Here is a 57,671-nt window from a genome sequence, read left to right on the forward strand (position 1 = left end):
ATTTAATTTATTTAATAACAGATATTTTAGATTTATCAAAACTGGATGCAAAAAAAACAAATCTTATTATAGAAAAAATTGATATAAAAAAATCTATTCAAACAATCTATGATAAATTTTATGAACAAGCCAAAAATAAAAATTTGGAATTTGTTTTAGAAATAAATGAAGATATTGAAGATATTTATACAGATTTAGGAAAATTAAAACAAATAATCAATAATCTTTTAAGTAATGCTGTTAAATTTACAAATAAAGGTCAAATTAGATTAAAAGTTCAAAATGAAAATGATTTTATTAAAATAAATATAGAAGATGATGGTATTGGTATTGCTCAAGAGAATCTTAATAAAATTTTTGAAAGATTTAAACAAGTAGATAGTAGTACAACTAGAAAATATGGTGGAACAGGACTTGGATTAGCAATTTCTAAAGAATTATGTGAATTATTAGGTATAAAAATTGATGTAAAAAGTGAATTAAATAAAGGAACAATTTTTGAATTATTAATTCCTAAAAATTTTAGAAATGATATAAATAGTTCAAATGAAATGCTAAGTGTAATTGAAGATAAATCAACCATAAATTCATATGAAAATCTAGAATTAGAAAAAGATTCTAATAAGGAGAAAAAAACTAAAGATACTGTTTTAATTCTAAATAATGATCCAATCACTTTTTTAAATTTAATTACCGTATTAAATAAAAAATATATTGTTAAACAAACAAATTCTTTAGAAAAGTTGATTGATTTAAAAAATAAGAATGAAAATTCAAAAATTATAATTGATATTTCAAAATTAACTGATTTAGAAAGAAATCAAATAAATGAAAAATTAGCTAATAACTTGATTGTTCTTTATTCGAATGATGAATTAGATTTTATAAATAAAGATAAAATTGAAAAATCTTTTAAACTTCCAATTTCAAATGAAGAGATGAATAGTATATAAATAGATGATTTTTATCATCTATTTATTTTAAAGTATAATAATAAACTTTAATCCTTTATCTGCATTTACTACTTCCAGTTTACCTTCAAAACTGTTTTCAACAATTATTTTAACTAAATATAAACCTATACCAGTTCCATTTTCTTTGGTTGTAAAATAAGGTTCTAATATTCTGTCTAAATTTTCTTTTTCAACACCACCAGCATTATCTTCTAAAATAAGAACTGTTTTATCATTTTCTTTATGTGCACTTATAAATATTTCTGGTTCTTTAATATCTCTTTCTTTAAATTCATCTAAAGAATTATTTACAATATTAATTATCAATTGTAACAATTCAGTTTCAACACCAAAAATTTTTAAATCTTCATCCAAATCTAAATTTATATTTGCACTATATACTTTTATTTTATTTTTTAATATCTCTTCTGTTTTAACAATGCAATTTTTAAGTAAAAATTCTTCCTTTTTTTTATTGGGTTTAAAAAAATTTAAAAAACCATTTATTGTAGCATCCATATAGTTAATCTGTTTTTTTGTATTATCTGAAAAACGTTTCATATGTTCTTCATCAAGTTCATTAAAATCATAAGACATATTTACATCATCACAATACATTGATAAAACATTTAATGGCTGTTTTAATTGATGAGAAATTAAACCTACCATTTCGCCCATTGAAGCAATTCTGCTATTTTGAATTAGTAAATCTTGAGTTTCATTTAATTTTTCTGTTGTTGCTTTTATTTTGTTATAAATATCTATATAAATCTTTAATTTTGAAGTTAAAAGATGTTTGTCAATTGGCTTAGTTATATATTCAACACCACCAACATCATAACCTTTACTTTTATATTCATCTTTATCATAAATACCTGTTATAAAAATTATTGGTATATGTTTAATTGAATCTATACCTTTTATATATTGAGCAAATTCAAATCCATCAATATCTGGCATTTGAATATCAGTTAAAATCAAATCAATATTATTTTCAACTAATATTTTAATCGCTTCTTTAGCATTTAATGCTGTAAAAATATTTACATCAAAACTCTCTTCAATTAATAATCTCAATGAATAAATATTTTCTTCTATATCATCTACAATCAAAATAGCAAATTTTTCCATTTTATTCCTATAATTTTTAAGTGAAATATTAATTTAAAAAATTTCATCTTTATATTTATCTCTTAATTTAATTATATTATAAAAAAGTATTATAAAAATATCATTTTATCAAGTTTTATTATAGTTATTTTTTTAATGGAATAAAAATTGTAAATATTTCAAACAATTTTTTATATAACAAAATTATGATTTTATGTTACACTTAAGTTGTACGATTATATAAGAAAAGATAAGTTATTTTTTAAATTATTAAATTTTAATTTAAATAAAATAATATTTATATTATTTACTAAGCGATAAAAATGAGAATTGAAAAGAATTTTATTTTTGATAAAATTAAATGTAATGTTTTAATAGTAGATAACTCAAAAGTTATAAATGAAATATTGACAAAAGAGTTTAATAATAAAGGTTACATAACTTTTAATGTATCAACAATAGAAAAAGCAAAAGAAATAATCAAAAAAGAAAAAATAAACTATTTATTATTTGATATAAATCTTATTGAAATAAAAGATACTAATTTTATTACTATTTTAAATAAAAATTCTATAAAGTTTTTTGCTTTATCAAAAGAAAAAAACAATGAGAAAAAAGAGTTTTTTACAAATATTGGAGCTATTGATTTTATTATAAAAGATGATTTTTTGGTAAATAGAAGTAAACAAATCCTTGAAACTATCGAAAAAATTGAAAAAAATAAAAACAATACAATTTTAATTATTGATGATTCTTCTAATAAACAACAAAAATTCAAGAATTTACTAGAAAAAAGAAATTATCAAGTTGTTTTATCTTCAAATCTAGATGATTTTTCTAAAATAATAGATTCTACACAGCCTGATTTAGTTTTATTAAATGGCAATTCAAAAAATTATAATCTAATATCTTTTTTAGAAAAAAATGAATTTTTAATTAATAAATTACAAATTCCAATAATATTAAAAGATATAAAAAATATATCAAATATCAAAGAGGCTTATAATTTAGGTGTTGTAGATATTTTAAGAACACCAGTTTTAATTGAAGAATTATATTTAAAAATTGATTTATGGATTGATTATAAAAAAAGACAAAAAGAATCAATTCATTCTTCTTTATTATTGCAAGAATACAAAGATGCAGTTGATGAAAGTTCAATTGTTTCAAAAACAAATGATAAAGGAATTATAACTTATGTAAATAAACAATTTTGTTTATTATCTGGTTATAAAAAAGAAGAATTAATAGGTAAAAGTCACAATATTGTAAGACATCCAGATAGTTCTAAAAAACTCTTTGAGGAAATTTGGGACACAATAAAAAATAAAAAAAGAATTTGGAAAGGAAAAATAAAAAATAAAAAAAAAGATGGTGGTTATTATTGGGTTGAAGCTTTTATAAAACCTATTTTAGATAAAAATGGAAACATAGAAGAATTTATTGCTTTAAGAAATGATATAACAGAACAAGAAAATGTAAAAGAGTATTTTAAACTAAAATTAAAAGGTTCAGAAGAAAATTTAAATCATTCAATAAAACTTGCAAAAGAGTATGAAAATGCAATTGATATAAGTAATATCTTATTAAGAACTAATAACTTTGGAGAGATTACTTATGTGAATGACAAGTTTTTAGAACTAACTAAATTTTCAAGAAAAGAGTTAATTGGAGCAGATTATAAAATTTTCAAACATGAGGATATTGAAGATTCTTTATTTAAAAATCTTGAACTGTTAATCGATAATAAAAAGATTTTTAATAAAATTTTAAATAATAAATCAAAAAATGGTGATAATTACTGGATAAATATAACTATTGTTCCAATTAAAGATGATAATAATTTTACGATTGAATATATGTGGATTATAAATGATTTAACAGAATTATTTAAATTAAATGAAGAAATTCAATCAACTCAAAAAGAGATTATCTATAAAATGGGAGAAATTGGAGAAACAAGAAGTAAAGAAACAGGAAATCATGTAAAAAGAGTTGCAGAATATTCTAAACTTCTAGCTTTGTTATATGGTATTGATAAAAATGAAGCTGATAATCTTTTAATTGCTTCCCCGATGCATGATATTGGAAAAGTTGGTATCCCTGATTCTATATTGAAAAAACCTGATAAACTAACAATTGAAGAATTTGAATTAATGAAAGAACACTCTATAATTGGATATAACATTTTGAAAGATTCAAATAGAGATATTTTAAAAACTGCTGCTATTGTAGCAAAAGAACATCATGAAAAATATGATGGAAGTGGCTATCCTTTGGGATTAAAAGGTGAAGAAATCCACATTTATGGAAGAATAACAGCTATTGCAGATGTTTTTGATGCGCTTGGAAGTGATAGATGTTACAAAAAAGCATGGAAAGATGAAAAAATTTTTGAATTATTAAAAAAAGAAAAAGGAAAACATTTCGATCCAATACTTGTAGACCTATTTTTCGAGAATATCGATGAATTTATTGAGATTAGAAATAAATATAAAGATTAAAAGAATTAAAATCAAAATGTTACTTTTTTCTATACTTTTATAATCTCTGTTACTATATTTCTGGATTTGCTATGTTTATACTGCGTTTTTATTTTATAATGTCACATATTTAAAGAATTATAATAGAAGGTTTTAAAAATGAGTAGTGAAGAAGTAAAAAGAGAAAAGTCTCTTACAATGACTATGTTAATGACTCCAGATAAAGCTAATTTTTCTGGGAAAAATGTTCATGGTGGTGAAATCTTAAAAATGTTAGATCATGTTGCATATGCTTGTGCAGCAAGATACACAGGAATGTATGCTGTGACATTATCAGTTGATATGGTTTTATTTAAAGACCCTATAAAAATAGGTTCTCTTGTTACTTTCCATGCTTCTGTTAATTATACAGGAAGAACATCGATGGAAATTGGAATTAAAGTAATTTCAGAAGATATAAAAGATCATACGATTAAAAATACAAATGTTTGTTATTTTACTATGATTGCAGTTGATGAACATGGTAAACCAGCTCCTGTACCAAAATTAGATTTAGTAACAGAAGATGATAAAAGAAGATATAATGATGCAATTCAAAGAAGAGAAATTAGAATGGCTTCTAGACATTCAAAATAATAAATAATTCATTTATTAAAAAAAAGGGGGAAGATTTAAATCTTCCCCCTTTTTTTTAATTAAAAGATATATTAAGCCTCTTCTTTAGATTCAATATATTCTTCATAAGTTCCTTTAAAATCAACTATTGTTCCACCTGGTTGGATTTCAATAATTCTATTTGCATAAGCATCTAATAATTCCCTATCGTGAGATACACAAATAACAGATCCAGCATAATCATTTAAACCTTCACCTAAAGCAATAATTGCTTCTAAATCTAAGTGATTTGTAGGTTCATCTAAAACTAAGAAATTCCCTTGTTCTAACATGATTTTAGAAAGCATCATTCTGTGTTTTTCTCCCCCCGAACATGAGTTTACTTTTTTCTCTTGCTCTTGACCATTAAACAACATTCTTCCAAGACAATTTCTAATTTCAGAAATATCAGCATCTCTATCACAATTTCTTAACCAATCATAAAGTGTAATATCACCTTCAATTATATCTGTTGCATTTTGTGGGAAATAAGAATTTTGAATAGTTGCACCCCATAGAACTTCTCCACTATCAGGTTTTAAATTCCCTTCTAAGATTTCACATAAAGTAGTTTTTCCAATACCATTTGTTCCAATAAGAGCAATTTTATCACCTTTTTCTACTGTAAATGAAATATCATTTAAAACAATATGGTCATCATAAGATTTAGAGATATTTTTAACTGTTAATAGCTCTTTTCCTACCTCTCTTTTTTGTTTAAAAATAATAGAAGGATCACGTCTGCTTGATACTTGAATTGCACCAACATCTAGTTTATCAAGTTGTTTTTGTCTTGAAGTTGCTTGTTTTGCTTTAGAAGCATTTGCACTAAATCTAGCGATAAATTTTTCAAGTTCTTCTTTTTCTTTTAATTTTTTACTAACATCTTTTTCATTTTGTTTTGCAATTAAAGTTGATGCAATATACCAATCATCATAAGTTCCAGTAAATTCTCTAATTTGTTTAAAATCAACATCTAAAATATGAGTACAAACTGCATTTAAAAAGTGTCTATCGTGAGAAATTACAACCATTGTTCCATCATGATGTTGTAATTGATTTTCTAACCAACCAATTGTTGCAATATCTAAGTTATTAGTAGGCTCATCTAAAAATAAAACATCTGGTTTTGGATATAAAACTTGTGCTAATAAAACTTTAAATTTATCTCCACCAGTTAATGTACTCATTAAATCTTGATGAGATGAAGCTGGAAATCCTAAATCTTCTAAAATTCTTGTAATTTTTACATCATATTCATAAGTTGGATCTTCTTCACAACAGATAATTTCAAGTTCAGCAAGTCTATTATTTACTTCATCAGTAAATTCTGGACTCATATAAAGTTCTTCTTTTTCTTTTACAGCGTCATATAATTTTTTATTTCCTAAAAGAACTGTATCAAAAATTGAGTAATTTTCATATGCAAATTGATTTTGTGATAATACTCCAACTTTTTTACCATTTTGGATTTGAACTTCACCCTCTGTTGCTTCTTCTTGACCTGATAATATTTTTAAAAATGTAGTCTTACCAGCACCATTTGCACCGATAAGTCCGTATCTTTTCCCCGTATCTAATTTTAAATTTATATCTTGAAATAAAACTCTTGGACCAAAAGCTTTTTTAAGATTGACAGTTTGAACCATATTATAATTCTCTCCATTTATTTTATTTACTTAATTGTATTGATTTTGCGATTATATCTAAAAAAATATATTTAGGACTTAATTACTTTTTTTATAACTCTTTTTCAAAAGCCAATTTCATAATATCTTCTTCACTTACAATATCACTATTATCTTCATTTGGTGGATTTTTTATCCATAAAACTTTCGTTTTTAATTGATCCAATTGATATTTAGTTAAGTTTTTAATTAAAGTATCATTTATCATCTCTTTTGTCAAAGTTCCTGCATTTAGCATTTTTTTGATAACTTTTTCTAAATTCTTTTTAGTTGCTTCAAATGCTTTTTCTTCATCAGTTAATGAAATATACTCTTCATCTAAATATTTCATTACTGAATCACCTGGATATTTATAAGTTGTAACTCCCTTATAATTGTATTTCTGACACTTTAATCTTGGAATATACACACCTGTAAAAACATATCCTAAAACAGTATTTAACCCTTCTAATGATCGTAAAGGATTATGAGAACAGATATAATCACCCTTAACCATAGTTGGTGAATTTAACAAAGAAGTAATATTATTATGTAAAATAATAAAACTTCCTTTTACTTCTTTTGGTCCACCTCTTAATGAATTTAATTCATTTTTGTGAGCTAAGAAACTTCCTGTTACTTTCTTAGGACTTCCATCCAAAGATACTAATTCATTTTCACTAATATCAAAATCACCATCAACAAAATTAAAGTTTATAGGTAATTTAAATAAATTTGTTAGTCTTCCTGATAACTTAACATCTCCTTGAACATCGACTGAACCATCAGGCAAAATAGAGAAGTTTTTAATTTCATATTTATTTAACCAATTAACAATATCTTCATTGTTAATAAGAGCAACCATTGGTTTATAAATATGTGCTATAACATCACTACCTTTATATTTCCAGAATTTTTCTTCTTCATTAAATCTTGATGTTAAATTATTTAATTTAATATTAGTTACTAAATCTCCACCTATTTCATCTGCAAGACCTTCTAAATCACTTAGATTATTTCCATTACAAATATAATCATGTTTAACAGTAACTGGACCACCTGTAAGTCTTTCTAAAAAGTTGTTTGAACAATCAAAATAAGTATCTATATTTTTAGGACCACCTTCTAATGAAACTAATTTATTATCATTACATTTGAAATGTCCTTTTATAGTTCTAGGACTTGCTTTTATTGATTTTAATTCATTAAATGAACAATTAAAACTCCCTTTTACTTCTTTTGGAGCATAAGATAAAGTTTTTAATTGATTATATGAACAATCAAAATCACCAACTTCTGTAGGGCAATCAAATAAAGAGATTAATTTATTTTTTGAACAATTAAAATCTTTTACAACAGTTTTTGGACACCCTTCTAGTGAAGTTAGATTATTATTACTAATATCAAAATATCCTTCTATTCTATCAAATTTTATAGGAAGTTTTTTACCATTTAATCTCTCATTTAAATTTACATTTCCTTGAACTGAAACATATAAATCTTCCGAAATCATATAATTATTTATTGAATGTTCTTTTAACCAATTTTCGATTTCTCCAAGATTAAACATAACCTACCTTTTTGATATTTTTTGGTATTTTAGCATTTAATTTCTTATATAGGAATATAATTTATAGATATAAAATATTCAATATTTAATTATTATGATAAAGTAATTATTTTTCTCATTTTAGTTATAAAATAAATCAAATTATTAATTTTACAATCGAATATTGCTAAAAAAATAAAGAACATAAAAATATTATTTATAAAGCATTATTTAAAATTTGAGTTAATACTTCTTTAGTATAAATATTATCTAATCTTGAATGTTTTGCATTATTTAAAATATTTTCAACAATAACTACTATATCACTTTGTTTTATATTTAACTGACCTAATTTTGTTGGTGTTCCAATTTTATTAAACCAATTTTCTAGTGCTTCTATTCCTTCTTGAGAAGAGTAAACTCCAAAAATTTCATTTGCAAATCTTTCAAATTGAGCTGTATTATTTCTATAGTACCATTTCATCCAAGCTGGCATTACAACTGATAATCCTGCTCCATGAGCAACATTAAATAAAGCTGATAAAGAGTGTTCTATCATATGATTTGGAAAAGAATATTCACTAACTCCTAAATAAGTTGTACCATTTAAAGCATTTGTTGCAGCCCATGCAAATTCTGCTCTTGCATCATAATTTTCACTATCTTTTAGTAAGATTTCAGTAGTTTCAATAACTGTTGAAATATTTGATTCCACATATTTTGAAATTATAGTTGGATGAACTTTTGCAGTAAAATATCCTTCAATAGAATGAGCAATAATATCAGCTGCAGAATAAACTAAATAATCTTTTGATACTGATTTTTGAAGTTCTGGATTTATAACTGAGACTTTAGGATAAATATGATTTGACATAATTGAATATTTTTCTTTTGTCTTTTCATTTGTTACAACGGCAAAAGAGTTCATCTCACTTCCAGTTGCAGCTAATGTGATAATATCAAAAACATTTAAAGCTTTTTCAATAGTTCTACTACCAATAAAAAAATCCCAAACATCTCCATCATCCAAAGCACCAACTGCAATTGATTTAGAACTATCTAGTACAGAACCTCCTCCTAGACTTAAAATTGCTTCAACTTTTTGTTCTTTTGCTAAAGTTATTCCTTCTCTTACTTTTGATAAAACAGGATTACTTATAATTCCACCAAGTTCTATAAATTCAATATTAAACTCTTTTAGACTTTCAATTACAATATCAAATAAACCATCTTTTTTTATTCTATTACTACCATAAGTTAAAAGCACTTTTTTAACTCCATACTCACTTATATATTTCCCTATATTTTTTTCTTTATTTTTCCCAAATTCTATTCTTGTTGGATTTCTGTATGTAAAATTTTGCATTATAAAACTCCTATTTTATTTAATTTTTTTATTATATAAAAAAGTGTTTATTTGAAATAGAAAGATAATCCACAAAGATTGCCTAATTCTATGAATTTTAAAAATTAAGCAATACTATTATTTTTAATATAAAAGGAGTGAGCTTTAGGTGACATTCCAAACATTCTTGAATATTCTCTGCTAAATTGAGAAGGAGATTCATAACCAACACAAAATGCAACTTCAGAAGCTTCAATATTTTGGCTAAGCAAAATATTTTTTGCTTCTTCTAATCTAATCTTTTTTTGAAATTGCAAAGGAGACATTGAAGTAACTTTTTTAAAATTTTGGTATAAAGATGATTCGCTAATACCAATAGATTTTGATAAATCTTTCATATTAATAGTTTTATCAAAATTATTTTTTATTTCACTTATTGCTTTTACTATTTGATTTGTTAAAGTTCCTTCTAAAACATGATGTTTTAGAAAATCACTGCTTGTTTGTAACAGAATATAAATTATCTCTTTTTTGATTAAAGAAGAAAAAAATTCAATATCTTTTTCATTTTTTTCAAGTAGTTTTACTAATCTATAAATAGGTTCCAATAGAGTTTCATCTAATTGATATAAGCAAAACCCTTTTTGAACATCTATTTTATTTTCAATTTTATAATTTGTAGTTTGTTTTAAAACTTCATAAATTTCTTCCAGTGAAAATTTTACCATCAAAGCAATATAAGGCAAATCTTTTGAAGCCATATTTATTTTAACTTTTACAGGAATATGTGTACAAGCTAATAAATATCTAGTAGAATCATAACTATACATCTCATCAGCAAATCCTATAGCCTTCTCTCCTTGTAAAATAATACATAAAGAAGGCTCATAAACAACACTTGTGAATTCACTTTGTTCAGTTGTTATAAAAAATTTAAGAGCTGAAATATTTGTGTCAATTATTCCCTCTTGATTTTTATTTTCTATATAATTTATTAAATTTTTTTGATAATTCATTTTGATTCCTAAAATAAAATTATTACAAAATTTATAGAATTAAGCAATAAAAAAATATACATTATAAAAATTGCACTTTATTTCTACCACTATTTTTTACTATATATAAAGCTTTATCTGCTCTATTTACAATAGAAGTTTCAGTATCATTAATTTTGCTAATTGTTACACCAAAACTACAAGTTTTTTTACCAACTATACCAAAGTTATAATTTTCTATCTCTTTTCTTAGTTTTTCTGCAAATAAAAGAAGATCTTTTTCTTTTGAATCAGGAGCAATAATCAAAAACTCTTCTCCACCCCATCTTCCTAGAATATCGCTACTTCTAACATTTTTTTTAAGAAGTGATGAAATTTCAACTAAAACTTCATCTCCTATATTATGTCCAAAAGTATCATTTACATCTTTAAAAAAATCAATATCTAAAATAATTAATCCAAAACTTATATTTGTTCTATTAAATCTTGATAATTCATATTTTAAAACTTCATCTAATTTATGTCTATTATAAAGCGTAGTTAATTTATCTGTATTTGAAATTCTTTGCAATTCAAAATTTTTTATTTCTAATATATCTTGAAGTTTTTTCAATGAATCCAATGCTTTTTTTGTTTTTTCTTTCTCACTATAAAGTTTTCTATTCCAATAAGTAGAAATAAAAATTAAAAGGAATATAGGAATTAAAATCTTCCATAACATCGAATAATCTACTGATTGTTCAAATTTTATTGAAAACCACTTATTATAAGCAATTTGTTTATCATTATCAGAAAGTGAATTTACTGCTTTTTCAAAAATTTTATTTAAAATAGATTCATCATTTCTCGTTGCAATAGATAATTCCCATTTTTCATCAAGTTTACCTGCAACTTTTATATTATAAAAACTATTTTCTTTAATTGTATAACCAATAGAAATTAAAGTATCAATAAATGCAAAAACTTTTTTTTCAGAGAGTAAAGTCAAACCTTCTTTTACATTATTTACCTCTACAAACTTCGTATTAGGATATTTTTTCTTTAAAAATTCAGTAAAAGCATAATCTTTTACTAATGCAATTTTTTTATCTAAAATGTGTTCAATATTTTCAACAAATAACTCTTTATCCAAAGTAGCAATAACAAAAGGAGAAGAAAAATATGGAGTTGTAAAATCTAAATACTCTTCTCTTTCTTTTGTTTTCATAGCTAGAGATAAAATATCACATTCTTTATTTTTTATAAAATCTAAACTCTGTTTCCAAGAAGATGTTTTTACTAATTCAATATTGAGATTCAATTTATGTGACATAGTTTTTATCAAATCTGCTGATATTCCTTCATGTAAACCATTTTCATTTATTCTTTCAAGAGGCATCCAATTAGGATCAACACACATTTTAATCAATCTTTTTTTTGATAAATAAACTACTTCTTCTTCATTAAGTTTTATACTTGAATTGTCAAATTCTTTAATATCATTTTCTTTTCCAAACCATTTTTCTTCTAATTCATTTAACTCTTTAAAGGTTAAACTTTTTAATCCTTTATTTAAAAGTTGATTTAAAATAGGCTTATCTTTAGAAACCAAAAATCGATAAGAAGTTCTTTCTAAACTATTAAATTCATCAAAAGGCAATGATAACTTCAGATTTGTAAAACCTCTTTTTTTAGTTAGATATTTAAAAATTAGATTTTCACCGATTAAAGCATAAGCTTCACCCTTAGAAACGGCCTCTAACATATCTTCAAAACTATCAACAACTAATAATTTTATTTTTGGATAGTTTTTTGAAATATACTCTTCACTTGCCCAATATTTTCCTACGACTAATATTTTTCCATTTAAATCTTCAATATTCTGTATATCAGGATTATCTTTTCTAATAATAAAGTGTGTTTGATACCAAAGATATGGTTCAGAGAAAAAACCATCATTTTCTCTTTGAGAAGTTTTACTCAAAGTATGCAATAAATCTATTTTTTTATCTTTAAAATCATTATATAATTCAACCCAATTACCATTTACATACTCAAATTTTAATCCTATCTTTTTTGATAAAAGGTTCAATAAATCTATACTAAAACCATACGGTTCTCCACCAATAGAAAAATCAAAAGGAGGAAAATTTATCTCATTACTTACTTTTATTATTGGATTATCTTTCAAAAAAGCTTTTTCTTTATTAGTCAAAGAAATTGTAGATTCATTTGATATAAAAAGTAAATCTTCTAAATTATCTCTTTTAGGAGCAAATCCTAACTCAATGTATAATTCAGAAATTTTTTTCACTTTATTAATATCAATACTTCCTAATGGATAATTTTTTTGTAAAATAAATTTTTTACTCTCATTTGCTTCAAAAATAAGTGCATCTTTTGTTTTATTTTGAGTATTATATTTTTCTAAAATTACATTTACAGTTTCATCTACATTTTTTAAAGCATAATCCCAACCTTTATTCGTTGCTTCTATAAAATCTTTTATTAATACTGAATTTTGCTCTACAAATTTTCTTGAACTAAAAAGATTAACATCATAAAACTCTACACCATAATTATTAGGGTCTAAAATATTATAAGGGATTCCATTTTTTATAAAATAGTATGGTTCATTTGGTAAAAAAGTTGAACTTGCATCAATATTATCTTTTTCAAAATCTGGAATTTTAAAATTTGGCTCAACTATATTTAAACTATCTTTAGAAATGTTAAAAAATTTAAACATCTGTTGAAAACTTGCACTTGATACATCAAAAAAAGGTATCATTACTCTTTTTCCAACTAAATCTTCAGGCGTTCTAATTTCTGGTTTTGTTATTAATGCAAGAGGAGATCTTTTAAAATAATTAGCAAGAAAAACAACATCTTTACCATTTAGCCATTCATTTATTATCCCTGAACCCCAAACACCAATCTGATTCTCTTCATTTAATATTTTATCTGTAATATTTGTTTTTCCATCCGACTCTATAAACTCTACATCTATCCCAAATTTTTGGTAAAAACCTTTTTCTTTTGCCATATAAAAACCAGCAAATTCAAATTGGTGTTTCCATTGTAGTTGAAGTTTTATTTTTTGATTTTGAGTAGTTGCATAAGAATTTAATGAGAAAATAAAAACAAAAAGAAAAAGAATACTTTTTAATCTCAATATAAACCTTTTATTATTCAATAATTTTTATCAATTATATCTACTAAATGATAAAACCATAATAATATCTTTTTTACATAAATTTTAGTTTCTAATTTTTTATAGTTAATCTATAACCAAAGCTATAAATATTTTCTATATTTAAAAGTGGTATTTTCTTTCTAAGTCTTGAAATAATATTTTTTAAATTAGAAATATCAGCCTGATTTGTAAAATCATCTTTCCATAGATAAGTTATTATTTCTTCATTTGTATAGATTTTTTCTGGGTATTTTAAAAGTAATTCTATTAAATAAAACTCTTTTTTTGTTAACTTTATAACTTTATCTTTTAAACTTAATTGTTTTAACTCTTTATTCCAAAATAAATCTTTATCAATTTCTACTAAATTTGAAATTTTAATATCTTTTTTATATTTTAATTCATAAATATTTTTTGATATTTTATAGATTACTTCTAAAAAATTGTTATAGTCAATAGGTTTTAAAATAAATTGAGAAATTCCAATATTTACAAGTTCCATCAAATAGTCAGCTTCATTGTGAGCAGATAAAACAATAACTTTTTGTTTATCATTTAATTTATAAATATTTTTTATCAATTCAATTCCATTCATATTTGGCATTTGAATATCAGTAATTACTAAATCATAATAATTTTTATCTAATTTATAGTTTTCACTATATTTAAAAAAACCTTCTTTACCATCAACAGCAATATCAACTTTTTCAAATATATCTCCTAGTAAAAAACCCATCTCTTTTATTATATTTTCATCATCTTCAACAAATAAAACCGATATTTTTTTACCATATTCTTCTAAGGAGATATAATTTATCAAAATTTTTCCTTTAATGAGCCTCTAAAATAGTTTTTACATCAATTATTATACCAATACTTCCATCACCTCGAACTGTTGCACCAGCAACACTATCCACTTTTCTGAAGTTCGTTTCTATAGTTTTTAAAACTACTTGTTGTTGTTGTAGAAATTCATCGATTAAAAATGCTGCTTTTTGACCTTGTGATTTTACAATTATTAAAAGTCCATCTTCTAGTTTTTTTGATTTTGGTGTTATATTAAAATACTCATATAATTTTATTATAGGAATAAACTCATTTCTTAACATCAATAACTGGCTACTTCCATCCCCAACATATTTAATCATATCTTTTGTTGGCTGTATTGATTCTACTATTGAAGCAGTTGGAAGAATAAATATACTATTTCCAATTTTAATATTTAATCCATCTAATATAGAATGAGTTAAAGGAATAATAATTGAAACTTTTGTTCCAACTTTTTCTACACTCTCAATTTCTAAGTTTCCATTAAATTTAGAAATATTTTCTTTTAATTCACTTATGTTTTCAATATCTTCTTTATCTACTATATCCCCATCATCAACAACTGAAAATGAGATTTGTCCATTTAATTGTTCAATAACTACTTTTACTATTGCTTCTTCATTTTTATCGTTTAAAACTCTTTGATCTACTGTTTCTATTCCAAATAAAACAGCATTTGAAATAAGTTTTTTTATCAATAAATCTAATTGCTCAATTAAAGATTTATCAACCTTGATTTCTCCTCCAACTAATTGAAGTTTTACTTTTTTATTTTGTGGAACTATTTGTTTTAAATAATCAGCATATATTTCATACATTGTTCCAAATTTAATCATTCTTATTTCTGTAGCATAATCTTGAAGTTCAACAATATGCCTTTGCAAAAGAGTAATTTTTTCTATTAAACTCTTTTTTTCATCGCTTGAAGGTAGATTTTCTACTGATTGAGCCATCATAGAATTTGTTATTACTAAATCCCCTACTTTATTTAAAAGTTTTTCCAATTTTTGTAAATCAACTGTTACATTTGTATTTGTCATTTTTCTCTCTTGTTTTTAATTTTTTTAAATACATTGAGCTTTATCTTCATAATTGCCACTTCTCAAATTTAGCACTTTATTGACTTTGTAAATTTTACCTTCTTTTTTACAAATCTCTTCTGTAACTTGATTTTGAGTACAACCTAAGAATAAACAATTAATAAGAAGAATAAGAAATAAGTTTTTCATGCTAGCTCCTTTGACTATATATCTTATTATACTATTAATTTTTATAAAAAAATAATATTTTATGAAAATTACTCATAATTCTGTATATTTTGTATTTAATTAGATAAAATCTATATAATCAAAACAGTATTGGACAAAAATGGGTGAGAATAATAATATATTTATAAATTTAAGTGATGTTATAAATAATACTATTGAAGGTATTTTAGTAATTGAAGAAGGTTTTATAAAAAATATCAATCATTCTTTACTTGAAATTTTAGGATATGAAAATAAAGAAGAATTGATTGATAAATTAGCCACAGGGATATTAATCCCAACATCAAAAGAAAAATTTATAAAATATAATGAAAAACTTTTTCAAGAAATCTCTTTAATCACAAAAGATGGAAATATTATCCCTGTAATTATTAAAATCAAAAATGTACAATATAAAGATAAAGAATATAAAATGGTTTTTATTTTAGATTTAAGTGAATTAAAAGAGAAAGAAAAAATGGTAATTCGCCAATCTAAACTTTCTGCAATGGGAGAAATGCTTTCTATGATTGCTCATCAATGGAGACAACCTTTATCAACAATATCAACTATGATTACTAGAATAAAATTAAAAAATGAAATAAACAAACTTGATAAAATTTTTTTAGATACTATTTTAAATGATATAAATAAATATATTCAATATATGTCCACAACAATAGATGATTTTAGAAATTTTTTTACAATTGATTCTAAAAAAGAATTAATAACTCTAAATGAAATAGTTATAATTACTCATAAAATGCTTGAAAAAACTTTTTTATCTCAAAATATAAAAATTGAAATAAAAGATAAAAAACTTTCAAAATTAAATCTTCCAAAAAATGAATTAATTCAAATAATATTAAACATATTAAATAATTCAAAAGATGCTATTTTAGAAAAAAATATAGAAAATCCTTTGATAAGTATTTCTTTTAATCAAAATAAAAAAGAACAAAAAATTTTTATAGAAGACAATGCTGGAGGAATTGATGAAAATATAATATCAAAAATCTTTAATCCATATTTTTCAACAAAAAATAAAAAAAATGGTTCTGGATTAGGACTTTATATTTGTAAAAATATTTTAGAAAAGGATAATTTAGGTGATATTTTTGTAGAAAATAAAAAAAATGGTGTCTTATTTACTATCATAATAAATAAAAATTAATACTATTTATAAAGGAATAGTTATTATAAAATTAGCACCGTTATACTCTTTTTTATTATAAATAAAATTTTCATTTACTGCAATTATTTTACCATTGAAATGTTTTTCTATAATCTCTTTTGACATAAAAAGTCCTATTCCAGTACCTTTATCAGAACCTTTTGTTGTAAAATAGGGATCAAAAATCTTTTCTAAAATTGTTGGTTCTATTCCATTTGCATTATCTTTTAATGAAATATAAGCTTCATTTTTTTCTTTTTTAATAGTTATAAATATAAATCTTTCTTCATAAGGTAATTTTTCTAATTCATCTCTTGCATTATTTAAAATATTTATAAAAACTTGAACTAATTCATTTTCAAAACCAAAAACAAAAACATCATCACAATCTTCAATAACTTGAATAGATCTACTTGTAAATCTTGAAGTTGTAAGCTTTAAAGTTTTATGAATAATTTCTTTTACATTGAATTTATCTTTTATTTTATCAATTTTATAAAAATCTCTAAAATCATCAATAGTATTTGATAAAAATTGTGTACTATTCATAATATTTTCTATAGCTTCATCTAAAATTTCATCAGTTAAAGTGTGATACTCTTTATTTAATTTTATTCCACTTGCACTTGTGCTAATAAAACTTAAAGGTTGTCTCCATTGATGCGCTATATTTTCAATCATTTCACCCATTGAAGCCATTTTTGATTGTTGAAAAAGCATATTATCTTTTTGCCTATTTTGTTCTACTTCTTCTTCTATCTCTTTTTTTAAATTATCATTTAATTTTTTTAATTCATAAGTTTTTTCTACAACTTTTTTTTCAAGATTTTTATTTAATAAAGTTAATTTACTATCCATTAACTCAAGTTTTACAATATCTTTTTCTAATTCTCTATTAGAAATTTCTAATTGTTTTTCATCTTTTTCTATCTTATCTAACATATTATTTATATCTTTTGATAAAACACCTAATTCATCTTTTCTTGAAATATCAGCTCTTTGATTTCTTGTTCCTGTTGCGGTTTGTTTAGCAATTTTCATCAAAGTATATAAATCTTTTGTTATATTTTTCGCTAAAAAGTATGCAAAGATATATCCAACAATTATTGCAATATTAATAAAAAACAATCCTTCTTTAAAAATTTCTTCTATATTTTGAGAGTTTATATTTTGATTTAAAGCAACTCTAACCCAGCCGATATGTTGATTTTCTCTAAAAACAGGAGAAATATAGTCTAAAATTTTATTATTTTGAATAAGCATTTTTGATTCAATCTTTTTTGAATCAAAAAAATCTGTACTTAATTTATCAGATAGATATAAATTTATTTTTTCTTCTTGAGTATGAGCTAAAATTTTTCCATTTTTATTTATAATCATCGCATATTCTAAATTTGGATATTTTGAGATTGAAGAGATCAACTCTTCTAAACCAACATAATCATTTGATAAAATCCAAGATACAGAGTTTCTCACAATCATTTTTGTTAAACTTGTAACTTGTTCATTACTTTGATTTTTTAAAAATTCTTTTTGTTCACTAATCAAATCATAAACAAAAATACTCATCAAAAATACATGAGTAAGAGTAACAGTTATTATCAATCTTCTTTTAATAGAATGGCTATAAAAAGCTTTTATTTTATCTATCATTTTATTACTCTTATATCTTTTTCAAACTTATTTATAAAATCTTTTACTTCATCATAAGTTTCACTATTTGCTTTTTCAAAATGTGTTAAATTGATTTTTTTAAGTATTAACATACCTTTGCTATCTAAATGCATGTTAAATAATAAATTACCAATTCTATTTATCAATTCTTCGGGAACATCATTTCGTGCAACTAAACCATTATTTGGTAAACTTTTAGTTTCCCATAATACCTTCAATTCATTTGCAATATTTGGTCTATCTTTTTTAAAAATTTCCCAAGGTTGAGTCCACGTTGCTCCTAAATCTGTTGCTTTTAAATAAACACTCATTATAGCAGATTCTTGAGAACCAACATAAATGTTCTTTAAATCTTTATTTATATCTATTCCATTTTCATATAAAAAATATTGAGGTAACATAGTTGCAGCGAGTGCAGTTGAAGCAGGATAACTAATCTTTTTATCTTTTAAATCTTTAAAATCTATTATATTGCTATCTTTTCTTACAATAATTATCCCTTTAAATTTTTCATCATCTGCCATCTTTCCAAAAATTTTGTAACCATAATCTAAAGATTTTAATGTTTGATAAGGATTTGGTAAAGCAAAGGCAAAATGTCTTAAAGATAATTTTTCATTGAAAGAGTCATAATTTCTCGAAGCTTCTAGCTGAATAGTTATATCTTTTAAATTTTCATTTAAATAATCCACTAAAGGTTGATATACTTCAAATAAATGCTTTGGATTATGTAAAGGATGAACACCTAAAATATAAATTTTTTTATCTAATACTTTATTTTTCTGATAAGTTGGAGAATAGTTATTTGACGTATCCTCACATCCATTTAAAAAAAATAAAATTACTATAAAGACTATTATATTTAGTTTTTTCATATTAAGGATTATTATATAGTAATTTTAAGAAAAAGTAAAAAATCAAATAGTATTTAAAATATATCCTCTATTTGAAAAATTTCTAATAAATGTATCATCTGTTTTTTCTCTTAAATGATTAATTACATTTCGTAAAGAATAGATAGAAAAAACTTTTCCTTTCCAAACTATTGAAGAAATCTCTTCATAAGTAACTAAACTATTAGGATTTTCAGCCAATAATTTAACTAACTTTTTTTCTGTTCTTGTAAGTTTTATAATCTTTTTACCCTGAAATAACTCTTCTCTTGTTAAATCAAAATAATATCCATTTTCAAATTGCACTTTTTTATTACTATCTAAAAAATTTAAACAAAGTTCAATTGTATTAAATAAAAAATCTTTATTTATTGGTTTTTTTAAAATAGAATAAACATTGATTATTTTATACAAAGATAAATCATCTTCACTAACATCTTCTTTCAATAAAATTATAGGTATATTAAAATTATAAGATTTTGTTAATTTAAATACATCCAAAAACTTTTTTAAATCATTTTTACTATTATCAAAAATAATTACATCAAAACTATTAATATCACTATTTAATAAATAAAATTTATTGTTCTCAAAAAAATTTAGTTTAAAGTTTGAATTAACCTTTTTTTTCAACTCATTTATAAAAATTATATCATCGCTGATTACTAATATTGATTTATTTTTTTTATCATTTGTATCTATAAATATTGTATCCATTTAGCAAAAATCCTTATTAAATTAATTATAATAAGTATTTTAATAGAAAATGGTATTATAAAGGTATCATTTTTATTATTTTTTATTTTCTAGAAGCTCTATATATGCAGATATGTAGCCTTTTAAATTATTATTTAAAAGGCTACAAAGATTATTTTATAAATTCAACTACTTCATCAAAAGCTAATCTCATTTGACTAGATTGTGGATTTATTCTATATCCAAAAGGTAAAACTAAAGATAATTGATATTTTTTAGTATCAAGTCCTAAAATTTCTTCAACTTTTGCTTTATCAAATCCTTCAATAGGACAAGAATCTATTCCTTTAATTGCAGCTGCTGTCATCATATTTGCAGCTGCAAATGCTGTTTGTTTAGCTGTCCAAGCAAAAACATTTTCATCACTATCTAAAACTTTTGTAACTGTTAAATGGTCTTTATATAATTTATTATAAAAATCTTTTTTCTCTTGAGGCATTTCACGTCTTCCAAATCTTAAAGCAGGTATCCCAGATTCTGGTTTTACACTTTCAATTCCAGCTAAAACAACAACTAAATGAGAACAAGTTGTAATTTGTGGTTGATCCCAACAAGCAGGTCTTAATTTTGCTTTTAACTCTTCATTTGTGATAACTAAAAACTTCCAAGCTTCCATACCAAAAGAACTCGGACTTTTTCTTCCCGCTTCTAAAATAAATTTCATATCCTCATCACTAATTTTTTTAGTCTCATCAAAAATCTTACAAGCATGTCTAAAATCCATAGCTTCCATAAATGTTTTTTCCATAATTATCCTTTTAAATTAAATTTTGTTTGGCTTTTAATCGCTCTAATTTACTTTTTGTATTAAATAATACAACAGCAACAAATGATAAAGCACATCCCATAATTGTCGATAAAGCAATATTCTCATTATATGCAAAATAGCTTGAAACTATCGCTCCTATAGGAACTATAAACATAAATACTCCTGTGTTATGGGCTCCAATTTTTGCAGCTGATACAAAAAAAAGTGTCATTGCAAAAGTCCCTGAAAAGACTCCAATATAAATAATATTTAACCAAAATATATAATCATACGATGCAAAAGCAAAAGGATGATAAGGTAAAGCAAAAATCATATTTATAAATCCAGTAATTCCAAAAACAACTAAAGTATAAAACATCGGGTCTGCTCTTTTTGATGCTTTTTGTGAAAATATTGTAACCATTGCCCATACTCCTGCACAAGCAAGAAAATACGAACTATTTACATTTAAAAAAGCAAATCCTTCTGAAGGAACACGAAGTAAAACTAAAGCACCAAAAATTCCAATTCCAAGTGCAAAAATCTGTTTTGCTGATACTTGGGTTTTAAAAATTATAATTGATAATATATATGTAATTATTGGAGCAATTGAGGTTACCATTGTTCCTCCATAACCAGCTGCTCCATGAGATAATCCTTTGAAAAACAGATAATTAAATATAGCACTTAAAATTCCAGCACCTATCATATAAATTAATCCTATTTTATCTGTTTTTAAAACCGTTTTCATATATAAAATAACAGGAATTATCGTTAAAAAAGAGATTGCATATCTCCAAAATGCGGCAACTTCTGGATTCGAATGTTCTGTTGCTGCTTTTCCTGAAGTCCATGCAATTCCCCAAATTATCATAGCTATAAACATACCAATAAAATATTTGGTATTACTTTTTTGAATCATTTTATCTTCTTTTTAAATTATCTATAAGCTCTTTCATATGAACTATCTATTTTTTCTTTTTCTTTAAACTCATTTGCTGCATAAAAAACAAAATTTGGATTTCTAAGTAACTCTCTACCATATGCAACAAAATCACAAGAACTATTTTTAAGTAAATATTCTCCTTCAATTGCTGTTGTAATTAACCCAACTGCAATTACTGGAATATTCACTTTTTCTTTTATTTTTTTTGCCCAAGAAGCTTGATATAAAGGTTGAATTATTGGAGTATTATCAGGTTTTTCTAAATTTCCACCACTTGATACATGAATTGAATCAACTCCGATTTTTTCTAACTCTTTTGATAAATAAATAGAATCTTCTATATTCCAACCACCATTCATCCACTCATCAGCACTAATTCTAACAATCAAAGGCAAATCTAATTTTTGTTTTATTTCATGGGCTATTTCTAAAACTAATCTACATCTATTCTCTAAAGTTCCACCATAAATATCTGTTCTATTATTTGAAATTGGTGATAAAAACTCACATAATAAATAGCCATGAGCTGCATGAAGTTCAATAGCATCATAATCTGCCTCTTTTGCTCTAAAAGCTGCATTTATAAATAATTTTTTAATATTTTTTATCTCTTCTATTGAAACTTCTTTAGGAATTTTAAATGGAGCCTCTTTTGAAAAAGCAATTGAACTTGGAGCAATAGGAGTTGAATCAATAACAGTTGACTTTCTTCCTGCATGAGCAATTTGAATTGCAGTTTTAGCACCAAAAGAGTGTATATCTTTATTTAATTGTTTATGTTTTTCTATCAAAGAATCATCCCAAAGACCTAAATCATTTGAAGATATTCTTCCTTTTGGCTCTATTGCAGTTGCTTCAACTATAATAAACCCTACTCCACCTAAAGCTCTTGATACATAATGATATTTATGAAAATCTTTCAACTCTCCACTATTATCACTTTTATACATACACATAGGTGGCATAACAACTCTATTTTTTAACTCTAATGCTCCAATATTTCCACTTTTTAATAATAAGCTCATAAAAAATCCTTTTTAGATTTCTAATTTTTCTAGTTTATTGATTGTTAAACCATCTATTTTATTTTCAATTTTTGATACAAAAGCTTTAAAATGTTCTTTTTCTTCATGTTTTGATAAAAGTTCTTGATTTTCCCAAGTTTCAACAAAAGTAAAACTATCTTCATCGCTTAAATCTTTATGTAAATCATATTGAATACAACCTTCATCAAATTCATGAGTTGCTTTATGAAGTTTTAAAAGTTCATTGTAAACTTCATCCTTAAAACCTTTTTTTGCTTTAATAGTTGCAACTATTACAATATTTTTCATATTTTTTTCCTATAAAAAATTCTCTTTTAAAACTGATTCAAATTTTTCTAACTCTTTAGCTAAATCTAAATCACCTTTAAAAATATCATGAACAGAATAAGTTTTAAGTGGTTCTAATCCACAAAATTCAAAAGTTTTATGAGTTGCAACATGAGCTTGGTCTAAAGATAAACCATCAAAGAAACCTTTTGGATTGTCAAATTCACTTAATGGACAATTATAAGTTACACTTAACATATATTTTTTACCTTTTAATAATCCTCCTGTACCGTAAGTTTTAGAAGCATCACTTCTACTTCTTCCATCACTTTCATAGTGTCTTCCTTGAGTAAATGTCTCATCAAAATATTTTTTTGCAATCCAAGGTACACCCATCCAATAAACTGGATATTGAAATAAAACATAATCAGCCCATTCAAATTTTTCACACTCTTCTTCTACTTCATAACCTTTTTCCATATGAGTATATTTTACTTCAAATCCATTTTTAGAAAAAAAATCTTTTGCTTTTTCTATATAATGATTAGTTAATTCACCATTAGCTGGACCTTTATAATATTGATGCCCATTTAAAATTAAAACTTTTTTCATAATTTGCTCCTTTAATTTTGAAAATTATATTTACAACAAACTTAATATATGCTTACTTTACTTTAGGTAAGTAATGGAAATTAATTTTCTTTATGTTATAATTCAAACTGCAAATTTAAGGATTTTAATTATGTATTATATAAATGATAAAGAATATAGATGTTCAGTTGCTGTAACACTGGATATTTTCAATGATAGATGGAAGTTAGCAATTATTTGGCACTTACTTGATGGAGAAAAAAGATTTAAAGAATTACATGAAATAATAAGTGAAATAACTCAAAAAACTTTAACAATAAAACTAAAAGAACTAGAAGAAAAAAATATTATTCATAGGGAATGTTTTGCTAGTGTTCCACCAAAAGTTGTGTATAGTTTAACTCCTTGTGGAGAAAAATTAAGACCTGTTTTAGAAGAGATGCATCAATGGGGAATTGATTATGTAAAAGAATTTGGAAAAGTTACATCTGATAATCCTTGTCAAAATACTTTTTGTGACTAAAAGATGGAAAATTTTATTTTAATTATTTTAGCAATGTCTATTGGTTATATAATTAATAGATTAAACATCTTTTCAAAAGATGCTCCTATGATTTTAAATCAATTTTTAATCTATATTTCTCTTCCAGCGATGATTTTATTACAAATACCAAAATTAGATATTTCTATTGAAGCAATTATTCCTATCATAATATCATGGACAGTTATGACATTAAGTGCAGTAATAATTTTGTTCTTATCTAAAATATTTAATTTTTCAAAAGAAGTAACAGGTTGCCTTATGCTTGTAGCAGTTTTAGGAAATACTTCATTTATTGGTATTCCTATAATTACTTCTTATATGGGAGAAAGTTCTATTCCTTATATTTTAGTTTATGACCAATTAGGAAATTTTATTGCACTTGCAATTTATGGTACTTTTATAGCAAGTTTCTATTCTAGTAATAGTAAAGTTACTTTTAGATTGATTACATTCAAAGTTTTAACTTTTCCACCATTTATTGCTTTAATGGTTGGTTTATTATTAATTGGAACAGAATTTAATCAAGTTACAATAAAAGTTTTAAGTGCTTTTTCAAGTACGATTGTTCCTCTTGCTTTAGTTGCAGTTGGACTTCAACTTCAACTAAAACTACAAAAAGAAGAGATAAAACCTTTTAGTATCGCACTTATTGTAAAACTTTTCATTGCACCTATTATTGCAATTATTATTTGTAAAACATTTGATTGGTATAATACAGCATCAATTGTATCAATTATGGAAGCTGCAATGCCAACTATGATAACAGCAGGTGCTATAGCATCTATGGCTGGACTTGCCCCAAAATTAAGTTCTGCAATTGTAGGATATGGAACAATTATCTCATTATTTACAACAGGAATTTTTTATACTCTCATAAAATAAGATAAAGTTACTCTAAAAAGTAAAATTGTGAAGTAATTTATAAATTACTTCACACATTCTTAATATAAAAAAGATACAATACGCAAAATTTTTATATTAGGAAACCTTATGTTTGATTTAACTAAAAAAATGTTAATCAGTTCTCTTATCCTAACTTGTAGTTTAAATGCTGCAACAAAAGAAGTATCAAAAGCTGAAATAGCTCAAATGGAACAATTAGAACTATTTAAAAGAGCAAATATACAAATAACAAAAGCTTTTGATGTTGGAAGTATTTATATTTTAAGCATCAAAGTTCAAGGGAACAATGATGAAATTTATTTAACAAAAGATAAAAAACTTATTCTTTCAGGTGATGTTATTGATGTAAATAATGGAATGAAAGTATCTGCACCAGTTGATTTAACAGGAGTTAGAGGAAAAGAAGCTTTTGTTTATGGAACAGGAAAAGAAGAGTACTTTTTATTTACAGATCCAGAATGTCCATATTGTAAAAAATTAGAATCATATTTACCACAAATAAAAGATAAAGTTAAAATTAGAGTGTTTTATTATCCTTTAGAATCACATGAAAATGCAAAAGATTTATCTTTATATATTATGAATAAAAAAACAACAAATGAAAAAATTGATGCTATGTTTGATGCAAGTGAAAATTTAGATAAAGTAAAAAATTCAAAATATACACAAACTCAACTTGCTAAACTTGAAAAACATTTAGAAGAACAAATTCAAATTGGATTAAATTTAAATGTTCAAGGAACACCAACAATTTTTGATAAAAATGGTAATAATATTGTTTGGGTTAATATGCTAGAAAAATATGGAATTGAAGTAAGATAAGTATTAAAAATACTTATCTTAAAAAAAGAACTTAACTAAAAAATATCCTCCAACCATTAACCAAATAAATAAAATCAATGATAAATAAAGTGGTTTTATTCCTGTATTTTTAAACTTATCATAACTTGTTTCCATTCCTAAAGCAGTCATTGCCATAGTTAAAGCAAAAGTATCAAAATAATTTATACTTTTTATTATATTTTCTTCTAAAAGTTCCAAAGAATTAAATCCAACTACTACTATAAAAAATATTGCAAACCAAGGAATTACTATTTTTGATTTCTCTTTTTTTGTATGAAAATTTGTTTTAATCAACCAAAATGATAATAAAATCAAAAATGGAACTAAAAATATAACTCTTATCATCTTTTCAATAATTGCATTTGTTGATACAACTTCACCTAAAGCATTTCCAGCTGCAACAACATGTGCTACTTCATGAAGTGTTGCTCCTATATAAACTCCCATTTGAGAACTTGTAAAAAGAAAAACTCCTAACTTATCTAAAAATGGATATAAAAACATTCCAATTGTTCCAAAAATAACCACAAAAGACACAGCAACAGCACTTTTATAAGCTTCATTTTTCAAAACACTTTGAGTTGCCATAACAGCTGCTGCTCCACAAATCGAACTTCCTGCACTACATAAAATAGCTAACTCTTTATCCATTTTTAAAACTTTTGTTCCTATAAAATATCCAAAAATAAAAGTAAAAAAAACAACACAAAAAGCTATTAAAATCCCATTTATTCCAACTTCTTGAAGATTTTGAAAAGTAAGTCTAAATCCATATAAAATAATCCCAAATCTTAAAATATATTTTGTAGAAAAAATTATTCCACTTTGCCAAGGATTTGGAAGTTTATGTTTTAAAGTATTTGCATAAAAAATTCCAAGAATAATACCAATAATAAGAGGACTAATTCCTAATTTTTTAAAAAATTCAGCTTCTGCTATAATTGTTGCAATTAATGCAAAAATTCCTACAAATAAAACACCATAAAAAGTATTTATAATACTTTTATTATTAGTTTTCATAATAAAACTCCTTTAATTGTAGAAGTATAACTCTAATCTTTTAATTTGTAAAATATATTATTTTTAATATAATGATTAATATTTTTAATAAGGAAAAATATGACATTAAAAGAGTTAAATTTTTTTTATAAATTAAGTGAAAATCCTCAAGTTACACAAGTTGCAAGTGAATTAAATATAAGTCAATCAGCAATCTCTTTAGCTATAAAATCACTTGAAAGTAGCCTAGATGAACAACTTTTTGATAGAATTGGTAAAAAGCTGATATTAAACGAAAAAGGAAAATATTTTAAAGAAAAAACTCTTTCTCATTATCTAGCACTTATTGATGCAACAACTATTTTTCAAGAAAATAAGCTAGCTGGAAATATAAAAATAGCTGCAAGTAAAACTATTTCAAACTATATTATGCCAAATGTCTATTATGATTTTTTATCAAAATATAAAGATGTAAAACTAGATATATTGACAATAAACTCAAGTAAAATCATAGAAAATATTTTAAAATCCCAACTTGATATTGGACTTATTGAAGTAGATACACAAAATAGTAGCTTAATAAAAGAAAAATTAGGAAATGATGAATTAATAGTTGTTACAAGTGATAAAAACTACAAAAAAGAAGCTTTTATTGATACAATTGAGAAAAAATGGATTTTAAGGGAAATTGGAAGTGGAACAAGAGAAATATTTATACATAAAATTGGTGAAATTGCAAAAGAATTAAACATTTTTATGCAACTTCAAGATTTTGAAGAGATAAAAACAATTGTTTTAAATAATCCTGATACAGTAACAGCAATTTCAAAAGTAATTGTTCAAAAAGAGTTAGAAGAAAAAAAACTCTTCGAAATAAAACTAAAAAATTTAGAGTTAAAAAGAGAGTTTTATTTGATTTATCATAAAGAAAAATCTAAAAATCTACTCTTTGAAACTTTTATATCTTTTATAAAAGAACAATTTAGAAATCAAATTTAATCATTTTTATTAGAGATACAAATTTGATTTCTTCCACTATTTTTTGCTTTATACAATGCCAAATCTACTTGAATCAATAAATCATCTATATTTGTACATTTGCAAGCAGATGTAATACCAAAAGAAGCTGCAAAATTAAAAGAAATTTCTTCATTTACAATAATTTTTTCATTTAAAATTGCTGTTTGTAATCTTTTTGCAACATTTAAAGCTTCTGAAATATTAGTTTGAGGTAAAATGATAGCAAATTCTTCTCCACCTATACGCCCAATTAAATCAACATCCCTTAAAATCAATCGACTAATTTTTGCTAAATTCTGAAGAACTAAATCTCCTATACTATGCCCATATTTGTCATTTATTTGTTTAAAATGATCAATATCAAACATTATCAAAGAGAGTTCACCACCATATCTATGATAACGAGATAATTCAAGTTCTGCTTGTTCTATAAAATATCTTCGATTAGGTAAATCTGTAAGATAGTCAAAATATGCTCTATGCTCAAGTTCTAATCTTGTATTTCTATTTTCTATTGCAATAGAAGCTAAGTTTGCAGCAAAATTAATACGTTCCATATCACTAGAATTTGGAATTGAAGGTTTTGAGTGATAAATTGCAAATGTACCTAATAATTTACCAGTTGAAGACATAATTGGTTCAGACCAACAAGATGCTAATCCAGCACGTAAAGCTAAACTTTTATATGGTTGCCAATATTTATGTGTGCTTATATCATCTGCAATTACACGTGTTTTAAGATAAGCAGCAGAACCACAAGAACCAACTCCTTCTGCAATTTTAACGCCATTTACAGCTTTATTATAAAAATCAGGTAAATTTGGTGCAGCACCTAAAATCAAACGTTTTTCATCTTTATCAAGTAATAAAACGCTACAAAAAGAACCAGGATCTTCATATTCCATATTTTTAACGATTGTATTTAAAATATCTGATAAAGATGTATTTTTAGCTACCATTTCTAACATGGAGTCATGTATATGATTTCTTAGTTCACTTTTCCAATGTTGAGTTATATCATTAAAATTAACAAGTCTTTTATTTCCAATCCATGACACTCTTACAAATACCCGTCGTTCACTTCCATCTTTACATCTTATTGTAACTTCTAAATCAGGGACTAAAATTCCCGTTTGTTTAGAAATAACAACTTCTTTATGCCAAGGTTCAATTACCTCTTTTTTATATTTTATATCAGGATAAGCTTTTTCATACCAAACTTGAACAGTAGGTATATCATCAATCGTATAACCAAAAAGTTTTATAAATTGATGGTTAAGATATTTTATATTACCATCTTCATCTGACCAAGCAATACCAATTGGAGAGAAATCTAAAATATTTTTTAACTCACTTTTTTCTTCTGTGCTTTTATTTAAATTATCTTCTAATTTTGTTTCTCGAAATTTAAGTAAAGCATTATTTGCAAGCATTTTAGCCATTTGAACAATACAATTCATTAAAGACTCTATTTGCTCTTTTTTAATAATAGGAATACTATTTATTGCTTCAAGATATTTGATTTTATCGTAATTAAATTTTTCTGCTTGTTGTGTAAAAAATATCTTATTTGGAGTCTTATCTAAAAATTCTCCTAAAATAAGAGTTGCTAAATGATGATTTTCTACAACTATTGGAGTTGAATAATACATAAGTCCATTTTTACAAAAAGAGTAAGGTTTTTTTCCATCAATAAACTCTTTTAATAAATCACTCTCAAAATTAGTTTTATAAAACTGAGAACAAGCTTTTGTTAAACCAAATTGAGAAATGATTTTATTACCTGAATCAAGTAGAGTATTTGGAATTTTAGTCGCTTTATAAAAACTTTCAAGTAACTGCTTAAAATCAACAATATCAATTAAATCACTGAATTTATAATCTTCAATACTAATTTGTACACTCACGTCTAAAATTCCTATTTTATGTTATAGGATATATTGTAGTATATTCTTTCTTTTACTTATCTTCCATAATATGAAATTAAAGAAGCTTTAGCAAGCGTATGAGAATTTAGATAAAATCCCACAAGTGCAGGATTTGCATTTTTATCTAATCCTAAAGTTTCTATATCAAGTGCATGTACAGTAAATACATATCTATGTGCTTTATCTCCAACAGGAGGACAAGCACCACCAAAACCACTTTTACCATAATCAGTTATACTTTGGATTGCATTTTTTGATTCACTATTTCCAAAACCAGTTGGTAATGTAAATTTATCTTTTGATATATCAAAAACTATCCAATGCCACCATCCAGAACCAGTTGGTGCATCAGGATCATAAGCAGTAATTGCAAAAGATTTTGTACCCTTTGGAGCATCTTTCCATGAAAGTTCAGGAGATATATTTTCTCCTGTACATCCAAAACCATTAAATACTTGTTTTGATGTTAATTGTCCTTGTAAATCAGAACTACTTAATGTAAAATTTTGTGCAAAAATCATACTTACACTAAAAAATATTGATAATGCTATTTTTTTCATAATTTTCTCCTTTTAATTTTCATAGTATATATTATTAAAAAAAATTATTCTATTAGAAAAACTTCAATTTTTGTTGTTTTTTATCTGTTTTGGAGTGATTTTATACTCTTTTTTAAAGCTCTGTATAAACCAAGAGATATTATCAAATCCGCAAGTCTGACACACTTCTGTAACATTATAATTTGTTGTTTCAAGTAATAATTTCGCTTTTTCAAGTCTTTTTTTATTTTGCCATTTTTTTGGAGTTATTCCAAAAGTATCTTTAAATTTATTTCTAAAAGCCAAATCTGTAATTTGAAACTCTTTTTCAATTTTTGTTTTAAAATAGAATCTAGAGCTCATTTATCACCCTATTTCTACCAGTTTCTTTTGCAAGATAGAGCATTTTATCAGCTTTTTTATAAATATCATCAATATCTATAATATTTTTTGAATAATCACTAAATAAGCCCATTGATACAGTTATATATTTACTAACAATGCTACTTTTATGTTCTATTTTTAGATTTTCAATATTTTCTAGAATCATTTTGGCGAATTGAAAAGCCTTTTCTTGATTTTTTGACTTAAATAATATTCCAAACTCTTCACCACCTAATCTAAAACAATAATCATCAGATCTTGAACTATAATCTTTTAAAGCTGTTGCAACTTTTTTCAAAACATTATCACCCATCAAATGTCCATAAGTATCATTATATTGTTTAAAGTAATCAACATCTATTATTAAAAAAGAAATAAAATGATTTTCTCGTTTTGCACTATTTATAAATTTTTGAGAAAAATCATTAAAGTATCGTTGATTATAAAGATTAGTTAATCCATCTGTAATTGATATTTCTTCAATAATTTTTTTATCTGTAATATCTTGTTTTATAGATATATAGCCAATTTTATTATTAAATTCATCAAATTTTGGAGTTATTTTTATATGTATCCAATAATCTGTTCCATCTTTTGCTCTATCTTTTATCTCTCCTTCCCATATCTTATTTGAACTTATTGTTTTCCATAACTCTTTATAAACTTCACTACTCATATCTGGATGTCTTACAATATTTTGATTTTTACCTATCAATTCCTCTCTTGAATATTTACTAATACGACAAAAAGCATTTGAAACATCAGTTATGTATCCTCTTAAATCGGTTGAAGAAGAGATAATATTTTCATCAATTAACTCATTGAAACTTTTTAGTCTTTTTTCAATTTCTTCTCTTTTTCTTATCTCTTTTGTAAGTTTTAAATTTGCATTTATAAAAATAAATAGAATTATTCCAAATAAAAAAATTGTTCCTAAAACCCATAAAACAATCTGTTTATAATCCATCTTTTCTTCAACTTTAATTGAAGTATATTTATTAAAAATCATTTGTTTATCTTCACTAGAAACGTTATTTATCACTTTATTAAAAATATTAGTTAATAAAGGTTCATCATATCTTGTTCCAATAGATAAATCTAAGGTTTCATCAAATTTTCCACTAATTTTTAATTGTGTTACATATTTATTTTGTATCATATAAGCAACTGTAGTCAAAGTATCTATAAAACCGTATAACTCTTTTGATTTAACTCTATTTAATCCATCTTCTATATCTTTTACTTCAACAATATTAAGATTTGGATATTTCTCTTTTAAAATCTCAATAAAAGCATAATCCTTTACAATTCCAACTTTTTTATTTCCAATATCCAAAATATTAGAGATAAAAATCTCATCATTTCTAGTTACAACAACTAAAGGTGATTGTAAATAAGGTTTTGTAAAATTTAAAAATTTTTTACGTTTTTCAGAGACAATAAGTAAAGATAAAAAATCACATTTTTTATTTTCAATAAAAGATAAAGACTCACTCCAATTTGTTGTTGGTACAAATTTAAAAGGAATGCTCAACTCTTCTTGAAAAATTTTAAAATAATCTGCTGTAATTCCAATATGTTTTGATTCAATATTTTTTTCAAAAGGCATCCAATTTGGGTCAATACAATAAGTAATCTCTTTTTTATTTTTTATAAAATTCAACTCTTCTTTTGTTAAATTAAGATGATTTTCAAACTCATCAAAAATAAAATCTTTTACATTTAAGTTTTTATTATCTAATCCATAATCTTTATATAAATCAGAGATATATTTAAAACGTCCTTTATCAAGCGTACCTAAAGGAACATTTTTTATATCAATCATTTTTTGAATAACATCTGCTTCAAACATAAGATGCTCAATAGATTTTTTAGCACTATATTTATTATAAATTAGTTGAACTATTTCTTCTTTATGATTTAGGGCATATTCCCAACCTTTTAATGTTGCTCTTTTGAACTTTTCAACTCTTAAAGGATGATTTATAGCTTCTTCTTTATTTGTAAATAGCATATCTCCATAAAAATCAAATCCATAAAAAATAGGATCTATGACATTTATATCTATATCTTTTTCTTTGAAATAAAAAGGCTCATTACTTAAATATGCAGAAGTTAAATCTATCTGTTTTGTTATTAATTTTAAATAATCATCACTCTTTCTTTCTGGTAAAAAGTTTGGTTTAATTCCTAATTTTTTTAACATTGCTAATATTGTAAAACTATCTGTGCTATTTGCATAAATTGAAATATTTTTATTATTTAAATCATAAGGAGAATCTATTCCACTATTTTTCAATGAAATTAGTACATTTGCAGAGTGTTGAAAAATAGGAGCAACTATAACAACTGGTTCATTTGTAATCTTATACAAGAATAAAGCAGAATCTGCAACTCCATATTGAGATTCACCTTTTATTACTTGTTCTATATTATTAAATTTTAAATCTCTTTCTTTTATCTCAACATCTAAACCAACTTCATCATAAAAACCTTTTTCTTTTGCAGCATAATATCCAGCAAATTGAAATTGATGAAACCATTTTAGTTGTAAAGTTACTTTTTCTTGAGAATAAACAAATGTAAATAATAAAATTATTAATAATATTTTAGATTTAAAAACATTTTTAATTATTCCCATATTTTAAACCTTTATAGATAAAATTTTAAATCTTTATTAAATTATTATATCTAAAGGTTTAAATAATAAGTAATTATTTTGTTTAATAAATAAACTGATTTAATCTAACAATTTATAAATCTCTTTTATTTCTATATCTAACAATTCAAACTCACCAATTTTCAAATCTTCAATCATATGTTTTGTTGATGTTGTACCATTTAAAGGCGTTATATTTATATGATTTAAAAATCTATAAAAAATCTCAGCAACACCTCGTTGATATTTTTGTGATAAAGTTTGTAAAATCGCACTTGTCAAAATATCTGGATTTGCAGTTAAAGACCAAAAACTCTCGTATTTTATTTCATTTTGATTACAAAAAGCTCTTATTTCTTTGTCATATCCACTTTGAGCATAAAATCGATTTTGCACTATTGATGGTTTTATTCTTGCATTGTTATAAATGTAAACTAAAACATCTAAATCATAACAATTACTAATTCCTAAATACCCTACTTCACCAGCATCAACAAATCCTTCCATTTTTTGCCAAACTTTTTGAAGTTTACTTCTAGGATAAACTGGTGAATGTAAAATATAAGCATCTATAAAATTTGTTTTTAGATTTTTTTTAGAAGTTTCAAAAGATTTTTCCACTTGAATTTCTATTTCATCACTTTCTAAATATGGCATATTATTTTTATCTTGCCCATCAATTGGAGTAAATTTTGTTTGAATAAATAAATCTTCTCTTTTTACAACTCCATTATCATAAGCTTTTTGTAAACCAAAGCCAACTAAATCTTCTCGATAATGTCTTGGTTGACAAGCTGTATCAACAGCTCTAAATCCTTGTTTTAAAGCTTCAAAAACTAAAGCAGTTGTATTTTCTTTTTTCCAAGCTGTTCCATAAATCATATTTGGTATTTTCATAATATTTTCTCACTTCTGTTTTAATAGAATCATTGTAGCAAATGTTGATATGATAATCCCTATAAAAACATTAGAATTTATAGTCTGTTTTTCTATTATAAAAGATAAAATAGCAACCATTGCAGGACTTAGATATACATAAGCCATCAGTTTTTTTGGACCTAAAATAATAGAACTTTTTTGATATAAATATAGAGTTACAATTGTTGTTCCAATAACTAAATAAGCCATCCAATAAAACAAATCACCTTTTATTTTTTCCCAACCAAAAGGTATATTTAAAACCTGCATAGTAAGAAACATCCAAAAACATCCACCAATTAGTGTTGTAAAAACTAACACTAAAAGAATATCTCCTTTTTTATGTAAAAGTTTCAAAAATATCGAATACAAAGCCATAGAAGTTGAAGCAAGTAAAAATATAATATCTCCTTCATTTAAAGAAAAACCTAAAAACAATTCAATATCAGCTTTAAATACAACTATACAAGTACCAATAATTCCTATAAAATATATAAAAAGTTGTTTTAAATTCATTTTTTCTTTAAAAAAGAATATACATAAAATCGCGGTCATTAAAGGAACTAAGGTATATAAAGTTCCTGTATTTAAAGCTGTTGTTGTCTCCAAAGCTTTGAACATTCCAATAAAATATAAAGAATAAAATAATCCTATAATCATAGCTCTTGGAAAAGTTGAAATAATCTTTTTTCTATACTCTTTTTTTATCAAAACAATTGGAGCTAAAATAATAGCTGCTAAAACAAATCTATATAAAGTCAAAGAAATAGAATCTATAACGCCTGAAAGTTTAGCAGATGCAATAAAAGATCCAGCTATTAAAAATGTTGCAAATAACACATATAAATGTGCTTTTAATTTCTCTTCCAAAAAAAATCCTTTTAAAATAAATTCTTATAATATTAATGAAATATACAATTAAAGTCATTTACATATGTTGATTTTTAGAAGATTACTGTATATTTATTAACTTATTACCTAAAAAAGTATAAAATTTATACAAGAAAGCAAGGACGACCTTGCCACTTCATTTCATAGAGGACGGCCTCAAATTATAAAAAAGGAATTTTTATGAGTTGGGTCACACTTGTTATTGCTGGAATTTTTGAAATATTTTGGGCAATAGGTCTTAAATATACAGATGGTTTTTCAAAATTAATCCCAAGTTTATTTACAATATTTGCAATGCTGATTAGTATTTGGTTATTAAGTATTTCTTTAAAAACTCTTCCTTTAGGAACTGCTTATGCTGTTTGGGTAGGAATAGGAACTGTTGGAACTGTAATAGCTGGAATAATTTTATTTAATGATTCTGTAAATATTATAAGAATTATAAGTATTTTACTTATTATATTAGGTATTATCGGACTTAAATTTACAACTTCTTAAAATATAAAAGTATTTCAAAAGAAATACTTTTACATATGTTGATTAGAAAGCTTTATTTATTCAACTTTTTTCTAATTCTGCTCAACTGAGTTGGAGTTATACCTAAATGATTTGCAATATGATGTAAAGCGATTCTATTTTCTATATTTGGATTATTTCTTACAAAATTTTCATATCTAGTTGTTGCATCATCAAGGATTAAAGATATTTCATTTTTTTCTTTTACTATTACCCAATTTTTTTCTAAATAATTTATATAAAAAGTTTTAAATTCATTATATTTATCTATCAACTCTTTGTATTTATCATAATCTATAAAAATAAGTGTGCAATCTTCCAAAGCATCAATATTTAAATATGAATCTTCTTTTGTAAGAAGTGATACTTTTGAAGCTGAAAAGTAGTTTTCACTAAAAAGATTTTTTGTATAAATTTCACCATTTTCACCTAAATAATAAGTTCGTAAAATTCCTTTACAGATAAAATAGATATATTTTGCTTTAGAATAATTATCAAGTAAAATTTCTCCTTTTTTTATCTCTTTTAGAAAAGTAATATTTTTTAATCTTTCAAAATTTCCATCATCAAAATCAAAATATTTTTTACAACTTTCTCTTAGTTGATTATAATAACTTTCTATCAATTTATTCTCCACTAAACAAAAGAATTTGCATTTAAAACTCGTTGTTTATTTAATTTTGGTAATTCACCATTCATATCTATAAAAGCATTAATAAAATGCATTTCAAACTCTTTATAATCCAAAGTTTTGATTATCCTAAAATATACATCTTCATTTTTTTCCAAAAAATTCCTAATTTGCTCTGTATGCGCATATTCAGAAGTATAAGTCCACAATCTCTTTTTTATATTTTTTGATGAACCTATATATAAAATACTATTTTTTGAAAAAGGATATTTATTTATTTTATTAGAAGATAACTCATAAATTCCTTTTACATTATTTTCTAAATGTGAAATATTTAATTTATCTAATTTTTTTTTATCACAATAAAAATTTTCATGATATAAATAGAAATTAAAAGATTTCTTTTTTTGTATTTTAGGAATTAAAAATTTATTTCTAATATCACAAACTGTTCTTCTTGATATTTTTATACCATATTTTTCAAATAAAATTTCAGATAATTGAGAATCTCCTTTTAATAAACTTATATCAGAATTTATCAACTCCTTTATATATAAAGAGTACAAAAATCTTTTTGGAGGTATTAAATAAGTCAATTTATATATATTATTTCCACATAAATATAAAACATTGTTCAAAATTTTTGACAAAATTGAAAGATCAATATAAGAATTATATTTTTCATAATATTTAACAATAAATGTTTTTCTATCAAAGATATTTATATCTTGATAATAATTTGTATTCAAAAATTGTTTTTGTAGTGAAAACAAAAGAGAAACTACATTAAATATAGTTTCATTTTTAATATTTACATTTAAAAGTTTTAAATGATTATCATTTTCTAATTTCTCTTTATATTCAAATTTCAATAAAAAGAGTTTAAAAAAATATACTGTATCTTTTTTATATTTTAGATAAGAATTTTTTATTTCATTTGAAAAATAATTTTTTGATAAATATCTTATTGTGATTTTTTTATCTTTGCAAGCTTTTTTGAACCACTCTGTACATAAAATATTTTTTTTTAAATGATTAAAATAATTCTTAAAACTCATATTATAAAGTTTATTAATAAGTAAATAAAACGGGATTTTTTTCATTTTGTATTCTAACATAATGGCTTAAAAATTAAATATAAATAAAATGGAGGATTAATAGAAAGATAAGATAAGATAAGATAATAACTTTTTAATTGGAAAAAATAATTTTATCTAAAAAATTAAAAGGAAATTCTTTTATTATTTAATAATTATAAATAAATTTAAAGGAGAGATAAAATATGTTTAGTAATAGAAAAAATGAAAACAGAGTTTTATTTTTTATAAAATATGCACCTCTTGTTATAATACTTATGTTTAATTTTTTTATTTCATTTTTTTTGTACTTTAACCATAATGAATTATTTGACTATTACTATAAAGAATTGATTTTTTTCTCCATTTTTATCTTTTTTGTATCTTTATATAGTTCATTTTTTATAACTAACTTTTTAGAAAAATCTCTTTTAAAATATGTCAATGCTTTAATAGAAGAAAAAGAGAAAAATAAAAAAAAAGATTTTTTACTTTTTCAACAATCAAAATTATCAACAATTGGTGAATTATTAGGAAATATTGTTCATCAATGGAGACAACCTTTAAATGTTATAACCATAACAGCAAGTGGCATAAAAATGCAAAAAGAATTAGGAATTATTGATAATAAAAAAGAGATTGAATTACTTGAAAAAATTATGAATAATATAAATTATTTATGTCAAACTGTAGATGATTTTAGAGATTTTTATACACCTCATACACCTAAAAGTAATTTTTTGATTAGTAATTGTATTGATAAATGCTTAAAAATTATTAATTCTCAATTTTCAAATAACGGCATATCTATAAAAAAAGAGATTGAGGATTTTAAAATATTTGGTTTTGAAAATCAACTTATGCAAATTCTTATTAATTTATTTAATAATTCAATTGACAAATTTGAAGAAAGTGATATAAAAAACAGAATTATCAAAATAAAAACCTCTCAAACTAACTCCAATTTTTCTATATCAATTATAGATAATGCAGGAGGAATAAATGAAAAAATTTTAACTAAAATTTTTGAACCTTACTTCACAACAAAAGGAGATAAAAAAGGAACAGGAATTGGTTTATATATGTCTTTACAAATTATACAAAAAAGTTTTAATGGTATTATTTTGGTAAAAAATACACAATTTGAATACTTAAATAAAAATTATTTAGGTGCACTTTTTGAAATAGAACTACCAAAAACTCTAAATAGTGAATAAAAATAAAATTATTTTTATTCCATTCCAATTCTTAGAAATCCTGTAAATGCTGCATTATCAAAACTCACAGATTTATCTACATTTTTTTTCATCTCATTTAAAACTTTTTTATAAGCATCATAAAACTCAAAACTAGGAGTTGGTTTATAAACTAAATCTTTTATTTCAAAATATTTAAGTACATTTTTTGTAGTTGTAGGTTTTATAAAATACTCAACTTGTCTATCGTTATAGTATAAAACAACAGAGATTATCGTCCATTTTGCAAGATTATATTGAGCTAAAAACTCAACTAACCCCTCAAAACCATTTTTTTGATTTCCATGTAATAATTCATACAATTCTATACTTAACATATCTTTTTCATAAGAAGTCAGATTTGCTAACATATCTCTAAATTTTAGTTTATCAAACAATGAAACTAAAACAGATTTTTGAATAATTTTGAAAAAAGCATCAACAACTAAATTTGGATTAGAAAAATTCTCTTTTTTTAGATTTTCTTTTGTAAACTCTTCAAGTTTTGATGGATTAAACTTCTTCATAGTTGGAAAAAATTTTGCATCTTCAAAACCTGTTGGATAAAAAGTTAAAAACTCGGCTTCCATATCTTTTAGTTTTTCTAAATTCATATTAACTCTTTTTAAATGACATTATATAAGAAGATAAAATATCTATCACATCTACGTAATCTTGGATATTTTGAGTAGCTTTTGCAGATAAAATAGCACCTTCAATAGTTGAAGCTATATAAAGAGCTAATTTTGTTGTATCACACTCTTTCATCTCATTTTTTTGTATTGCAATATCCAAAATATCTTTTATGTTTTTTCTAAATGTTTGATATATTTCTTCCATCAAAACTTTGAAATCTTCATCAATATTTGACATCTCTTGTACAACATTTGCAATAGGACAACCTTTGTTAAAATCTCTTTTTGTTGTATCTTTTAAACCATCTATAAAAGCTTCTAAGTAACCTGATTCTAAAGTAAGTATCAAAGAATATCTTTGAACAAATCTTTCATAAATTTTCTCTTTTATACAAACCAATGCCATATCTTTTTTATTTTCAAAAAAATGGTACATTGAGCCTTTGTGTACTTTTGCATTTTTTAAAATAGTGGTAAGTGATGCACCTTGATAACCTTTTGAGTAGATTTCATCAAAGGCTGAATCTATTAAATTTTTTCTTGTATTATTTTCCATTTGGAATTATAACATTTTTTACTTGACAAACTGGTCAAGTTTTATTAAAATTAGAGTTGACCAACTTGTCAACAAAAATAAAGGAAATAAAATGCCAATTATAAAAACATATGAAACAAATGAAGCAACCGGTGAATTACTAGAAATTTATAATGAAATTATAAAAGTAAGAGGAAGTGTTGGAAATAATGCCAAACTATTTAGTTCAAGTCCTGAGCTTTTAAAACAGCAATTAGATTTTATAAAATATTACTCAACTCACCCTACTTTATCAATGCCATTACTTGCTAGTATTAGAATTTGTGTATCAAGCAAAGAAGAGTGTAATTTTTGTATCGATTTTAATACAGCAATGCTGGTAAATCATGCAAAATGGAGTCTTGAAGAAGTACAATCTATGAAAAAAGATTTAGATAGTTCAAAATTGACTCAAAAAGAAAATGCCCTTTTAAAATTTGTAATCAACTCTATGAAAAATCCTCACAAAGTAAATGAAAATGATATGAATGATTTAAGAAAGTTAGATTGGCAAGACAAAGATATAATAGATGCACTAAACCATGGAGCAAGAATGTTAGCAACAGATATTTTATTTAACGCCTTTAAAATTGATGATTATAAGGCTTAAGATTTCTAAGAAGTTTTGAAATTCAAAACTTCTTAGTTGATTAAATTAAGATTTTTTTACAAACTCTTGTTTTAACTTGATAGCTCCAACACCTGTAACTTTACAGTCGATATTGTGACCATCATTTCCCTCAACAAGTCTAATACCTTTGATTTTAGTACCAACTTTTATACCTGAAGAACTTCCTTTAACTTTTAAATCTTTTATAACAGTTACATCATCTCCATCTTGTAAAATAGTACCATTTGCATCTTTTACAACTAATGTATCACCATCACTACTCTCTACAGATGAATCCTGAGACCACTCATGTGCACACTCAGGACAGATATATAAATCTCCATCTTCGTAAGTATATTCACTTCCACATTTTGGACAGTTTGGTAATTGACTCATTATTTTCCTTTAAACATTAAATGCCCTATTATACAATAATAATGCTTTCTTATAATTTTAATAGTTTTTTAATCAAAAAATCACAACAGGTTTAATCAAATCTTTTGGCTTATCTTTCATTAAAAGTAAACCTTCTTCTATATGTTCCATACCATTAAATTTATGAGTAATAAGTTTTTTAGGACTTATTCTATTTGTTTGTATTAAAGAAGCTAATTTTTCCATTCTTAGTCTTCCGCCTGGCATCAAACCACCAACTATTGTTTTATGAGCCATTCCATTTCCCCACTCAACTCTTGGAATTTGAATAAAATCGCCACTACCTAAATAATTTACATTTCCTATTCTTCCACCAGGTTTTACTATTTTAACAGCTTGAACAAAAGTATCAGAATTTCCACCAGCAATGACAACTTTATCAACACCTTTTCCTTGTGTTTTTTCCATTATTTGCTCTACTATATCACCTTCTCGGTAATTAATAATATCAGTTGCTCCAAACTCTTTAGCTATTTCAACACATTTTGGTCTTGAACCAACAGCAAATAATTTAGAAGCACCTCTTAAAGCTGCTCCTGCAACTGCCATCAATCCAACTGGTCCAATTCCTATAACACAAACACTATCTCCAAACTGAACATCAGCAAGTTCTACACCATGAAAACCTGTAGGTACCATATCACATAACATTACAGCTTCTATTGGATCAACACCTTCTGGAATTAGTGCTAAATTTCCATCAGCATCATTTACATGAAAATATTCTGCAAATACTCCATCTTTGAAGTTTGAAAATTTCCAACCAGCAAGCATACCACCTGAATGCATAGAATAACCTCTTTGAGCTTCTAAACTATTCCAATCAGGAGTAATTGCTGGAACAACAACTTTATCACCGACTTTAAAATCTTTTACAAGTGAACCAACTTCTACTACTTCACCAACAGCTTCATGTCCTAAAATCATATTATGTCTATCACCTAAAGCACCTGCCCAAACAGTATGAACATCAGAAGAACAAGGTGAAACAGCAATGGGTTTTACTATTGCATCCATTACACCACACGTTGGTCTTTCTTTTTCAATCCATCCTATTTGCCCTATTTTTAACATTGCAAAACCTTTCATAATGGTTCTCCTCTTATAAGTAAAAATTATTATTTTAGTAATGTATCAAAACTATTATTAGTTTTTAGTTATTTATTACAAAAAAAATTATTTTTACCTATTTTTGCAATATTAAAGTGCTGATGCCATATTTAAATAATGATGTGCCATATATGAACTTCTTGCATATGGACTAGCTTTTACAAATTCAAATCCTAAATCATATGCCAATTTCTCATATCTTAAGAATTGCTCAGGTTTTACATATTCAATAACTTTTTCAAAATCTCCACTTGGTGCAAGATATTGACCTATACTTAAAAACTTACAACCAACAGCTAATAAATCTTTAAATACTTGTACCATCTCCTCTTCTGTTTCACCAAGTCCTACCATCAAAGCACTTTTTGTTTGTACTTTATCTCCACCAAGTTCTTTTAGTTTTTTTAATACTTCTAAACTTCTTTCATAAGTACCATTTCTTCTAATTCTATATAAACTAGGAACTGTTTCTACATTATGTCCAATAATAGTAGCACCTGAAGCTATAACTCTTTTAAGACTTTCAACTTTACCTTTAAAATCAGGAATTAATATCTCAACTTTTGTATCAGGAGATTTTTCTATAATATCTTGTGTCACTCTAAAAAACTGTTCTGCTCCACCATCAGGCAAATCATCTCTTGCAGGACTTGTAATAACTACAAATTTAAGTCCAAGTCTTAAAACTGATGTTGTAACTTTTTGTATCTCACTTAAATCAACTTCTGTTGGTTTTCCTGTTGTTACATTACAATATGTACATCTTCTAGTACAAATATTTCCTAAAATTAAAAATGTTGCATTTTTATTTGCAAAACATTCACTAATATTTGGACATTTTGCTTCTTGACAAATAGTATGAAGTCCACCAACATCTTTTAGTAAATTTTCCATTTCTACTTGTGTATGTGGAGTTAGTTTTTTTCTTAACCACTCAGGTTTTTTAAATTTTATCTCTTTAGTCATTTTTGTACCTTACATAATTCATTATATATATTTAATTCATTTTCATTTAATTGTGATTCTAAAAGTTCAGCATTAAAAGTTCGTTTAAATGCTTCTTTTAATTTTTCTATTGCTTCATCAAAAGTCAAATTTATAGAAAAATCTTCTAGACTTGCACCAAATTTTTCATCATTTTTTATACTTATTAAAGGGATTGAACCATGTTGAAAAATCACATTTTTTGCTCTTTTTTGTGCATTTCCACCAATCTTTCTTCCATTAACAATTATATCATAAGCTTCAAATCCAACTTGACAAAAAGGACTTTTACTTAAAACTATACTTTCAATATCTTTTGCAAAAGAGGCATTTAAACCTAAACTTTTGTAAAAATCAAGTATAAATGAGCAAATCAATTCATAAGTCTCTTTTACGTTCTTATTTTCTATAAAACTTGAAGGAATTACTAAAGAATACGAAATATCATGACCATGAAATAAGACTCCACCGCCTGTAATTCTTTTTGAAAAATTATTTTCATATTCTTTTAATAAATTATCATAGTCATTTAGATTTTGTCCTACACCAAATGTAATACCTTTTTCCCACGAATAAAGCCGTAAAATAGGCATACTATCATTTTTAAAAGATTTAAATAAAGCATTATCTATATTTGTGTTACCAATTGAGTTAATATTATGTGATATAATCAATCTAAATTTTTTATTAAATATCATCTATATTTATCCTAAAATAATTTATATAAGTGTATTATAATTTAAAGTTTATTAAAATTAGAAATTAATTATAAATTTTAAGATATTTTTTATAAAGGAGTTTTATGTCACAGTTAAATTTAGAAGATATTAATCCATTAGAAACACAAGAATGGATGGAGGCTTTAGATGCAATTATTGAAGAAGAAGGAGTAGAAAGAGCTCATTTCTTGCTAGAAAAATTAATTGATAAATCTAGAAGAAGTGGAGCTCACTTACCATATAGTGCTACAACAGCTTATATAAATTCAATTTCATTAAATGAAGAGCCAAAAATGCCAGCTAATATGGATATTGAAAGAAAAATCAGATCTATTATTAGATGGAATGCTCAAATTATGGTTCAAAGAGCATCAAAAAAAGGTTTAGAACTTGGAGGACATATAGCGTCTTTTCAATCTTCTGCTACATTATATGATGTTGGGTTTAATCACTTTTTTAAAGCACCAAATGAAAAAGATGGTGGAGATTTGATATTTTTCCAAGGACACATAAGCCCTGGTATTTATGCTAGAAGTTTTGTTGAAGGAAGAATTACTCAAGATCAAATGGATAATTTTAGACAAGAGGCGTTTAATGATGGATTATCTTCATATCCACATCCTAAATTAATGCCTTCATATTGGCAATTTCCAACTGTTTCTATGGGGCTTGGACCTTTACAAGCAATCTATCAAGCAAGATTTTTAAAATATCTTACTAATAGAGGGATAAAAGATTGTTCTGCTCAAAAAGTATATTGTTTTATGGGAGATGGTGAGTGTGATGAACCTGAATCACTTGGAGCGATTGGACTTGCTGGAAGAGAAGGTTTAGATAACTTAATCTTTGTTATAAATTGTAACTTACAAAGACTTGATGGACCAGTAAGGGGAAATGGAAAAATTATCCAAGAACTTGAAGGTGAATTTAGAGGTGCTGGATGGGAAGTTCTAAAAGTTATTTGGGGAAGTTTATGGGATCCACTTTTAGCTAAAGATAAATCAGGAAAACTTCTTGAACTTATGGAAAAAACAGTTGATGGTGAATACCAAAACTTTAAACAAAAAGGTGGAGCTTATACAAGAGAAAATTTCTTTAATAAATATCCAGAAACAGCGAAACTTGTAGAAAATATGAGTGACCATGAAATTTGGAAATTAAATAGAGGAGGACATGATCCTGTTAAAGTTTATGCTGCATTTAAAAAAGCAAATGAAACAGTAGGACGACCAACTGTAATCTTAGCTAAAACTGTAAAAGGTTATGGAATGGGAGCTGCAGCTGAGGGTATGAATATTGCTCACCAAGTAAAAAAAGTAGATACAGCTAACTTAATTCAATTTAGAGATAGATTTAATCTTCCAATATCTGATGAAGAAGTTGAATCATATTCATATTATAGACCAGCTGAAGATTCAGCAGAATTTAAATACATGCAAGAAAGAAGATCAAATCTTGGAGGATATGTACCTCAAAGAAGAGAAAAATTCTCTCAAAATCTACAGATTCCTGAATTAAGCGCATTTTCTGCAATTACAGATGGTAGTGGAGATAGAGAAATTTCAACAACTATGGCATTTGTAAGAGTATTAAATGTTTTAGTTAAAGATAAAAATATTGGTAAAAAAATTGTTCCTATTGTACCTGATGAAGCTAGAACTTTTGGTATGGAAGGTATGTTTAGACAAGTTGGTATTTATTCTTCTGTTGGACAAAAATATATCCCTCAAGATAAAGACCAAGTTGCATTTTATAAAGAAGATATTAAAGGACAAGTTTTACAAGAAGGAATTAATGAACTTGGAGCTATGAGTTCATGGATTGCTGCTGCTACTTCATATTCTGTAAATGATTGTCCAATGATTCCATTTTATATTTTCTACTCAATGTTTGGATTCCAAAGAACAGCAGATTTATGTTATGCAGCAGGTGATCAAAAATCAAGAGGTTTCTTAATTGGAGGAACAAGTGGTAGAACAACTTTAAATGGTGAAGGGTTACAGCACGAAGATGGACATTCTCATATCTTAGCAAATACTATTCCAAATTGTGTTACTTATGACCCAACTTATGGGTATGAAGTTGCCGTTATTGTTCAAGATGGTATGAATAGAATGTATGGAGAAAATCAAGAAGATGTTTTCTACTATATTACAACTTTAAATGAAAACTATGTACAACCAGCTATGCCAGAAGGTGTAGAAGAAGGAATTATCAAAGGTATTTATAAAGTTAAATCTTTAGAGGCAAAAAATAACTACAAAGTTAAATTACTTGGTTCGGGGTCAATCTTCCAAGAAGTTTTAAAAGCAGCAGATATTTTAGAAAAAGAGTATGGAATTTCAAGTGAAATTTACTCTGTAACTTCTTATAATGAACTTGCACGTGAAGCTCAAGATGTAGAGAGAAATAATTTATTAAATTTAGATAAAGAAGCACAAACTTCTTATGTAAATCAAGTTTTAGGTAATGATAGTGAAAATATTATCATTAGTGCAACTGATTACATCAAAACTTATTCAGAGCAAATTGCTCCTTTTGTAAAAGGAAGTTTCAAAGCTTTAGGTACAGATGGATTTGGTAGAAGTGATAGTAGAGCAAATTTAAGAAGTTTCTTTGAAGTTGATACAAACTTTATTGTTTATACAACATTAGCACAACTTTCAATAAATGGAAAAATTGATAAAAAAGTTGCTATAGATGCTATGAAAAAATATGAGATTGATGCAAATAAAATCAATCCAAGAAATGCATAAGGAGTAAAAAATGGCAAAAATTTATGATATTTTTATTCCTGATTTAGGTGCTGATAAAGATGTTGATTTAATCGACATAATGGTCAAAGTGGGTGATATTGTTGAAGTTGAAGATGGTTTAATCACACTTGAAACTGAAAAAGCTTCTATGGATGTTCCTACAACTCATGCTGGAATTATTAAAGAAATTTTAGTAAAAGTTGGAGATAAAGTAAATAGTGGTGATTTAATTGCTAGAGTTGAAGCGCAAGATGATTCAAGTGCTGATGAGCAAAAAGAAGAAATTGCGACACCTATAAAAGTTGAAGAATCAAAAGAAGAAGTTGTTGCTGTTCAAACTCCAACTCAATTTGTAAAAGAGCAATCTATTCAATCAGTTGTTGAAGAAGTAAGAGTTCCTGATTTAGGTGCTGATAAAGATGTTGATTTAATCGATGTTATGGTTAAAGTTGGCGATATTGTTGAAGCTGACCATGGTCTAATCACACTTGAAACAGAAAAAGCATCTATGGATGTTCCTGCTCCTTTTGGTGGAGAAATAATAGAACTATTTGTACAAGTAGGTCAAAAAATAAACAGTGGTGATTTGATTGCAAAAATGATTAAAACTGTAGTTATAGAAAACAAAGTTCCAACACCAGCATTTCAAACACAAACAACTCCCACAAAAGTAGAAAAAATAGTAAATTCTACTCCAACACTTCAAGAAGTAGCAGCAATTAGTATAGAAAAAGAAGATAGTAAGGTTCTTACTAAAAAAGCTACAAAAGTTTATGCAAGTCCAAGTGTAAGAAAAATAGCAAGAGAATTTGGTGTTGATTTAGGATTTGTAAAAGGAAGTGGTGAAAAAGGAAGAATCTTAAAAGAAGATATAAAAGCTTATGTAAAAGAGCAATTAAATAAACCTGCAACTGCTTCAAATATTGGTTTTGGATTTAACTTACCTGAATCAAAAGAGATAGATTTCTCTGTATTTGGTAAAGTTGAAAGAGTTGAACTGAGTCGTGTTCAAAAAGTTTCTGGACCATTTTTACATAAAAACTATTTATCTATGCCTCACGTTACACAATTTGATGAAGCTGATATTACTGAACTTGAAGAGTTTAGAAAATCACAAAATAGTATTGCAGTAGATTTCAAACTATCTCCTTTAGTATTTATTATAAAAGCTGTTACTAAAGCTTTACAAATTCATCCAAAATTCAACGCAAGTTTAAGTAATGATGGACAAGAGTTAATTATGAAAAAATACTTTAATATTGGAGTTGCTGTTGATACGCCAAATGGTTTATTAGTTCCAGTAATCAAAGATGTTGATAAAAAAGGTTTCAAAGATATTGCTATTGAATTAGCTGAACTCTCACAAAAAGCAAGAGATGGAAAATTAACAAGTGCAGATATGAGTGGTGGTTGCTTCACCATTTCAAGCCTTGGTGGAATTGGTGGAACATATTTCACTCCAATTATAAATGCTCCTGAAGTTGCAATTTTAGGTGTTTCAAAATCTTCTATTAAACCTGTATTTGATGGTAAAGAATTTAAACCAAAATTGATTTTACCATTAAGTTTATCTTATGACCACAAAGTAATTGATGGTGCAGATGGTGCTAGATTTACTACAACTTTATCACAGCTTTTAAGTGATATTAGATTACTAAGCTTATAAGGAGTTAAGATGACAGAAATAAAAACTCAAGTTTTAGTAATCGGAGCAGGTCCTGGAGGTTATTCAGCTGCTTTTAGATGTGCGGATTTAGGATTAGAAACAACTATAGTTGAGAGATACTCAACTTTAGGTGGAGTTTGTTTAAATGTTGGTTGTATTCCATCAAAAGCTTTACTTCATGTTGCAAAAGTTGTTGAAGAAGCAAAACATATAGAAAAAGCTGGTATTTTCTATGAAGAACCAAAAATTGATATAAAAAAGATTGCTGAATACAAAAGTGGAGTTGTAAAAAAACTTACTGGTGGATTAGACGCAATGGCTAAAATGAGAAAAGTAAACCATGTACAAGGTTATGCAACATTTTTAGATGAACATAGTGTTGAAGTTGCTCTTACAAACAGTGATGAAAAAACAAAAATCACTTTTGAGTATTGTATTATAGCTGCTGGTAGTCAAAGTTCAAAAATGTCATTTATTCCTCATGAAGACCCAAGAATTTGGGATTCAACAGATGCACTTGAAGTAAAAGAAATACCAAAAAAACTTCTTATTCTTGGTGGTGGAATCATAGGTTTAGAGATGGGTACAGTTTACTCAACTTTAGGAAGTCAAGTTGATGTTGCAATTCGAGGAGAGCAACTTATGACTGGAACTGATGCTGATATAATCAAACTTTATACAAAAGCAAATAGTAACAGATTTAACATCATGTCAAAAACTCAAACTCAAAGTATTATTCCTAAAAATGAAGGAGTTTATGTAGAGTTCAAAGGTGAAAATGCACCCAAAGAAGGTATTTTATATGATGCTGTTTTAGTTGCTCTTGGAAGAAGTGCAAATGGAAATAAACTTGGACTTGAAAATACAAATGTAGAAGTAAATGAACAAGGATTAATCAAAGTTGATAATCAACTACGAACAAAAGTAAATCATATCTTTGCTATTGGAGATATCATCGGTCAACCAATGCTTGCACACAAAGCTGTACATGAAGGTCATGTAGCTGCTGAAGTTATTGCAGGGCATAAAGTATTCTTTGAACCAAAACAAATTCCATCTATTGCATATACATTCCCTGAAATTGCATGGGCTGGTATGACTGAAACTGAAGCTAAAAAAGCTGGTATCAACTATGAAGTTTCAACTTTCCCTTGGAGTGCAAGTGGTAGAGCATTAGCTAGTGATGTTTCAAATACAGGTATGACTAAACTAATTTTTGATAAAGATACACATCAACTAATTGGTGGTGCACTTGTAGGAGAAAATGCAGGAGAACTTCTTGGAGAAATCTCTTTAGCACTTGAAATGGATTGTGATGCAGAAGATATAGCTCTTACAATTCACGCTCACCCTACCCTTCACGAGTCTATTGGTATGGCTGCTGAGATTTTTGATGGAACAATCACAGATTTACCAAACGCAAAAGCTGTAAAGAGAAAATAATTTCTCTTTACAAATTTTAAAATTATTTAAATCTTTATATAAAATTCAAAAGGTGTTTTTTTTAAAATATTCCAAGTTTTTGTTTGAATACGTTCAATGAAGAATTTATCATGACTGATAAATAAAACTGTACCTTTATATTTTTCTAAAGCTTCTTGAAAAGAGATAATAGAATCAATATCCATATGATTTGTTGGCTCATCTAATATCATAAAATCAATATTTTCAAGTAATGCTTTTGCAAATAGTAATTTTTTTAGTTCACCAGAACTTGGTGTTTGATTGTTTAAAAGATTCTTAGGATTAGAAGATAATCTTGTAACTAAAGTAAATATCTCTCCTTTTTTTTCATCTGATAGATTACTAATATTTTCAAATAATTCTTTCTCATTTTTTGCATCAATTTCTTGAGGAAGGAAAAATATATCTTCTTGATTAAGATGCGAAATCAAATAGTTTATAAAAGAACTTTTACCGACACCATTATCTCCTAAAAGAGCAATTTTATCACCTTTATTTATAAAAATATCAGGGAAAAATAAAGTTTTTTCATCAGATAATTTTATACTATTTGATTTTAAAGAAAAAGGTAATAAATTATGTTTTTTTGATGAACTTTCTATAATAATTCCTTTTTTATATTCTTTATTCAAAATAATCTTTTGAGAATTTAATTGTTCTAATTTTGTATTAAAGATATCTACTTTTTTTGAGTCATTTTTATCTTTTCCTGTAAGTTTTGCTAAATTTATTTTTTCTTTACTACTTTTATCTTTTTTATCAATATTCTTTTTTGAAAATTTTGATTTACTTTGAGATACTTTTTCTTTTTGAGTTTGGATTGTTTTTTGTAAAGATAAGATTTTTTGATTTTGTTTATCAAACTCTTTTTTTAAACTATTTTGTTCTTTCTCAAATTCTAAAGTTGCATTTGAATAAGAAGTATTATATTTATAGAAATTTTTATTTTTAATGATAACAGTATTTGTACAAAGAGAATCTAATATTTCTCTATCATGACTTACAATAATACCTATTTTATCAAATTTTTTAAGAGCGATTATCACTATTTTTTTTGTTAATAAATCTAAATGATTTGTAGGTTCATCCAAAAGTAAAATATCTGTTTCACTATAAAGTGCAATAGCGATTTGTATTCTTTTTTTTTCTCCATAACTTAAACTTTCCCATCTATAAAGCCATTCATCTTCTATGGATAATAACTCTTTAAGTTTGTATTTTTTACTACTATAATCATCTCTAAATTCTTCAAATTTATCGGGTAAAGAATCCATTTTTTGATTACAATAATAAAATAAATCATTGCCGATTATTATTCCAAAATGAGGTTTCAATTTTTTTGAGATTAGTTTTAAAAGTGTTGTTTTCCCTGAACCATTTGTTCCTATTATTCCAGTCCAGCCATTTGTAAAACTAAGATTTAAATTTGTGAAAATATCTATATCTTGATATTTAAATGTAAGATTATTTATTTGTAAATGTTGCATAAAATTCCTTGATTCATTGCTATTTGAGTATCAAGGATAATTGTAGTTTTTAGATTTTATCCTTGAATTTAAAATAAAATATTCATTGTTCTTTCCTTTTTTAAATTTATTTTTTTTCGTATTCACAAATACGATTTCTTCCATCTTTTTTTGCTTTATACAAAGCTTCATCTGCATTTTTAAATAAATCTGTGTAACTATCTATTTTTTGGGATAAATAACTAATTCCAAAACTAGATGTAATTTTTATATTTTTTCGTTCATAAACAACTGTTTGTTCTTCTATAGTTTTACAAAATCTATCAACTATTTTTAAAACATTTTCTTTATTTGTATTTGTAAAAATAATACAAAACTCTTCTCCACCAATTCTACCTACCAAATCAGTTTGTCTAAAATTTTCATTTGCTAATTTTGCAATCATTTGAAGCACTTTATCACCAGCATCATGCCCAAAAGTATCATTTACTTTTTTGAAAAAATCAATATCAAAAATCACTAAAGATAAAAAACTTTTATCCTCTTTTGCTGTTTTAAAAATCAAATCCATTTGTTCATCTATAAATCTACGGTTATAAAGTCCTGTTAAAGCATCGACATTTGCCAGTTGCTTAAACTTTTTATTCATTCTTGAAATATTTATAAGTTGTTTATCACTTTCATGTGTAAAAACACCAAACATTACAATTGCTGTTGCAAAAATAAGAAAACTACTAAAATATGAAATTATACTTACATATTTCCCATCCAAAATTACAAGAGCAGGATTATAAAAAAACCAAATTTCTAAAAATATCCACAAAGGTATTCCTGCAAATGTAAATATCCATTTTTTCTTTCCTATTTCATCTCTAAAAAAAATCAAAGACATCCCTACACCTGGAACTAAATAGTACTGAAAATAGAACTCTTTACCAAAAACAATAGCTAAAAAACAAATAGAAATATATGCAAATATCAAAAATGCTATTCGAGAAGCAATATATCTCTTTTTATAATTTAAATAATATGGAAGTAACATAACAAAACTTACAAATAAAAGCACGATAGATAAATAGTGAGTTTTATTTATGAAAAAATCAATTATAATCATATTTAAAATAAAAATAAAATTCACCAAAGAGATAATATTTACAAGTTTTATTTTTCCAGCTAACCAAGAATCAGTTTCTTGGTTTATACCTATTTCAATAACTTTTTTTATGGATTGATTCATTTTTTAACTAATTTTTTATTTTATAGAAATATATATTTCTACTTCATCCTCTTTTGCATACTTTTCAAAATCATAATTATAAGCTCTTTCATATTCACACTCAGTTGAGTTAAAATAGTTCCATACATCATGCCAAGCATCGATAACTACTTCTGGAAATTCACCTTTTTTTGAAAATACTAAATATCTATCTTTTTCTATTGTTATAGCATTTTTTGGTTTTGTAACTTCAACACCAATTGTATAATCATAATCAGAATTTACATCTTTTTCATACTTATTATAAACTCCATACATAGCTAAACTTTTTGATTTATTTAAAGTTTTTCCCTCTATGTTTTCATCTACATATCTTTGCCATAGTTGTGGTATTTGTGCAGTTGTTTCATCTAATTCTGTTACATTATTTGTTCTTATTGTAATTCCTGCAACATAAAACTTTTCTAAATATTTTACTTTCATCTTTTCTCTTTATTATTTATTTTTGAAAAGATATATTACTATAATATTTTTTTATATTGGTTTTAGTTGCTTATATACTTTTTTAACTATTTATATTTCTATCTCCATTTTGGATCAAAAGTTACTCTTTCCCCATCGTCGGTTGTATATTCTTCTAGAGAATTTTCTCTTGATTGAACAACTAAATAAATCATTGTTTCATCTGAATCATTTCTAATACCTCTTATTCCATCTGGTGCTACACGAATAACAGAACCCTCTTTTATTTCAAAAGCTTTGCCATCTACTTGAAAATAACCCAAACCTTTTAAAATTATATATGTTTCTTCGTTTTTATGGTGGATATGAAAATAAGGTTGTTCAGTTTTAGGAGCTAAAGAATTAAAAGAAATTTCTGTACCTGTAGCGTTTGTTGGTTCTTTTAAATATACTTTACCTTCAATTTTTTGTTTATTAATTTGATGAATTAATGAATATTCCATCAATTCATCAAGATTTCCTAGATTTATCGCAGTGTAGTTTCTATCTTCTACTATTTTTTCAATTACTTTCATTTTTTATTCCTATATAAATTTCTTGACTAATTAGTCAAGAATATTATAGCGATTAGTTGACTTATTAGTCAATTAGATTTTATTGCTTTTTTATTATATATATTTTTATATCATCAATATTTATTTATTCAGATTTTGGATATTGTTTCGATATTTTAATATCAAACATCTTGCAAAAATTACTAAAGTTTTAGATGTTGATATTAAAAAGTTTTTTGAAGAATAATGTGACTATAAATTCAACTATTTTTGCTTGTAAATCCTAAAATATAACCATTTATATCTTTTATATAAAACTCTTTTTGCCCGTACCAAGTGGTTTTGATTTCTTTATAAATGCTTACTTTATCTTTTATTTTTAAATATAATTCATCTACATTTTCAACTTCGATATACATAGTCAAAGAAGCACCAAGATTTTGAAAAAAATCTCCAACATCTTCTTTTAAACTTTCTATACTTTGAAGCATTAAAGAAACATTATCTTTATGTATCATCGCCCAAACATAGTTTAATTCTTTTTTAATTTGTGTATCAAAAATAGTTTTTGATTCATCAACTAGCATTTGTACTTCAAAATCAAAGTTTTCTTGATAATACTTTATAGTTTTTGGTATATCTTTAACTGCTAAATTTAATGTTATTGATTTCAATTTTTTATTCCTTTTGTTTTTATTTACTTTTTAAATTACTTATTTGATTATATAAGTCTTTTGTCATCTTTGATAGAGGTTGTTTATTAAAATCTTCTTCTTTGTAATAATTTCTAAATACTTTTTTATAATCTTCTTCAGTTAATATTTTAAATTTATCTAAAAAATCTTTGTTTTTTGGTGTATATTTTAAATCATTTTCAAAAATATCATTTATATATTTACTATGAACTGTATTATATAAAGATTCAAGATGTAAAATCTTTGAATTCTTACAATTTGTATTTGATATAAGTTTTACTTTTTTTACTTGATTCAAATCTAAAGTAAAATCAAATCTAAAATCACCATTTTTTATCTCATAAGGACTTAAACAATTTTCTCTAAAAGTATCAACATCACTTTTTATTTTATTACAAAATGCACAAGATGGCAAAAGATTTGAAATACTAAGTGATAAAAATGGATAAATTGATTTTGGGAAAAAGTGTTCAATATCTGGTGATTGATTTTTATTATCTCCACCTACACTATTTTCTTTATAAATAGGATTTACAAAATTTCTATTGCAATATGGGCAAACATTTATATTTTCAAATAAATTAAAAAATTGTTTTTTTAACTTTTTATTTCCACTTAATTGCTTTTCATATAAATCTTCAAAAATATCTTTATATTCTTCAAAATCTGTTACTATATATCTTCGACTAAGAATATACTCATTATCTCGTATAAGTTCTTTAATCTCTTCAAAACTTCCAACTAATACTTTAAACCAATCTAAACTTTCTAATTGAGTTTTTATAATTGAATTTGTGATTTTTGATATTCCAATTTGGATTTTTTCATAAAAAATAAAAACTGAAAATTGCTTTGCATATTCATCATCTTTTAATGTACCTAAATTAGAATAGTTTTTATTTTTAATACTTTCAATAATTTCATTTTTAAATTTTATAAAATTTGGCTCGTTTTCTTTTTCTATTAAATGAAAAACTCTTTTTTCAGCACTATTATCGACACTAATCATTTTCTAATTTCCAATAATTTCATCAATACTTTTGTTTGAGTAAATTGAGAATACTTCTCTAACTCTTTTTCAATTTCTTCATTTTTCTTATTTTTTAAATTATTTACAATCTCCATTATGTCATCTTTAACTAAAGATTTTATTTCATCTTCAAGTTTATTTCTTAAAAGTGGTTCACCAATACTTTTTACTATTTTTAAATTATCTAATGCTTTTTCATTAGGCATAAATTCATCAGGATTTTTTTCTTTTTTCTCTTTATATTCATCTATTATTTTTATAGCTTCATTTATTTTATTTTGTGCAAATTTACCCATAAAATCATCTACAAAAAAACTATCTGCATAAATATCATAAATATTTGCACCAAATGTACTTTTAGTAAAATCTTGTTTGTCTTCTGAAAAGTTTAAATTATCTTTTCTTTTTCTCAAAAATACAACTCTATCATTTGTAATATCTGATAATATAATCGGAGAATGTGTTGCATAAAGTACATAAAACTTATTATTTGGATAATCTTTTTTTAGAAATTTTATTATTAAATCAGATATAAAAACTCTTTGCCACTCTAAATGAAGTTTTAAATCAGCTTCATCTAAAAGTATCAAAATATTTTCATTTTGTTTTTCTTGATTAATTTTCTGAATTGCGTCATTTATTCTTGCATTTATTATCTCTTTTGCTTTTTGACCAGAAGAAATTGGAGGATTATAAGTAAAACTAAAAGGGTGAATTGTATCTTTTATAAACTCATTATATTTATCAAAATCTTTTCCTTCAAATGGAGTAGAAATAAGAATATCTGGACATTTTTTATTATACAACACTAATAATTCAAAGTTAAAATCTCTCTCATCTTTTAAATCCTTATATAAAAATCCTTTATCATCTTTTTCAAAAGATTTATTTTTTAAAAGATGTGATAAATAAACATAAATTGCTTTATAATTTACATCTTTTTTATCTTCATTTTCTCTTATAAATTTTTCTACTTTTTTCAATATTAATAATTTAAGTATCTCATCATCCAAATTTTCCAAATCATTTATTACTGTGTCATAGAACAAAGAATAGTTATTTTCAATAATTTTTTTAATTTCATTTATCGTTTTTTGTTTATAATCTATTAGTTCTTCATTTGTTTTTGAAAATTTATGATGTATAACTTTTTTACTAAATAATAATAAATCATTTATCTTATTTTCCATAAATAATTTTTTAATAAACTCATCCAAAATACCAAATTCTAAAGATAAATAATAAATTTTATACAAATTAAATATTTTCTTTATTTGTTTAATATTACTTGTTTTAAACTCTATTATTTCAAGACATGTTTCAAGAATTTTTTTGATATTAAAATACCTAAATACTCTTTCTTCATCTTTTTTCTTAAAATGAGATATTTTGAATAATTCCTTTATTTCATCTAAAAATATTTTGATTTCTTCATTACTTTTCTCAGAAATATTAAAATCAATTTTTAAGAGTTCATCTATAAATTTATCATTAAATAATTGATTTTTATAAACCTTCATTCTTTCTTCAACTTTTTCAAATATCTCATTTTTATCTATATTATGAATAACAAAAAAACTCTCAAAATCTTTTTCGTATTTTTCTAAATATTCATTCAGTAATATTTCATCATTTTTAAATTCATTTATATATAATTTTTCTTCATCAAAATAAAATTTGATGATGTCTTTTCTAATAAAATCAGATAATTGATGAAAAATCTGTTCAAATTTTTCAGAATCTTTTTTATTTCTTATTTCATCCATTGTTCTTTCAAAAAGTAAAATATATGAATCTTTTATAAACTCTTTTGCATCTTCAAAAAATGTTTTTGATGGATTTGGTTGGGCAACATAATTAAATTTGCTCATTCTATGTAAATCACTGATTTCTAATAATTCTAGTTTTTTTTCTAAACTATTTTCATTTATTTTATTAAGCAAATATATATTTGAAATATCAAAATCATCATTTAGATTTTCATTTATTTTTTCTAATATTGAACTATAATAGATTGATTTGAATTTTCTTTTTTGTGATATTTTTTTATCATCTATTTTAATAATAAACTTTTCATCTTCATCAAATTGAATGTCATTTTTTTTATA

At 24.7% G+C, this 57,671-nt stretch carries 53 protein-coding genes (2 of these 53 running past the window's edge); 14 read left to right on the forward strand and 39 right to left on the reverse strand.

Annotated elements, in window-relative coordinates:
• A protein-coding gene (locus ADFLV_RS08490) for a sensor histidine kinase (RefSeq protein WP_129010635.1) crosses the window boundary here: on the forward strand, positions 1 to 953 show its 3' portion. Its footprint begins 1,573 nt before the window's first position; 953 of the gene's 2,526 nt are visible here — the last part of the coding sequence; its start codon lies beyond the left edge, outside the window; its stop codon occupies positions 951 to 953.
• Positions 954 to 980: 27 nt separating this feature from the next.
• Here the strand turns inward: ADFLV_RS08490 and ADFLV_RS08495 are convergent, their stop codons facing one another.
• On the reverse strand, positions 981 to 2,084 hold the full coding sequence (locus ADFLV_RS08495) for a response regulator (protein ID WP_014474347.1): 1,104 nt from the start codon (positions 2,082 to 2,084) through the stop codon (positions 981 to 983).
• Positions 2,085 to 2,386: 302 nt separating this feature from the next.
• Here ADFLV_RS08495 and ADFLV_RS08500 point away from each other — a divergent pair, with 302 nt between their 5' ends.
• Entirely contained in the window at positions 2,387 to 4,567 is a 2,181-nt protein-coding gene (locus tag ADFLV_RS08500) for a PAS domain S-box protein (protein WP_129010634.1), read from the forward strand.
• 138 nt (positions 4,568 to 4,705) lie between these two features.
• A complete protein-coding gene (locus ADFLV_RS08505) occupies positions 4,706 to 5,182 on the forward strand; it encodes an acyl-CoA thioesterase (protein WP_014474349.1) in 477 nt (158 codons plus the stop codon).
• A gap of 71 nt (positions 5,183 to 5,253) precedes the next feature.
• Here ADFLV_RS08505 and abc-f read toward each other — a convergent pair whose 3' ends face one another.
• The 8 genes from abc-f to ADFLV_RS08545 all read right to left on the reverse strand — a co-directional run bounded on the left by abc-f (position 5,254) and on the right by ADFLV_RS08545 (position 15,988).
• Complete coding sequence (gene abc-f, locus ADFLV_RS08510) at positions 5,254 to 6,849, reverse strand: ribosomal protection-like ABC-F family protein (RefSeq protein ID WP_129010633.1); 1,596 nt, start codon at positions 6,847 to 6,849, stop codon at positions 5,254 to 5,256.
• 91 nt (positions 6,850 to 6,940) lie between these two features.
• Entirely contained in the window at positions 6,941 to 8,437 is a 1,497-nt protein-coding gene (locus ADFLV_RS08515) for a hypothetical protein (RefSeq protein ID WP_014474351.1), read from the reverse strand.
• Between the two features lie 196 nt (positions 8,438 to 8,633).
• Complete coding sequence (locus ADFLV_RS08520; RefSeq protein ID WP_129010632.1) at positions 8,634 to 9,782, reverse strand: iron-containing alcohol dehydrogenase; 1,149 nt, start codon at positions 9,780 to 9,782, stop codon at positions 8,634 to 8,636.
• 104 nt (positions 9,783 to 9,886) lie between these two features.
• On the reverse strand, positions 9,887 to 10,777 hold the full coding sequence (locus tag ADFLV_RS08525) for an AraC family transcriptional regulator (protein WP_129010631.1): 891 nt from the start codon (positions 10,775 to 10,777) through the stop codon (positions 9,887 to 9,889).
• Between the two features lie 61 nt (positions 10,778 to 10,838).
• On the reverse strand, positions 10,839 to 13,910 hold the full coding sequence (locus ADFLV_RS08530) for a diguanylate cyclase (RefSeq protein ID WP_129010630.1): 3,072 nt from the start codon (positions 13,908 to 13,910) through the stop codon (positions 10,839 to 10,841).
• A gap of 91 nt (positions 13,911 to 14,001) precedes the next feature.
• Positions 14,002 to 14,751, reverse strand: coding sequence for a response regulator transcription factor (locus tag ADFLV_RS08535; RefSeq protein ID WP_014474355.1), 750 nt, complete (start codon positions 14,749 to 14,751; stop codon positions 14,002 to 14,004).
• A gap of 10 nt (positions 14,752 to 14,761) precedes the next feature.
• Positions 14,762 to 15,799: a chemotaxis protein CheW gene (locus ADFLV_RS08540; protein WP_014474356.1), complete on the reverse strand. Its 1,038-nt coding sequence runs from the start codon at positions 15,797 to 15,799 to the stop codon at positions 14,762 to 14,764.
• Between the two features lie 24 nt (positions 15,800 to 15,823).
• The gene (locus ADFLV_RS08545; RefSeq protein WP_158310009.1) at positions 15,824 to 15,988 is read right to left on the reverse strand and encodes a hypothetical protein; all 165 of its coding nucleotides are present in this window, start codon (positions 15,986 to 15,988) and stop codon (positions 15,824 to 15,826) included.
• 139 nt (positions 15,989 to 16,127) lie between these two features.
• On the opposite strand from ADFLV_RS08545, the gene ADFLV_RS08550 reads away from it, so the two are divergent.
• Positions 16,128 to 17,180, forward strand: coding sequence for a PAS domain-containing sensor histidine kinase (locus ADFLV_RS08550; protein ID WP_129010629.1), 1,053 nt, complete (start codon positions 16,128 to 16,130; stop codon positions 17,178 to 17,180).
• Between the two features lie 6 nt (positions 17,181 to 17,186).
• Here ADFLV_RS08550 and ADFLV_RS08555 read toward each other — a convergent pair whose 3' ends face one another.
• From ADFLV_RS08555 to ADFLV_RS08590, 8 genes are all read right to left on the reverse strand, one after another.
• Complete coding sequence (locus tag ADFLV_RS08555; RefSeq protein WP_129010628.1) at positions 17,187 to 18,833, reverse strand: ATP-binding protein; 1,647 nt, start codon at positions 18,831 to 18,833, stop codon at positions 17,187 to 17,189.
• Positions 18,830 to 19,729: a phosphate/phosphite/phosphonate ABC transporter substrate-binding protein gene (locus ADFLV_RS08560; protein WP_129010627.1), complete on the reverse strand. Its 900-nt coding sequence runs from the start codon at positions 19,727 to 19,729 to the stop codon at positions 18,830 to 18,832. Before ADFLV_RS08560 ends, ADFLV_RS08555 begins: the two co-directional genes overlap by 4 nt.
• A gap of 42 nt (positions 19,730 to 19,771) precedes the next feature.
• Positions 19,772 to 20,464, reverse strand: coding sequence for a winged helix-turn-helix domain-containing protein (locus ADFLV_RS08565; RefSeq protein WP_014474360.1), 693 nt, complete (start codon positions 20,462 to 20,464; stop codon positions 19,772 to 19,774).
• Positions 20,465 to 20,615: 151 nt separating this feature from the next.
• The gene (locus tag ADFLV_RS08570) at positions 20,616 to 21,251 is read right to left on the reverse strand and encodes an NAD(P)H-dependent oxidoreductase (protein ID WP_014474361.1); all 636 of its coding nucleotides are present in this window, start codon (positions 21,249 to 21,251) and stop codon (positions 20,616 to 20,618) included.
• Positions 21,252 to 21,261: 10 nt separating this feature from the next.
• A complete protein-coding gene (locus ADFLV_RS08575; protein WP_129010626.1) occupies positions 21,262 to 22,173 on the reverse strand; it encodes a DMT family transporter in 912 nt (303 codons plus the stop codon).
• Between the two features lie 17 nt (positions 22,174 to 22,190).
• Positions 22,191 to 23,222: an NADH:flavin oxidoreductase/NADH oxidase gene (locus ADFLV_RS08580; RefSeq protein WP_129010625.1), complete on the reverse strand. Its 1,032-nt coding sequence runs from the start codon at positions 23,220 to 23,222 to the stop codon at positions 22,191 to 22,193.
• A 12-nt stretch (positions 23,223 to 23,234) separates the two neighbouring features.
• Complete coding sequence (locus tag ADFLV_RS08585) at positions 23,235 to 23,531, reverse strand: putative quinol monooxygenase (protein WP_129010624.1); 297 nt, start codon at positions 23,529 to 23,531, stop codon at positions 23,235 to 23,237.
• Between the two features lie 9 nt (positions 23,532 to 23,540).
• The gene (locus ADFLV_RS08590; RefSeq protein ID WP_129010623.1) at positions 23,541 to 24,122 is read right to left on the reverse strand and encodes an NAD(P)H-dependent oxidoreductase; all 582 of its coding nucleotides are present in this window, start codon (positions 24,120 to 24,122) and stop codon (positions 23,541 to 23,543) included.
• Between the two features lie 130 nt (positions 24,123 to 24,252).
• Between ADFLV_RS08590 and ADFLV_RS08595 the strand changes: the two genes are divergently transcribed.
• The 3 genes from ADFLV_RS08595 to ADFLV_RS08605 all read left to right on the forward strand — a co-directional run bounded on the left by ADFLV_RS08595 (position 24,253) and on the right by ADFLV_RS08605 (position 26,370).
• Positions 24,253 to 24,624, forward strand: a complete 372-nt coding sequence (locus tag ADFLV_RS08595; protein ID WP_014474366.1) for a winged helix-turn-helix transcriptional regulator — start codon at positions 24,253 to 24,255, stop codon at positions 24,622 to 24,624.
• Positions 24,625 to 24,627: 3 nt separating this feature from the next.
• Positions 24,628 to 25,527 (forward strand): AEC family transporter, encoded by a 900-nt coding sequence (locus ADFLV_RS08600; protein ID WP_129010622.1) that lies wholly within the window; start codon positions 24,628 to 24,630, stop codon positions 25,525 to 25,527.
• 108 nt (positions 25,528 to 25,635) lie between these two features.
• Complete coding sequence (locus tag ADFLV_RS08605) at positions 25,636 to 26,370, forward strand: DsbC family protein (RefSeq protein WP_014474368.1); 735 nt, start codon at positions 25,636 to 25,638, stop codon at positions 26,368 to 26,370.
• Between the two features lie 18 nt (positions 26,371 to 26,388).
• Here ADFLV_RS08605 and ADFLV_RS08610 read toward each other — a convergent pair whose 3' ends face one another.
• Positions 26,389 to 27,411, reverse strand: coding sequence for a YeiH family protein (locus ADFLV_RS08610; protein WP_172658775.1), 1,023 nt, complete (start codon positions 27,409 to 27,411; stop codon positions 26,389 to 26,391).
• Between the two features lie 99 nt (positions 27,412 to 27,510).
• Between ADFLV_RS08610 and ADFLV_RS08615 the strand changes: the two genes are divergently transcribed.
• Entirely contained in the window at positions 27,511 to 28,389 is an 879-nt protein-coding gene (locus ADFLV_RS08615; RefSeq protein WP_129010620.1) for a LysR substrate-binding domain-containing protein, read from the forward strand.
• Here the strand turns inward: ADFLV_RS08615 and ADFLV_RS08620 are convergent.
• From ADFLV_RS08620 to ADFLV_RS08645, 6 genes are all read right to left on the reverse strand, one after another.
• Entirely contained in the window at positions 28,386 to 30,317 is a 1,932-nt protein-coding gene (locus ADFLV_RS08620; protein WP_129010619.1) for a diguanylate cyclase, read from the reverse strand. The two genes, ADFLV_RS08615 and ADFLV_RS08620, sit on opposite strands and share 4 nt — an antisense overlap.
• 56 nt (positions 30,318 to 30,373) lie before the next feature.
• Entirely contained in the window at positions 30,374 to 30,898 is a 525-nt protein-coding gene (locus ADFLV_RS08625; protein WP_129010618.1) for a YbhB/YbcL family Raf kinase inhibitor-like protein, read from the reverse strand.
• 63 nt (positions 30,899 to 30,961) lie between these two features.
• A complete protein-coding gene (locus ADFLV_RS08630) occupies positions 30,962 to 31,240 on the reverse strand; it encodes a helix-turn-helix transcriptional regulator (RefSeq protein ID WP_172658776.1) in 279 nt (92 codons plus the stop codon).
• Positions 31,230 to 33,902, reverse strand: coding sequence for a diguanylate cyclase (locus ADFLV_RS08635; protein ID WP_129010617.1), 2,673 nt, complete (start codon positions 33,900 to 33,902; stop codon positions 31,230 to 31,232). Before ADFLV_RS08635 ends, ADFLV_RS08630 begins: the two co-directional genes overlap by 11 nt.
• Positions 33,903 to 34,001: 99 nt before the next feature.
• Entirely contained in the window at positions 34,002 to 34,817 is an 816-nt protein-coding gene (locus ADFLV_RS08640; RefSeq protein WP_129010616.1) for an aldo/keto reductase family protein, read from the reverse strand.
• A 9-nt stretch (positions 34,818 to 34,826) separates the two neighbouring features.
• Positions 34,827 to 35,708 carry a DMT family transporter gene (locus tag ADFLV_RS08645; RefSeq protein ID WP_129010615.1) on the reverse strand — a complete coding sequence of 294 codons (882 nt, stop codon included), beginning with the start codon at positions 35,706 to 35,708 and terminating at the stop codon, positions 34,827 to 34,829.
• 201 nt (positions 35,709 to 35,909) lie between these two features.
• Here ADFLV_RS08645 and sugE point away from each other — a divergent pair, with 201 nt between their 5' ends.
• Entirely contained in the window at positions 35,910 to 36,227 is a 318-nt protein-coding gene (gene sugE, locus ADFLV_RS08650) for a quaternary ammonium compound efflux SMR transporter SugE (RefSeq protein ID WP_129010614.1), read from the forward strand.
• A 52-nt stretch (positions 36,228 to 36,279) separates the two neighbouring features.
• Here the strand turns inward: sugE and ADFLV_RS08655 are convergent, their stop codons facing one another.
• Both ADFLV_RS08655 and ADFLV_RS08660 read right to left on the reverse strand, forming a co-directional pair.
• Positions 36,280 to 36,870 (reverse strand): Crp/Fnr family transcriptional regulator, encoded by a 591-nt coding sequence (locus ADFLV_RS08655; protein ID WP_129010613.1) that lies wholly within the window; start codon positions 36,868 to 36,870, stop codon positions 36,280 to 36,282.
• A gap of 11 nt (positions 36,871 to 36,881) precedes the next feature.
• Complete coding sequence (locus ADFLV_RS08660) at positions 36,882 to 37,979, reverse strand: GIY-YIG nuclease family protein (protein WP_129010612.1); 1,098 nt, start codon at positions 37,977 to 37,979, stop codon at positions 36,882 to 36,884.
• A 179-nt stretch (positions 37,980 to 38,158) separates the two neighbouring features.
• Here ADFLV_RS08660 and ADFLV_RS08665 point away from each other — a divergent pair, with 179 nt between their 5' ends.
• Positions 38,159 to 39,169 carry a sensor histidine kinase gene (locus ADFLV_RS08665; RefSeq protein WP_129010611.1) on the forward strand — a complete coding sequence of 337 codons (1,011 nt, stop codon included), beginning with the start codon at positions 38,159 to 38,161 and terminating at the stop codon, positions 39,167 to 39,169.
• A gap of 14 nt (positions 39,170 to 39,183) precedes the next feature.
• On the opposite strand, the gene ADFLV_RS08670 is transcribed toward ADFLV_RS08665, so the two are convergent.
• Both ADFLV_RS08670 and ADFLV_RS08675 read right to left on the reverse strand, forming a co-directional pair.
• Positions 39,184 to 39,801, reverse strand: coding sequence for a hypothetical protein (locus tag ADFLV_RS08670; RefSeq protein ID WP_014474382.1), 618 nt, complete (start codon positions 39,799 to 39,801; stop codon positions 39,184 to 39,186).
• A gap of 1 nt (position 39,802) precedes the next feature.
• The gene (locus tag ADFLV_RS08675; protein ID WP_129010610.1) at positions 39,803 to 40,378 is read right to left on the reverse strand and encodes a TetR/AcrR family transcriptional regulator; all 576 of its coding nucleotides are present in this window, start codon (positions 40,376 to 40,378) and stop codon (positions 39,803 to 39,805) included.
• A gap of 91 nt (positions 40,379 to 40,469) precedes the next feature.
• Between ADFLV_RS08675 and ADFLV_RS08680 the strand changes: the two genes are divergently transcribed.
• A complete protein-coding gene (locus tag ADFLV_RS08680) occupies positions 40,470 to 41,006 on the forward strand; it encodes a carboxymuconolactone decarboxylase family protein (RefSeq protein WP_129010609.1) in 537 nt (178 codons plus the stop codon).
• A 45-nt stretch (positions 41,007 to 41,051) separates the two neighbouring features.
• Here the strand turns inward: ADFLV_RS08680 and ADFLV_RS08685 are convergent, their stop codons facing one another.
• From ADFLV_RS08685 to ADFLV_RS08700, 4 genes are all read right to left on the reverse strand, one after another.
• Positions 41,052 to 41,402, reverse strand: coding sequence for a zinc ribbon domain-containing protein YjdM (locus tag ADFLV_RS08685; protein WP_129010608.1), 351 nt, complete (start codon positions 41,400 to 41,402; stop codon positions 41,052 to 41,054).
• A 72-nt stretch (positions 41,403 to 41,474) separates the two neighbouring features.
• Entirely contained in the window at positions 41,475 to 42,530 is a 1,056-nt protein-coding gene (locus ADFLV_RS08690; RefSeq protein WP_014474386.1) for an NAD(P)-dependent alcohol dehydrogenase, read from the reverse strand.
• Positions 42,531 to 42,641: 111 nt separating this feature from the next.
• Positions 42,642 to 43,517 (reverse strand): lipoyl synthase, encoded by an 876-nt coding sequence (gene lipA, locus ADFLV_RS08695; RefSeq protein WP_014474387.1) that lies wholly within the window; start codon positions 43,515 to 43,517, stop codon positions 42,642 to 42,644.
• A complete protein-coding gene (locus ADFLV_RS08700) occupies positions 43,514 to 44,233 on the reverse strand; it encodes a lipoate--protein ligase family protein (protein ID WP_129010607.1) in 720 nt (239 codons plus the stop codon). Before ADFLV_RS08700 ends, lipA begins: the two co-directional genes overlap by 4 nt.
• A 104-nt stretch (positions 44,234 to 44,337) precedes the next feature.
• Here ADFLV_RS08700 and aceE point away from each other — a divergent pair, with 104 nt between their 5' ends.
• The 3 genes from aceE to lpdA are packed head-to-tail and all read left to right on the forward strand — an operon-like array spanning position 44,338 to position 50,119.
• Positions 44,338 to 47,010, forward strand: a complete 2,673-nt coding sequence (aceE, locus tag ADFLV_RS08705) for a pyruvate dehydrogenase (acetyl-transferring), homodimeric type (protein WP_014474389.1) — start codon at positions 44,338 to 44,340, stop codon at positions 47,008 to 47,010.
• Between the two features lie 10 nt (positions 47,011 to 47,020).
• Positions 47,021 to 48,676 carry a dihydrolipoyllysine-residue acetyltransferase gene (locus ADFLV_RS08710; RefSeq protein WP_129010606.1) on the forward strand — a complete coding sequence of 552 codons (1,656 nt, stop codon included), beginning with the start codon at positions 47,021 to 47,023 and terminating at the stop codon, positions 48,674 to 48,676.
• A 9-nt stretch (positions 48,677 to 48,685) separates the two neighbouring features.
• Positions 48,686 to 50,119 carry a dihydrolipoyl dehydrogenase gene (gene lpdA / locus ADFLV_RS08715; protein ID WP_129010605.1) on the forward strand — a complete coding sequence of 478 codons (1,434 nt, stop codon included), beginning with the start codon at positions 48,686 to 48,688 and terminating at the stop codon, positions 50,117 to 50,119.
• Between the two features lie 26 nt (positions 50,120 to 50,145).
• On the opposite strand, the gene ADFLV_RS08720 is transcribed toward lpdA, so the two are convergent.
• From ADFLV_RS08720 to ADFLV_RS08750, 7 genes are all read right to left on the reverse strand, one after another.
• Positions 50,146 to 51,627, reverse strand: coding sequence for an ATP-binding cassette domain-containing protein (locus ADFLV_RS08720; protein ID WP_129010604.1), 1,482 nt, complete (start codon positions 51,625 to 51,627; stop codon positions 50,146 to 50,148).
• Positions 51,628 to 51,733: 106 nt separating this feature from the next.
• Positions 51,734 to 52,843 (reverse strand): GGDEF domain-containing protein, encoded by a 1,110-nt coding sequence (locus ADFLV_RS08725; RefSeq protein WP_129010603.1) that lies wholly within the window; start codon positions 52,841 to 52,843, stop codon positions 51,734 to 51,736.
• A 15-nt stretch (positions 52,844 to 52,858) separates the two neighbouring features.
• Positions 52,859 to 53,305 (reverse strand): GyrI-like domain-containing protein, encoded by a 447-nt coding sequence (locus ADFLV_RS08730; protein WP_014474395.1) that lies wholly within the window; start codon positions 53,303 to 53,305, stop codon positions 52,859 to 52,861.
• A 98-nt stretch (positions 53,306 to 53,403) separates the two neighbouring features.
• Positions 53,404 to 53,859 (reverse strand): cupin domain-containing protein, encoded by a 456-nt coding sequence (locus ADFLV_RS08735; RefSeq protein ID WP_129010602.1) that lies wholly within the window; start codon positions 53,857 to 53,859, stop codon positions 53,404 to 53,406.
• A gap of 239 nt (positions 53,860 to 54,098) precedes the next feature.
• Complete coding sequence (locus tag ADFLV_RS08740; RefSeq protein ID WP_129010601.1) at positions 54,099 to 54,512, reverse strand: VOC family protein; 414 nt, start codon at positions 54,510 to 54,512, stop codon at positions 54,099 to 54,101.
• Between the two features lie 19 nt (positions 54,513 to 54,531).
• Positions 54,532 to 55,542 carry an HNH endonuclease family protein gene (locus ADFLV_RS08745; RefSeq protein WP_129010600.1) on the reverse strand — a complete coding sequence of 337 codons (1,011 nt, stop codon included), beginning with the start codon at positions 55,540 to 55,542 and terminating at the stop codon, positions 54,532 to 54,534.
• On the reverse strand, positions 55,539 to 57,671 hold the 3' portion of the coding sequence (locus tag ADFLV_RS08750; protein ID WP_129010599.1) for a hypothetical protein. Its footprint extends 339 nt past the window's final position; 2,133 of the gene's 2,472 nt are visible here — the last part of the coding sequence; its start codon lies off the right edge, out of view; the stop codon is at positions 55,539 to 55,541. The genes ADFLV_RS08745 and ADFLV_RS08750 overlap by 4 nt, the downstream gene beginning before the upstream one ends.

It is taken from the genome of Arcobacter defluvii (assembly GCF_013201725.1).
Lineage (GTDB): Bacteria > Campylobacterota > Campylobacteria > Campylobacterales > Arcobacteraceae > Aliarcobacter > Aliarcobacter defluvii.

Coding starts and splice junctions, on each gene's coding strand:
- ADFLV_RS08495 (WP_014474347.1), bottom strand. CDS start 2,084: ATGGAAAAATTTGCTATTTTGATTGTAGATGATATAGAAGAAAATATT.
- sugE (WP_129010614.1), top strand. CDS start 35,910: ATGAGTTGGGTCACACTTGTTATTGCTGGAATTTTTGAAATATTTTGG.
- abc-f (WP_129010633.1), bottom strand. CDS start 6,849: ATGGTTCAAACTGTCAATCTTAAAAAAGCTTTTGGTCCAAGAGTTTTA.
- aceE (WP_014474389.1), top strand. CDS start 44,338: ATGTCACAGTTAAATTTAGAAGATATTAATCCATTAGAAACACAAGAA.
- ADFLV_RS08605 (WP_014474368.1), top strand. CDS start 25,636: ATGTTTGATTTAACTAAAAAAATGTTAATCAGTTCTCTTATCCTAACT.
- ADFLV_RS08720 (WP_129010604.1), bottom strand. CDS start 51,627: ATGCAACATTTACAAATAAATAATCTTACATTTAAATATCAAGATATA.
- lpdA (WP_129010605.1), top strand. CDS start 48,686: ATGACAGAAATAAAAACTCAAGTTTTAGTAATCGGAGCAGGTCCTGGA.
- ADFLV_RS08595 (WP_014474366.1), top strand. CDS start 24,253: ATGTATTATATAAATGATAAAGAATATAGATGTTCAGTTGCTGTAACA.
- ADFLV_RS08555 (WP_129010628.1), bottom strand. CDS start 18,833: ATGATAGATAAAATAAAAGCTTTTTATAGCCATTCTATTAAAAGAAGA.
- ADFLV_RS08600 (WP_129010622.1), top strand. CDS start 24,628: ATGGAAAATTTTATTTTAATTATTTTAGCAATGTCTATTGGTTATATA.
- ADFLV_RS08615 (WP_129010620.1), top strand. CDS start 27,511: ATGACATTAAAAGAGTTAAATTTTTTTTATAAATTAAGTGAAAATCCT.
- ADFLV_RS08625 (WP_129010618.1), bottom strand. CDS start 30,898: ATGAAAAAAATAGCATTATCAATATTTTTTAGTGTAAGTATGATTTTT.
- ADFLV_RS08640 (WP_129010616.1), bottom strand. CDS start 34,817: ATGAAAATACCAAATATGATTTATGGAACAGCTTGGAAAAAAGAAAAT.
- ADFLV_RS08520 (WP_129010632.1), bottom strand. CDS start 9,782: ATGCAAAATTTTACATACAGAAATCCAACAAGAATAGAATTTGGGAAA.
- ADFLV_RS08670 (WP_014474382.1), bottom strand. CDS start 39,801: ATGAATTTAGAAAAACTAAAAGATATGGAAGCCGAGTTTTTAACTTTT.
- ADFLV_RS08505 (WP_014474349.1), top strand. CDS start 4,706: ATGAGTAGTGAAGAAGTAAAAAGAGAAAAGTCTCTTACAATGACTATG.
- ADFLV_RS08700 (WP_129010607.1), bottom strand. CDS start 44,233: ATGATATTTAATAAAAAATTTAGATTGATTATATCACATAATATTAAC.
- ADFLV_RS08725 (WP_129010603.1), bottom strand. CDS start 52,843: ATGAATCAATCCATAAAAAAAGTTATTGAAATAGGTATAAACCAAGAA.
- ADFLV_RS08560 (WP_129010627.1), bottom strand. CDS start 19,729: ATGAAAAAACTAAATATAATAGTCTTTATAGTAATTTTATTTTTTTTA.
- ADFLV_RS08690 (WP_014474386.1), bottom strand. CDS start 42,530: ATGAAAGGTTTTGCAATGTTAAAAATAGGGCAAATAGGATGGATTGAA.
- ADFLV_RS08665 (WP_129010611.1), top strand. CDS start 38,159: ATGTTTAGTAATAGAAAAAATGAAAACAGAGTTTTATTTTTTATAAAA.
- ADFLV_RS08585 (WP_129010624.1), bottom strand. CDS start 23,531: ATGAAAAATATTGTAATAGTTGCAACTATTAAAGCAAAAAAAGGTTTT.
- ADFLV_RS08680 (WP_129010609.1), top strand. CDS start 40,470: ATGCCAATTATAAAAACATATGAAACAAATGAAGCAACCGGTGAATTA.
- ADFLV_RS08685 (WP_129010608.1), bottom strand. CDS start 41,402: ATGAGTCAATTACCAAACTGTCCAAAATGTGGAAGTGAATATACTTAC.
- ADFLV_RS08525 (WP_129010631.1), bottom strand. CDS start 10,777: ATGAATTATCAAAAAAATTTAATAAATTATATAGAAAATAAAAATCAA.
- ADFLV_RS08580 (WP_129010625.1), bottom strand. CDS start 23,222: ATGAGCTTATTATTAAAAAGTGGAAATATTGGAGCATTAGAGTTAAAA.
- ADFLV_RS08565 (WP_014474360.1), bottom strand. CDS start 20,464: ATGGATACAATATTTATAGATACAAATGATAAAAAAAATAAATCAATA.
- ADFLV_RS08630 (WP_172658776.1), bottom strand. CDS start 31,240: ATGAGCTCTAGATTCTATTTTAAAACAAAAATTGAAAAAGAGTTTCAA.
- ADFLV_RS08540 (WP_014474356.1), bottom strand. CDS start 15,799: ATGACAAATACAAATGTAACAGTTGATTTACAAAAATTGGAAAAACTT.
- ADFLV_RS08550 (WP_129010629.1), top strand. CDS start 16,128: ATGGGTGAGAATAATAATATATTTATAAATTTAAGTGATGTTATAAAT.
- ADFLV_RS08500 (WP_129010634.1), top strand. CDS start 2,387: ATGAGAATTGAAAAGAATTTTATTTTTGATAAAATTAAATGTAATGTT.
- ADFLV_RS08545 (WP_158310009.1), bottom strand. CDS start 15,988: ATGAAAAACTTATTTCTTATTCTTCTTATTAATTGTTTATTCTTAGGT.
- ADFLV_RS08710 (WP_129010606.1), top strand. CDS start 47,021: ATGGCAAAAATTTATGATATTTTTATTCCTGATTTAGGTGCTGATAAA.
- ADFLV_RS08730 (WP_014474395.1), bottom strand. CDS start 53,305: ATGAAAGTAAAATATTTAGAAAAGTTTTATGTTGCAGGAATTACAATA.
- ADFLV_RS08675 (WP_129010610.1), bottom strand. CDS start 40,378: ATGGAAAATAATACAAGAAAAAATTTAATAGATTCAGCCTTTGATGAA.
- ADFLV_RS08515 (WP_014474351.1), bottom strand. CDS start 8,437: ATGTTTAATCTTGGAGAAATCGAAAATTGGTTAAAAGAACATTCAATA.
- ADFLV_RS08635 (WP_129010617.1), bottom strand. CDS start 33,902: ATGGGAATAATTAAAAATGTTTTTAAATCTAAAATATTATTAATAATT.
- ADFLV_RS08660 (WP_129010612.1), bottom strand. CDS start 37,979: ATGAAAAAAATCCCGTTTTATTTACTTATTAATAAACTTTATAATATG.
- ADFLV_RS08610 (WP_172658775.1), bottom strand. CDS start 27,411: ATGAAAACTAATAATAAAAGTATTATAAATACTTTTTATGGTGTTTTA.
- ADFLV_RS08575 (WP_129010626.1), bottom strand. CDS start 22,173: ATGATTCAAAAAAGTAATACCAAATATTTTATTGGTATGTTTATAGCT.
- ADFLV_RS08735 (WP_129010602.1), bottom strand. CDS start 53,859: ATGAAAGTAATTGAAAAAATAGTAGAAGATAGAAACTACACTGCGATA.
- ADFLV_RS08570 (WP_014474361.1), bottom strand. CDS start 21,251: ATGGAAAAAACATTTATGGAAGCTATGGATTTTAGACATGCTTGTAAG.
- ADFLV_RS08590 (WP_129010623.1), bottom strand. CDS start 24,122: ATGAAAAAAGTTTTAATTTTAAATGGGCATCAATATTATAAAGGTCCA.
- ADFLV_RS08745 (WP_129010600.1), bottom strand. CDS start 55,542: ATGATTAGTGTCGATAATAGTGCTGAAAAAAGAGTTTTTCATTTAATA.
- lipA (WP_014474387.1), bottom strand. CDS start 43,517: ATGACTAAAGAGATAAAATTTAAAAAACCTGAGTGGTTAAGAAAAAAA.